We start from the raw sequence: 57,671 nt of genomic DNA, 5'->3' as shown, positions 1-57,671 counted from the left end.
CACCTTTAGCACCCACAATAAGCGTGTAAGTGTTCGTATTAGGACTAAAAATATAAGTTCCAGAATCGTTTATGACTACGTTTGTGCCAGAGGCAGGGCCACTTGGGGTGCCGGGTAACCCTGGCGTGCCGGATTTTCCAGGCTGATTTTCTACAATTAACGTTCCATTTGTTCCTTTTGCAGAAACCCATTTGGTACCATCATTATAGTAAACCCCGGGCAGCACATCCTTTGTAGTAGCGGTATTGTAAATCATCATACCTGCAACGTGGACGGAAAGAGGAGCCGGGTTAGTTGTCTGCACCAAAGCAACTCTTGCCTGCAAAAACCCCTTGTTATTTGTTTCGAGTTCTAACAGTGCATCTTTATTAGGCAAAGCTGCCCCCGTAACCGTTCCATCCTTTATTTTTTGCTGCGCCGATGCTACAGTAATGCTAAAAATAATGCAGATGCCGAGGAGTAGACATTTTTTCATATTTTACTTCAGTTTTAAAATTTCTGATTGGACAAGATTGGAAAAGCGCTGACCGTTTTTGGCCAAAACGGCACGTAGAAAATTAGATGTGCACTGCCGTTTTTCAATGAAAAGAACCGCAGAATTTAAAACGTAAGAGCGCAAGCTAATCATTAGCAAATTTTACTTATAAACTACAGGAAATTCTGCGTATATGTAAACATACAAATTGTTTTCCAAAACTAATTTTTTTTCCACAATAAACCAAAAACATATTCGTTATCAACGCATTATTACCCCCACCCTCGGGTTTAAAAACACAGTCGTAAGGCGACAACGTTTTTTACCGCCAACTTCCGAGCCTCGGAGATAAAACACCATTCGAATACGTCCAATTAAGAAAATAAGCAAGAATAGGTTTTTACTTGAAAATTAACTAAATTATTAGCTTTTAAAGATTTTTTGGCGGTTTTGAAAATTTGTGCCGGTATAAACTATCTATTTCGAGGCTTCGGAAACCCAAATTTCTGAAGTTGAAGACTTTTGCGGCACGGATGAAGCAGTTATTGTTAATAGACCACCAGCATTTATAATATCTTGACTAATGTAGTTTTTATTATAATTACTGCCGTTGAGCTGTATGCTTTTGATGTATCTATTTTTTAACGAAAAGTTCTTCACCTTAATCTGAAACTTTTTTCCATCGGCAACCCGATAAGTTACGGAAGGAAAAAGTGGGACATTTAAATAATACACCGGCCAACCAACACAGGCTGGCGAAAAGCCAGATGCAGCGAAAACATACCAAGCGCTCATTGCGCCGGCATCATCATCCATGGTACGAAGATAGGCAGCTGGCTGGTTTTTGTAAATCTTGCCGATATAGGAGCCTATACCCCGACTATTGTCATTAAAATAATTTTGTATTACCGTATCTGCGGCGAGCTGGTGCATCCAATATTGAGATTTGTAGCTTTCGTTTGTTGCGTTATACATCAAAGGCACTTGCAGATCTGGCTCGTTTGCGTGATTGTACAAATCTTTTGCAAAGAATGTATCCAAATGCTCTAAATAAACTTCTTCTCCACCTTCCAAGGCAATCAAACCCTTTACATCGAATGGAACAAACCACCTGTACTGCCAAATGGTACCCTGATATAGACCCCGAGCTCCTACTCTATCTACATCGTTTCTGGTAACATCTTTAAAATCCTTATTCCAATAGCTTTTGTAATTTAATGCTTTCTGTAAATAGTGCGTTGCCTTTTCTTTGTTTTTGAGAATGCCGAAAATTTGAGATAATGCCCAATTGTCGTAGCTAGATTCTAACGCTTTATCTGGCGATTTAAAATCTAACCCATCTATTTCTTTTACCAAAGAATCTGCTATACTTTTAAACTCGACAGCATAACCTTTTCTGTAGGCATCGAGCAAAACCACAACCGCATGCTCCGTTCTAACCGTGTTTGAAGGCTCTGTCTGTGTAGCATAATCTTTCTTGCCAGCGTTGTACAAATCGGCAATAGAATTGATCATTCCCTGATATTTGTCTTGCTGAACAATGGACAGCAATGGCAATTGAGTACGATAATTATCCCAAATAGCCCAGCCATTATATCGATCAACTTTGCTGTTTTCCTTTTCTCCTTTGTTGTTTCTATAATCGCCGTTTGGTTCCGATATAAGGTATGGCGATTGCATGGTACGATATAATAAAGAATAAAAGAGTTTAGCGTTATCCAAATCGCCAGCAACTTCTACTTTGCCTAATTCTTTATTCCAATCGGCACTACTTTTTGCCTGGGCTTGGTTAAACGGCAATTTTACAAGGCTTTTCCCGGCGTCAGTTTCGCTAACGGAAGAAAACGCAATGTCTAAAGAGGTGGTGGTTGCCTCGTCTGGAATTTCTACCATCAATTTTCTATTGCCAATATCTTTAATTTTCACATCAGATCCGAACTGCATTTGATAGAATATTTTATATTTTCCAGCTCCGCAGGTAGTTCTAGAAATAAACCAACCGGTAACTTCGCTGCCATTAACCTGATGATGGTCATCTACAAATGCTCCATTAAAAGCATAACCCAAATCTATATAAAGTCCTTTTTTACCTTTCGGGAAGACGTACTGTTCCTTTCCTGCTCGTCCGACAACAGTAAAACTGGCTTCAATCCCATTTTTGAATCCAACGTGATAATAACCTGGATTTGCATTTTCTGACGTTTTGATCAATTCAGTTTTCGATGGATCTTCTCCCGAAAAGGGCTTAATTAGAATGTTACCGCCCGACCCGGTACAGCCTACACCTTCAAACCGATTATGAGTAAAACCTTCGAAAATTTTTGCCAAATACTCGTAACCAGTATGCGTTTTCGGATAGGTTTGAGGGCCAATACTCATCATACTAAATGGATAAGATGCAGCAGGCGACATTTGCCCATGATCACCAGATGTGCCCAAAAATACGTTGACCAAGTCTGTCGGTCTTTGCTTATTTATATCGAAAGTGTTCTGAGCATTAGCGCTTAACCAAAAAAAGGTTAAAAGAGTGAGAACGGTGCAGTAATGTTTCATTTGTTTTAAATTGTGCTATGTGGCGTTAAAATTAGCGTTTTTCTAAAGAAAATCCAGTTCTGAATTTTGAGAGCCTGTCTAAATTTTACAGTTTTATTGTTTATCTGAGCCTTCTGACTAAAAAGACTTAAAAAAACTATCATTTACTTTTTTTGTGAGTTCTTAATTTTGAAGATAATTGCACCATATCTCATTTTTCTATGCGGACTTCAATCTTGCCAAAACCAGCCTGTGCTTTACCCAAAGCTGTCCTGTCCGGACGGGAGTCCTACTTTTTTCTTGACAAAAAAGTAGCAAAAAGTCAAGGCTGGCATCTCTTTGGGTAAAAATTCGCCAAACTGTTTAGTATCGATGATTCGAGGCCTTTCATTTACTTTTTCCCCAGCGCACGGCTACGAATCCTCTTCGCAAGTAACCCGTTAGTTCTCTGCAAGCAGCTTTAGGCGTTTTTTCCTCCAAACAGCTGCTAGGCCGACCCCCATCGAGTTGGGCTATAGCAATTTTATTTATTCAAACTTAAACAGGGTCTAAGTCACGAAAAAAGCCATCTTCTCTTTTTAAGAAGATGGCTTTGATAGATACCCAAAAAAACTATTTAATCATAATGGGAACGGAAACCTTATCCCAGTTCATGGTAAAGCCCTGTTTATTTACGTTGTAAACCAAACGCTCTTGTGGCGCTTTCAATGTTTTTGTTTTAACATCAACGCGCAATGCATCTTCACCTTCTTTATATTTATAAGCACCCCATTGCTTCGCTTCCTTATTAAAAATAGCTGTCCAAGTGCCGTTTTCTTTCGGAATTAAAAAGAAACTATATGTCCCGGCAGGAAGTTTTTTGCCTTCTACCACAATGTCCTTACTCGTTTGAAAAGTAGTTGCTTCATTTGCACCTGCGCGCCAAACCTTATCAAACGATTCTAAGCCGCCCCAAATTTTACGGCCCTTAACCGCTGGACTGCTATAGTTGATTGTAATTTCTGAACCCGCAGCCATTCCTTTAGCGGTGGCAGCTGGGCTGGGTCTTGGAGCGGTGTCTTGTGCCGATGCCGCAAACGAAAGTGCCGCTACCGTAAAAAGCAACGCAATTGATTTAAATACCTTTTTCATAGATTGAATTTTATGCTAGTTTAGCTTGCTAAGATAACACTTTAGGTTTGTAAAACAGTAATCCGATTGTAGAAAACCCAATGACCGCCGCCGCACCTACCACGTTGAGCCACAAGAAGGAAACGATGTCGAAATTGTATATTCCTATAACCGAGAGCTCGGCTAAAATTGCCGCGAAAAACACCACGTGCCCTGGTATTCTTTTATAATAGAAAGCAACCAAAAAGATACCTAAAATTGGCCCGTAAAAAAGAGAGCCCAAAATATTAACTGCTTCGATAAGCGAACCCATTTGAGTGGCAAACATAGCTACGCCGATAGAAAATATCCCCCATCCCAAGGTATGCAGTCTGCTCAACCGCAATTCTTGTTTTTCGCTAGGAGGCTCTTCAAAGAAAATTAAATGTACATCTTTCACCGAGCAGGCGGCCAACGAGTTTAACGCAGCCGATATGGACCCCCAACTTGCCAAGAATATTACAGCAAACAACATCCCAATCATCCCAACGGGTAAGGTGTTTTTTACAAAATACAAGAAAATGTAATTCGTATCTGTTCGCTCTGCGTTATAATTAGATTTGTTAATTGCCTCCTCTACCTTACCATGCAAATTGGCAATTTGCTTTTCGGTATTTTTAAATGCTGCAACAGCAGTTGGCAGGGCCGATGGATTTGTTTTTCGCTCCGTTAAAATTTCTTTCGATTGCTGATTAAACCGCTCTTGCAACTTTTTATGCTGCTGCTCTAATCGTGCTGCTTGTTTGGGTTGAGTTTCTTTTAGATGTTGATAAGAACGCTCGTTAAAATAAATCGGCGCCGGTTTTAATGCGTAAAAAGCAAACAGCAAAGCACCTATTAATAAGATAGAAAATTGCATCGGTATTTTTACCAAGCCATTTAACAACAGGCCTTTTCTGCCTGTAGAAGTATCTTTTGCAGTAATGTAACGCCCAACCTGACTTTGATCCGTGCCAAAATAAGAAAGTGCTAAGAAGAAACCACCGATCACACCACTCCAAATATTGTACTTATCTTTCCAATCGAAGTTGGTGGTAATTACATTTAGTTTACCAGATTTGCCTGCCAAGTAAAGCGAATCGCTAAAACTTGCTCCATTTGGCATGTTTTTAAGCAACAAATATCCGGCGAAAGCCATAACCCCAAGAATGATCAAAAACTGAAGTTTCTGGGTGTGCGCAACCGCCTTTGCGCCACCAATATACGTGTAGATTAGTAAAATACCGCCAGTAAGCACATTGGTAAGGTAAATGTTCCAATTTAACATGGTAGATAAGATGATACTTGGCGCATAAATGCTTATCCCGGTAGATAGTCCTCGAGAAAACAAAAACAATAAAGAAGTAAGTACGCGGGTTTTTCTATCGAAACGATTCTCTAAAAACTCGTAGGCGGTGTAAACTTTTAATCGTTGGAAGATTGGAATAAACGTGATGGAAATGACAATCATCGCCAATGGCAAACCAAAATAATATTGTACAAAGCGCATTCCATCTGTATAGGCCTGGCCCGGTGCAGATAAAAAAGTGATGGCGCTCGCTTGGGTAGCCATAATGCCCAAAAGCACCACATACCAAGGCAAATTGCTATCTGCTTTTAAATAAGATTCGTTGCTTTTTTGGCCTCGACCAGCATATATTCCGTAAAGCACAATGCCCACCAAAGTAACCAGAAGCACCATCCAATCGATACCGCTCATGCCCAGTATTTAGTAAACAAATAGTATAAAAAAATTTGGATAAGCAAAGCCAAAAAGAGCAAGAAATACCAAATGTTCCACCTAATTTGCTTTTTTGACATTATTTCCCTGCAGATAAAAAGTTAAAAAACAACCTGGCAGCGCCAATATTGCCCGCGGGCAATTCTCTAAAAAACACCAACGGGGTATAGATAAATGTGCCCTTGCCATACTTAGCAACTAGCGTACTGCCTTTCTGCTCAGGTTCTCCTGTATCGTGCATTTCAAACAAAGGCGTGTAGTGGCTGTCCCACTTATCGGGAAAGTAAGTGCCTCGTTCTTGCACCCAACCTGCAAAATCTTCGGTTGTTATTTTATTAGGATAGTTTAACAAACGATTATCGGGATCTAAAAAAGTAACCTTGGCATGCTCTTCGGTAACCCGCCCGCGCCCTATATTTAAGGGATAGACTGCAAAATTTTGGGTTGCCATATCTTGCGTTGTGTTATACTGCATAACTAACGTTCCGCCATTCTTTACATAATTATGCAATGCATTCTGCCAATTGCCAAAACGCCTTTCTGTATTTACCACACGAATGCCGGTAACTACCGCATCATAACTACTTAACTTAGCCGGATTTAAAATATCGCTTTCAGTTAACACATCAACCTTTAAACCAGCCTGCCTTAAAAAACCTGGAATCAAGTCGCCCGCTCCTTTTATATAGCCAATATTTTTTGCTGTAACTTTAATATCGCCCTTTAAAAGCCAACTTTCTGCGGGCGTAAAATATTGTAGCGTTGGCAAATGCGGATATTGAATAATTTCTTGTGTCTTGTTATAACTTATTCCGCCCGACTTAAAAACCACTTGTAATTTACTCTGGTTGGCTTTTACAAAATCGAGTGCTTGCGCGGTAATGGTAAATGTTTTGTTAGTAATGCCCAATGCATCAAGCTTTATGTTTTTAAAAGTTGCCACAGCTTTCTCGCCATCCAAAATTTCGACCGTACCATCTACCACATTTTCCTTTGCCTTAAATTGTACATGGATGGTTAAATCTTGATTGGTTTTAGCAAAATATACAGGCTCTGTAACTTTCACGTCAACGGCAGGAACAACGCGCAATCCTTCTACAACATCGCCACGAACAGGATCTAATTTCTTGTAGGAAAGCGGTAGGCTGACATTGAAATCTTCTTGACCAATGGTTAACGTAAGCAACACATTTTCTTGAGCAGGCGCTTCGGGCAAACCAATTAACGAATCTGCGGTAACGCTAAAAGTTGCAGCATTTTCTGGTGCTTTAGCCAACCAATAGGGTTGCGTTAGTGCCGCATTGGTTGGAATTTTAATATCGTGTTTGTAGACTACCAGTTCATCATCTGGCAAAGTCTGATCAAATTGCTGTTTCTCCCCTAGCCAATTAATGCTTTTAAGTTTAACGCTGTTTGAGTCTCTAACAATAACATTTAACTGAAAAGGATACGTTTTTCCAGCCAAGGCCTCTGGTTCACCTGTAATAACCTCGCCCATAAAGCCTGCGCAACTTAAAATAATTTTATCCAAGGCTGCTAGCTTGTCTTTTCTTAAGGGTTTATTTTTTAACGATACTATGTTTTTGCGCAAAGCCAACAAGCTTGGCAAACTCTTTTCTGGGCTACTAAAATCGAAGTCTGTGATAATTTTCTGCAAGGTAGATGCAATCGCATCTTCACCATTCTGCTTCCAGTCCATCATCAGGCCATCAAATAGAGACTTAGACATAGATTTTCCATCTACCAAGGTAAAATATTCTGTTTTTTTACCGGCGATAGACCTTGTGCCTGCACCTTGGCTTTTATGTAAACTTCTACTAATGCCGGCCAGTTCTCCATAACCCATGCCCAAAAGCGGATCATATTGTCCAACGGCTATCTGAAGTTGATCATTTGAAGTGGTGTTTACACTTCCAAAATTATAGGTATTCCAAAGCAAGCGGGTGGGCTGCCACGGTTGTACATATTTTAATTGCTCTGGAAACATATTTCTATCGCCAGCTAGTTTAAATGCCTTTGCAGCAACCACCGCAGATGCAGCATGTTGGCCATGGCCGGCAGCAGCCGTTGGCGGAAAGCGACAAATAATTACATCGGGCCTAAATTTTCTAATTACCCAAACAACATTAGCCGTAAGGCTATCTACATTCCATTGATTAAAAGTATCTGTAGTATTTTTAGAAAAGCCAAAATCTATAGCTCTAGTAAAGAACTGTTTTGCACCATCTAATTTTCTCGCTTCCAAAAGCTCATGCGTTCTAATTAAGCCCAATGCAGCGCCTTGCTCGGGGCCGAGCAAATTTTGCCCTCCGTCTCCTCGGGTCAACGATAAATAAGCCGTTTCTACATGCTTATCGTTAATCAACCAAGATAACAACCCTGTGTTTTCATCATCGGGATGTGCGGCAATATACAGTACCTTTGGGAGATGGTTAAGCGTTTTAAGCCCACTAAAAATAGCTGCAGAATTTTCTGGCCTAACCTGCTGGGCAGAACCAGACCGACAGTAAAAAATAGTTAGCGCAACAACTAAAAAGTATTTTAACATTTGCTTAATTTGGATGGATTTGAAATCCGGAGATAAAAAAGGCAAGATAAAAAATGTTTTATAAAACACTAGAGTTGATGTTGTGGCTTTTTGTCAAAATTTTGGCAATGGGGCATTTGAGTGCCACATCTTCTAACCTTCGCTTTTGCTCTTCAGTTAAAGTACCCCAACAAGTAACCTCTTCATAAAAAACATCTTCACCATTTTCGTTCTCCATCCGCACATTTACCTCAATTTTCTCTACAGACCAAGCTTTTCTATCTATGTACATTCTTAATGTAATTGCCAAACAACTTCCCAATGCCGATAGTAGTAAGCTAAGTGGGGCAAATCCTTTTTCCTGTCCTCCGAGCTCTAAAGGCTCATCTGCAAGAATTTCCTTAGATCCATCTGTAATAATACAGGTATAATGTTCGTTTTCAATGGTAGCAGTTATCATGGTGCTGTGACAGTTAAATTGGTTAATGCTTCTTTTACCTAGAGAAGCCAAAAGACTTACAAAACATTAGTATGGCTTTTTTGTTAAATATAAAACAAACGTTATGAAATATAGAAAATTGATTGGGAATTGCATGCATAAAAAATCTGATGATAACTTGAAAGTTGCACTTGCATTGGTGGCTGGGATAGCAGTTGGAGCCATAGTTAGTGTGTTGTTTGCACCCAATAAAGGCGAAAATACCAGAGAAAAAATTGCCGATAAGGCCAAAGATCTACAATATGGCATTAAAGACAAATACAATTTGTTGCGCGAAAAAGTATTTGGTGTAGATGCAATAGAGGAAGACATAGAAAATGAGGTTCCCCATTTCGTTCATAAGAACGTTAAAAAAGCAAAATCAGATATTAAAAATGTGGTAGAAGAGACTAAGGAAAAGTTACACGACGCACAAAGTGAGGTTGAAAGTAAAGCCGAGGATGTTAAAGACGAAGTAAAAAAGAATAGCTAAACAATAGTAAACTCTTATTATTTAAGCCGAGAATTTTAATTAATTCTCGGCTTTTTAGTTTGGAAGATTTTCCAATTATTTGGGCGCTTTTACACGCCATCCACTGTATTTTTTGGGGAGAAAAAAACCCAAAAAGATGTCGTTCCTGTCGTTAGCGCTCGCGAGGTGGACATCTTACTTTATAGTGTGAATTTACAAGGTACGGTTTCTATACCGCTAATTTTAGCACCTTACGTAAAAGGCACAAATCGCTTAGCAAAATCGTTTCGAGGAACAGCGTGTCCCCAAACTTCGGTAAAGTAATCTGTTTAAGCACTTAAAACTTATCACGTAAAACGTACAACTCCTAAGATTCTATCGCTTTCCAGATCATATCTTTAAGCTCCGTCAAACCCTTCTCTGCAACAGACGAAATAAATAAACTCGGAACATTGGGCAGGTCCAGTTTCATTTCTGCAGTAAGTTCATCATCTAACATATCGGCCTTGGTTACGGCCAAAAGATGTGGCTTTTGCATCAGCTCTGGATTGTATTTTTCGAGTTCGCCTTTTAAAATTTCGTATTCCTCTTTTATACTACGTTGCGTATCTGCAGGTACCATAAATAGCAAAACAGAATTCCGTTCAATGTGTCTTAAAAAACGATAGCCCAAGCCTTTTCCTTGCGAAGCACCTTCTATAATACCCGGTATATCTGCCATTACAAAAGATCTATTATCGCGATAGCTTACAATACCTAAATTTGGAACAATGGTAGTAAAGGGATAATCGGCAATCTCGGGTTTTGCAGCAGTCACGACAGAAAGCAAGGTAGATTTACCCGCATTCGGAAATCCAACCAAGCCTACATCGGCCAATACTTTTAATTCGAGCACATTCCAAACTTCCTCTCCTGCTTCGCCAGGCTGAGAGTACCTGGGCGTTTGTTGGGTAGGCGTTTTAAAATGCGCATTACCCTGTCCGCCACGACCACCTTTTGTTAATATTTGCGTTTCACCATCATTGGTAATTTCAAAAATAGTTTCGCCTGTTTCTGCATTTTTGGCAATGGTGCCCAAAGGCACTTCCAAAATCTCATCTTTACCTTGCCGACCAGATTTGTGCGAGCTTCCACCTGCCAAACCATCTTCTGCAATAATGTGCTTACGATATTTTAGATGGAGCAAAGTCCAAATGTTGGCACTTCCCTTAACTATAATATGGCCACCGCGCCCACCATCGCCACCATCGGGCCCGCCCATAGCTGTTAATACATCGCGGTGCAAATGCGACGATCCTGCGCCACCCTTTCCTGATCGGCAACAGATTTTAACGTAATCTACAAAATTAGAACCTTGCGACATGTGGAGATTGGAAAAGAATGAGATATTTTTTTTTAAGAAAAGCCTTACTAGAAACTATCAATAACCGCACACAAATCTGTATAAACCGTTTCTATCGGGTTCATGCCGTTAACCTTGGTAAGCTTCCCTTGTTCTTCATAATAAGGCAATACGTGTATTGTTTTTTCGAAATATTCAGAAATACGCTTTTGTAGTTTGTGTGCATCGTCATCTGGCCGACCGCTCGTTTTGTGCCTCTCGGCAATACGTTTGGTAAGTTCTGTTTGATCTACATCTAAGGCGATAACACCATCTACCTTGCTACCCTTGCGCTCTAAGAACAAATCTAGTTCTCTTGCCTGCGGCACGGTACGCGGAAAACCATCAAAAACGAAGCCCTTTGCATCGGGGTTTTTATCTACCTCTTCTTCTAACATAGAGATGGTAATGGCATCTGGAACAAGTTCGCCCTCAGCCATCAGCTTGCTTACCATTAAACCAAGTTCTGTTTCGTTGCTTACGTGCGCTCTAAAAATATCGCCCGTAGAAACATGTATCAATTGGTATTTTTTTATCAGATTTTCAGATTGGGTACCTTTACCCGCCCCCGGAGGGCCAAAGAGGACTAAATTAAGCATCGAACTTGTTTAGGTTTTTTAGTAAAAAAATAAAGCCTTGCCGCCAAGGAGCGACAAGGCTTCATAAAAATGGTGCACTTGTAGGGATTCGAACCCCAAACCTCCTCATCCGTAGTGAGGTGCTCTATCCAGTTGAGCTACAAATGCATCTATTTGGAATCTACTCCAAGTAACTTCTTCTTCTAAAGAAGACCGAATCGCAACATTTTAAAAGTAAAATTTAAGCTGCGCCCCGTGCTAAATGGATTGCAAAAGTAAGCCATGCGATTCGATTTCGCAATTTTTATTTGAAAAAAATTTTTGCGCGTTTCCTTAAGCTTTCAACGTGTCATCAATGGCCTTAAAATTTGGTAAATTCCCTGCATCTTCCAACACTTCTGCATAAGCAATTTTACCTTCTTCATCTACCACAAAAGCTGCTCTTTTAGAAACACCTTTTAATCCAAACACAAATTCTTCATATAAACTGCCATAAGCCCTGGAAACTTCTTTGTTAAAATCAGATAGCAATTGAAACTGATAGCTTTGATCTTGCTTAAACTTTGCCAAAGTAAACGGAGAATCTACAGAGATGCCCAACACTTCTGCGTTTACGCCTTCGTAAAAGCTAAAATTATCTCGCGCAGTGCAAAGTTGCTCGGTGCATGTTCCTGTAAAAGCCATTGGGAAAAAATGAATAATTACTCTCTTTCCACGGAAACTGCTTAAAGAAACTTCAGTAAGTTCCGAATTATAAAGTGTAAAATCTGGGGCGGTATCGCCAATTTGTAGTGCCATGGTTGTTAGATTAGTTATTTTATTGCGAAGATAAAATTTCATTTGGAAATAAGTCTAACGCAATTGTAATTAGTCTTTTCGAGCGATTGAACAAAATCACATCGGCAAACCTACAGAGTCTAAATTAAAATAGGGTTTAATAATACGGTTTTGACCACTCTAGGAGCATCTGTTTTTATGCATATTTCTATTTTCGCGTCTCTTCCTTCACCTTGACGAAAAAATTAACCCTAACTATTTAAAATTTCGCAAGAATACCTTAACTTTGCCATCCAATTTGAGTGGCTTCAAAATCGCTTTGATTCAATGCCTTAATAGATTTACAACAAACAGATATGCCTAACTTAGGAAAAATTGCACAAATTATCGGCCCCGTAGTAGACGTTAGCTTTGCTGATGATGCCCATTTACCCCGCATTTTCGATGCACTAGAGGTAATGAAAGAAAACGGACAAAAAGTAGTTTTAGAGGTTCAACAGCATTTAGGCGAAGACCGCGTAAGGGCAATTGCCATGGATTCTACGGATGGTTTAGTGCGTGGAGCTAAAGTGTTGGATACTGGTTCTGCAATTAAAATGCCTATCGGCGATAAAATTAAAGGTAGATTATTTAACGTAGTTGGTGAAGCTATAGACGGAATTAACAGCGTAGATAATAGCGACGGTAAACCGATCCACGGTTTAGCGCCTAAGTTTGAGGACCTTTCTACAGAAACAGAAGTTCTCTTTACCGGCATCAAAGTAATCGACCTTTTAGCACCATATACTAAAGGTGGTAAAATTGGACTATTCGGGGGTGCGGGTGTTGGCAAGACCGTGTTAATTATGGAGCTTGTAAACAACATTGCAAAAGCTTACGAAGGTTTATCTGTGTTTGCTGGCGTTGGCGAACGTACTCGTGAGGGTAACGATTTGCTGCGTGAATTTATAGAATCTGGCGTTATCAACTATGGCGATGAGTTTTTAGAGTCGATGGAAAAAGGCGGCTGGGATCTTAAAGCTGTAGATACCGCAAAATTAGCTGAAAGTAAAGCTACGTTAGTTTTCGGACAAATGAACGAGCCTCCTGGTGCACGTGCAAGGGTAGCGCTTTCTGGTTTAACCGTAGCAGAATATTTTAGAGATGGCGATGGAGAAGGAGACGGAAAAGACATTCTTTTCTTTATCGATAACATTTTCCGTTTTACACAAGCAGGTGCAGAATTATCTGCATTATTAGGCCGTATGCCTTCTGCGGTAGGTTACCAACCAACATTGGCAACAGAAATGGGCTTAATGCAAGAACGTATCACCTCTACAAAACGAGGATCTATTACTTCTGTACAAGCAGTTTATGTACCTGCAGATGATTTAACTGACCCTGCACCGGCTACAACATTTGCCCACTTAGATGCAACCACTTCACTTTCTCGTAAAATTGCAGAACTTGGTATTTATCCCGCGGTAGATCCGTTAGATTCTACCTCGCGTATTTTAAGTGCCGCTGTTTTGGGCGATGAGCACTACAATTGCGCACAAAACGTTAAAGAAATTCTACAACGTTATAAAGAACTTCAAGACATTATTGCCATTTTAGGTATGGATGAATTGTCTGAAGAGGATAAATTAGTCGTATCTAGAGCGCGCCGCGTGCAACGTTTCTTATCTCAACCATTTTTCGTGGCAGAACAGTTTACTGGCCTAAAAGGGGTATTGGTTGATATTAAAGAAACCATTAAAGGTTTTACCATGATTCTTGACGGTGAAGTGGATGAATATCCAGAAGCTGCATTTAACTTGGTTGGTAGCATTGAAGAAGCTATAGAAAAAGGCAAAAAATTATTGGCAGAAGCTAATTAAGATATGAGACATTAGATATGAGATGTGAGTCGGGGTGCTAATCTCATATCTCATATCTCGTATCTCAAATCTAAAAAAAAATGAATCTAGAAATACTTACACCCGATAAAAAGATATTCGACGGAACGGCCACTTCGGTTACGCTTCCTGGAACACTTGGTTCTTTTCAAATTTTAACAGACCACGCCCCAATTATTTCTACCCTACAAGACGGCGAGGTTGTTGTTAAAACAGGTAAGGCAGAAGAAGAAGTTTTTTTTATAAAAGGTGGAGTTGTAGAAGCACTCCATAATAAAATTGTGGTTTTGGCAGAAGGCATAGGATAAACTTAACCTATTTTATTTTAAAAACCTTTCGGCTTAAATGTAGAAAGGTTTTTTTAGTTAAAACCGGTTATTGGTAGGCAATACGCCTGGCCCGACTTTTCGGGAAAGCAACCTTTAAAACACACGAAATTTCGCTCATAGCCGAGTTAAGTTTGCGCAACCCAAAGTATAAATCAAACAGACTCCCAAATCCGCGAACCTAAAAAATCTAAGCACTCAATAATTTGAGAATGCAAATCAAAGCTCATCTAATATTCGATATAGTTCTGCTCCCCATCTCTTTCGAGGAAAGCAGCGTGGCGAAAACCCAGGTTTCCTACACCGCCTTTGTACCTAGTGCAGACAGTAGCGGGCACGCAGCGCAGCGAAGTAAAGCGGATGGCGGGAACTGCCTTTAATGTTTGCAGACACTTGCGCTCCAAACACTTCCTTTTCATTAAGTTCCAATCAGCTATTGCAAATTTATTAACCTGTTTATTGACTGGTTTATGCGGCAATACCGAACAAACTAAATAGGATTTTTCTGGCATAAAATACAAATAAAAGTCGATCGTCCTGTAGTTTTGCGCAGAAAACAGGATAATTTATAATGCGTGCATTATAAATACCGAATACCGTTTTGATATTCGGTACAAATTAAACAGAATTAAAATCTAAAAAAATTGATTAAATCAAAATAAAACAATTAAAATAGCTGAAAAAATCAATATAAAATTCTAAATCAATTTTTTTTACCTTTTTCTTGTTTGTTTATAGGGCATCAGCTAAATTGGTTTTTGTAAACATTGATGTTATGACCTTGAGTTTAAACAACAGAATTTCTACTTATTCCAACCGCAACGGAAATCTTATTTTCGTCGGACTGCTGCTGGGCTTAAACATTCCACACAAAAAACAGGCGCTATTTAACTAGTTAATAAATTAAGATAAATGAGAGCGTCCCCAAACAGGACGCTTTTTTTTAAATAAAAAATACAAGTAATGGATTATTATAACAGCAATACAATCATCTATTTAGATGGAAAGTTTGAGAAAGCGATAAACTCCACTACAGATCTCTTTGGCCAATCGCTTCATTACGGTTACGGCGCATTTGAGGGAATCAGGTCTTATAAAACGCATAATGGCAGCAGAATTTTCAAGGCGGCAGCCCATTTCGATCGCTTAGAACTTTCTTGTCAATTGGCAAATATTCCATTTCCATGGGATAAAAAAGAACTAATTGATGCCTGTTATCAAATATTGAAGACAAACAAATTAAAAGATGCTTATATCCGTCCGTTGGTTTTTTGTCATCCAAACATGAAACTAAACGAACCTACTGGCAGCTCGATATTCATTTGCGCATGGTCTTGGGATGTTTATTCAGGAAGCAAACTTCTTAAAATGGGATTGTCTGAATTTGAGCGACCCAATCCAAAATCGGTGCCCATGCAGGCAAAGCTATCTGGCAATTATGTAAATTCTATTTTGGCAACTACGGCGGCAAATAAAAATGGATTCGACGAAGCGTTGTTGCTAGACATGCACGGTTTTTTGGCAGAAGCTTCTGGTGCAAATATTTTTACAGAAAAAGACGGCAAGCTAATTACTCCATCTTTGGGAAATATTTTGCCGGGTATTACCAGGGCAACGGTTATAGAACTATGCGGCGTACTCGATATCGCCTATACCGAGCAGAAAATAACTGTTGCTGCGTTAAAAAAAGCAGATAGTGCCTTTTTATGCGGAACGGCAACAGAAATTGCCGGAATAAAATCTATAGACGATTATATTTTCCCACAGAAATGGACCGAAAGCATTGGTTATACGATACAGAAAGCTTATAAAAACCTGGTTTTAGAGAAAGTAAATTATGAGGTGATTATTTAGTAGTGAGTGTCAAGTAGTGAGTAGCGAGAATCTAGTATCAAGATATGATGCTAAAAAAAAAGAGTTAAAAAAATAGAATAGCCTTAACCCCAACCTCAATTAAAATGAGCGAAATTAATAAATACAGTAAAACTTTTACACAAGATCCAACCCAACCTGCAGCCCAAGCCATGCTTTATGGAATCGGTTTAACCGATGCGGATATGAAGAAAGCCCAAGTAGGCATCTGCAGCATGGGCTACGATGGCAATACTTGCAACATGCACCTAAATGACCTTGCAAAGGATATAAAAAAGGGCATTTGGGAAAACGACATGGTTGGCCTTGTTTTTAACACCATTGGGGTAAGCGACGGCATGAGCAATGGTACCGACGGTATGCGTTACTCTTTGGTGAGTAGAGATGTGATTGCCGACAGCATAGAAACCATTTGTGGCGGGCAATATTACGATGGCGTAATTGCCGTGCCCGGTTGTGATAAAAATATGCCTGGTTCTATCATGGCTATGGCACGGTTAAATCGGCCTGCTCTAATGGTATATGGCGGCACTACGGCGCCAGGTCATTATAAAGGTGAGGAATTAAATATTGTTTCTGCATTTGAGGCCTTAGGTCAAAAAATTGCTGGAAACTTATCAGAACAAGATTTTCAGGGAATTATAAAACACACGTGCCCGGGCGCTGGCGCTTGTGGCGGCATGTACACCGCAAACACCATGGCGCTTGCCATCGAAGCGCTTGGTATGAGTCTACCCTACTCTTCTTCTAACCCGGCAGTTAGCGAAGCAAAGAAGAAGGAATGTCTAGCGGCTGGAAAGTACATCAAGATTCTACTAGAGAAAGACATCAAGCCATCGGATATTATGACGCGCAATGCGTTTGAAAATGCCATCCGTGCCATTATTATTTTAGGTGGAAGTACCAATGCGGTGTTGCATTTAATTGCGATGGGGAAATCTGTCGGCGTACCAGTTACTCAAGACGATTTTCAGCGGATGAGTGATGAAACGCCAGTATTGGCAGATTTTAAACCTAGCGGAAAATATTTGATGCAAGACCTGCATCAATACGGTGGTATCCCGGCTGTATTAAAATACTTATTGAATGAAGGTTTATTGCATGGCGATTGTTTAACCGTTACCGGAAAAACGATGGCTGAAAATTTAGCTGATGTAAAATCGATTATTGAGTTCGACCAAGATATCATTCACAAACTTGATAACCCAATAAAAGCGACCGGGCATTTGCAGATTCTTTACGGAAACTTGGCAGAAAAAGGCTCCGTAGCAAAAATTAGCGGAAAAGAAGGTGAAAAATTTGAAGGACCAGCGCGCGTGTTTGATGGTGAACATGACCTCATTGCCGGAATATCTAGCGGCAGGGTAAAACATGGCGATGTAATTGTGATAAAAAACTCAGGACCAATCGGCGCGCCGGGAATGCCAGAAATGTTAAAGCCAACATCCGCAATAATTGGTGCAGGTTTGGGTAAATCGGTCGCCTTAATTACAGATGGCCGTTTCTCGGGCGGAACCCATGGTTTTGTAGTTGGTCACATCACGCCAGAATCTTACAAAGGTGGTTTAATTGGATTGGTGGAAGACGAAGACAGAATTTTAATCGATGCGGTAAAAAACATCATCAAATTAGAAGTTAGCGAAGAAATTATCGCAGAACGCAGAAAGAAATACGTGCAACCCGCATTAAAAGTAACTAAAGGCGTTTTATATAAATATGCCAAAACAGTTTCTGATGCAGCGAGTGGATGTGTAACGGATGAATTTTAGCCCCAACCCCTTAATTCCCTGAAGGGAAAGGAAGACCGAAATTGAACCAGTCACAAATTGTGACCGGATTCGAAGAAACATTAACCTGACTTAAAAAATAAGTTATGCAAATAATTAAAAGTATTCAAAGCAGCATTCACGAAATTCGGGGAGAGAGGGTAATACTTGATTTTGATTTAGCACGCTTATATGAGGTGGAAACAAGGGTTTTAAATCAAGCAGTTAAGCGTAACATTAAGCGTTTTCCTGATGATTTTATGTTCCAATTAACTCAACAAGAGTTGGAAAGTTTAAAACTTCAAATGGGAACACAATTTAAGGACATGTCATCACAAATTGTGATGACATACTCTACCAAACGCCCAAACTCTGCTCTCCCCTACGCCTTTACAGAACAAGGTATTGCGATGCTAAGTGGAGTGCTAAAAAGCGAGATAGCTATAAACATGAATATTGCCATCATGCGGGCTTTTGTTGCTGTGAGGAAAATATTTCTTCAACCTCATGAAGATAATGAGCGATTGAAAGAGCTAAAAGAGCGAATAGAAGAACACGACATCCAGTTAAGCCAATTATATGATGCAATGGATAATTTGTTGGACGAAAAAATCGCTCAAAAAAAGTGGGAGAATAGAGAGAGAATTGGTTTTAAAAAATAAAGAAACACTAAAAAACAGCATAGACATAAACTAAAAAATTATGCAACAAGATATTTTAACTGAAACAGAACAGAGCCCTCTTCAGGGCGTTGGGAGCTTTAAAGGTTCGGGCTCACAAGCGCTGCTTAATGGTCTAATCTCCGAAGGTGTAACCACTATTTTTGGTTATCCCGGTGGCGCAATTATGCCCATTTACGATGCACTTTACGATTATGCCGATAGGTTAGAGCATATTTTGGTTCGCCATGAACAGGGAGGAATCCATGCTGCACAAGGCTTTGCACGTTCTAGCGGCAGAGTGGGCGTGGTGTTTGCAACCAGCGGACCCGGCGCTACAAACTTGGTAACAGGTTTGGCAGATGCACAAATAGATAGTACACCTTTAGTTTGCATCACAGGACAGGTATTTGCGCATTTGTTGGGAACAGATGCCTTCCAAGAGACCGATGTGATAAACATAACCACGCCGGTTACCAAATGGAACTATCAAGTTACCGATGCAAAGGAAATTCCAGAAGTGTTGGCTAAGGCGTTTTATATCGCTAAAAGTGGCAGACCGGGGCCAGTATTGGTAGACATTACCAAAAATGCACAGATTCAATTAGAGGAATTTCCTCCATATCAAAAGTGTACACACATTCGCAGTTATCGGCCAAAACCAAAAGTTAGGCAAGAATTTATAGAAGAGGCCGCAAAGTTGATTAATGCAGCAGAGAAGCCATTTGTGTTGTTCGGTCAAGGCATAGTTTTAGGCAAGGCAGAAGAAGAATTTAAAACTTTTTTAGGGAAAAGTGGTATTCCTGCAGCTTGGACCATTCTTGGCGAAAGCGCAATACCAACAGCTCACCCTTTAAACGTAGGCATGTTAGGCATGCACGGAAATTACGGCCCGAACGTACTTACCAACGAATGTGATGTGTTGATTGCCATTGGGATGCGATTTGATGATCGGGTGACTGGCAGACTAGATAAATACGCCAGACAAGCCAAGATAATCCACTTAGACATCGACCCCGCAGAAATAGATAAAAATGTAAAAGCCGATGTTGGCGTTTGGGGCGATTGCAAAGAAACGCTTCCATTATTAACTCAGCTTCTTGATAAGAAAACACACGAGGATTGGCTGGCCAAGTTTAGAGACTATAATCAACAAGAAATAGACCAAGTAATTACGCCAGAGCTTTATCCTACAGGAGACGAAATGACCATGGGCGAAGTTTTGCGGAACATAAACGAAATTACAGGAGGCGATGCAATTATCGTTACCGATGTTGGTCAGCACCAAATGGTAGCTTGTAGATATGCAAAATTTAACCAAACGCGCAGCAACATTACTTCTGGTGGATTAGGAACTATGGGATTTGGTTTGCCGGCAGCAATAGGAGCAAAATACGGCGCGCCAGATAGAACGGTTATTGCCATTATTGGCGATGGTGGTTTCCAAATGACCCCACAAGAATTGGGTACCATTATGCAATTTGGCGCAGAAGTGAAAATAATAATTTTGAACAACCGATTTTTGGGCATGGTTCGCCAATGGCAACAACTCTTTAATGATAAGCGTTATTCATTTGTGAACATTACAAGTCCAGATTTTGTGGCCTTGGCAAAAGCTTACCATATAGATGCGCAATTGGTTGAACAACGCGAGCAATTACGCAGCGCGCTAGAAACGATGATCAGCCACAAAGGTTCTTACCTGTTAGAGATTATGGTAGGAAGAGAAAACAACGTTTTCCCTATGGTGCCACAGGGAATGAGCGTGAGTGAGATACGTTTAAAGTAGATTTGAGAAGTGAGACATTAGATTTGAGACTGTAAGCCCAGAAAACCTTTTATGTCAAAGGACGGGTTTTACAGTATAGAGTTTAAGAACGACTAACCTACCAACGAAAAACGTCAAACGAACAACGATAAACGATTAAACGAACAACGACGAAACACCAATGGAAGATACCATTAAATATACACCAGCCGAAAAAGATCTTGACGAAAAGCAGGATTACAACATTATTGTTTACGCAGAAAACCGGATAGGTTTGCTAAACAGGATTGCAATTATTTTTTCTAAAAGAAAAATAAATATTGAAAGCCTTAACACATCACCATCAGAAATTGATGGCATACACCGTTTTAACATCGTTATTCAAGAGAGTTACGAGGTAGTGAGAAAGCTTGCTAGGCAGATAGAAAAGCAGATAGAAGTATTGAAAGTTTACTTTAACACCAACGATGAAATTATTTGGCAAGAACTTGCTTTATATAAGGTGTCTACTGATGAGGTTGCCGAGAAAGTAACTGTAGAACGATTGCTTAGACAATATGGAGCAAGTGCCGTAGTGATAAGAAAAGATTACACGGTTTTTGCCGTAACCGGCCACAGAGAAGAAACAGATGCTTTAGTAAAAGCTTTAGAACCTTATGAGTTGATAGAGTTTGTGCGGAGTGCCCGCGTTGCCATTATAAAAGATAGCGCTGGTTTCCATGAAAAGCTAAAAGAATTTGAAGCAGACGAACCTGGCGAAGAGTTGGTAGAAAACGAGTTTCTGGAAAAAGGAAGCAAAATATTTACCATGTAGAATAAAGGCGAAAGCTGAAAACATAAAATAAGAGAGAGCAATGCAACAAATGAAAGAAATATTTGAATTTATAACAAATGCTCGCGAGGCATTTATTCGAGCAATAGATACGTTAAGCAACGAGCAATTAAATAAAATTCCAGAGGGTTATAACAACAACATCATCTGGAACTTCGGCCATATTGTGGTAACGACACAAGCGCTTTGCTATGTTCGCACGGGAGTACTGCCAGATGGAAGCTCGATAAAATATAACGACTTTTATAAAAAAGACACCCGCCCTACCTACACCGTTAGCGCAGAAGAAGTAGCCGAATTGAAAACAATGGCTTTAGAAAGTGTTGAGAAGATAAAAGAAGATTACGATAATGGATTATTCTCGAATATGATTCCATTTGCAACAGCAACCTATGGCGCACAAATAAACAGCGTAGAGGAAACAATAATCACAACCATTGGCCACGATAACATGCATTTTGGTTATGCTTTGGCTTTAAAAAAGTTGCTAGTATAATTTGAGGGAAAGGAAATTTACTTTGTTGTACTGTCCCCAGTAAAATAAACCCGATTGAAATGAAAATCCTTTTACTTCCCCAAACCCCAAAGGGGCTTTTTGGGGAGTAAAAGATTGAAATGAAAAGCGGGACTTGAGAACAACAGAGCTACTTGCTTTCGTTTTCGAAGAAGAAGAATAAATTAAAAATAAAGAAACATAAACAGGCTGCGTTCGTCCTAATCATGGGATTCAACACAGCAAAAACAAATAGAAAAAATGTCGAATTACTTTAACACATTACCACTTAGAGAAAAATTAGATCAACTGGGCGTTTGCGAATTTATGAGCAACGACGAATTTTTGGATGGCGTTAGCGCGCTGAAAGGAAAGAAATTGGTTATTGTTGGCTGCGGTGCGCAAGGATTAAATCAAGGTTTAAACTTACGAGATAGCGGTTTAGATGTTTCTTACGCATTAAGAAAAGAAGCCATTGAAGCAAAACGCGACTCTTGGAAAAACGCGACGGATAACAATTTTAAGGTAGGCAGTTTCGAAGAACTAATTCCCGAAGCAGATGTGGTAATTAACCTTACGCCAGATAAGCAGCACACGCAGGTGGTAAAAACCATTATGCCATTAATGAAACAAGGTGCTACACTTTCTTACTCACATGGTTTTAACATTGTAGAAGAAGGCATGCAGATTCGCGAAGATATTACTGTAATTATGGTAGCGCCAAAGTGCCCAGGTAGCGAAGTGCGGGCAGAATATGTGCGCGGTTTTGGTGTGCCAACACTTATAGCGGTACACCCAGAAAACGATCCAGAAGGAAAGGGTTTCGATCAAGCAAAAGCGTATGCAGTTGGCACCGGCGGACACAAAGCTGGTGTATTAAATTCATCCTTTGTGGCGGAGGTTAAATCTGACTTAATGGGCGAACAAACCATTCTATGTGGATTGCTTCAAACAGGATCTATTCTTTCTTTTGATAAAATGGTGGAGAAGGGAGTTGATGCTGGCTACGCTTCCAAATTGGTTCAATATGGTGTTGAAGTAATTACAGAGGCATTAAAACAAGGTGGTATTACCGCCATGATGGATCGTTTAAGCAATCCTGCTAAGATTAAGGCTTTTGAGATTTCTGAAGAGTTAAAAGACATTATGCGTCCGCTTTTTCAGAAGCACCAAGACGACATTATGAGCGGCGAATTTAGCAAAACCATGATGGAAGACTGGGCAAATGGCGATAAAAACTTATTGAAATGGCGTGCAGAAACTGGCGAAACAGCCTTCGAAAAAACACCTGCTGGCGATGTGAAAATTAGCGAGCAAGAATATTTCGATAATTATACGTTAATGGTTGCTTTTATTAGAGCAGGCGTAGAATTGGCTTTCGAAACGATGGTACACGCAGGCATCAAACCAGAATCGGCTTATTACGAGTCGTTGCACGAAACGCCATTAATTGCAAATACCATTGCACGTAAAAAATTGTTCGAAATGAACAGGGTAATTTCTGACACCGCAGAATATGGTTGCTATCTGTTCGACCAAGCTTGCAAGCCACTTTTAGCCGACTTTATGAAAAAAGTTGATACTGATTTGGTTGGCAAAAACTTTAACGATGGAAAAGATGCTGGCGTAGACAACAGAAAATTGATTGATGTAAATGATGCTATTCGCTCACATCAAGTAGAAAAAGTAGGTGCTAAATTGCGCAAAGCGATGACCGCGATGAAGGCGATTAAGACAGCCTAGAATAAAAAACTGTTATCCTGAGCTTGTCGAAGGGATTTTTTTTATTCATTAAAAAGTCTTCGACAAGCTCAGACTGACACTAATTAGAAATAAACGAAATGTCAAAAACATTAGTAGAAAAAATTTGGGATGCCCATGTAGTTAAAAGTGAGGAAGGCTTTCCAGATATCTTATATATAGATACGCACTTGATACATGAAGTAACTTCGCCGCAAGCATTTGATGGTTTGCGTAAAAGGGGCTTACCTGTATTTCGGCCAAAGCAAACCGTTGCCACCGCCGACCATAATGTGCCAACGTTAGATCAGTTACTACCTATTAAAGAAGAGCTTTCTAGGTATCAGGTAGATATGTTGACCAAAAATTGTGCAGAATTTGGAATTGAGTTGTACGGCCTTGGGCATCCATTTCAAGGAATTGTGCATGTAATTGGCCCCGAGTTGGGAATTACCCTACCGGGAAAAACCATGGTTTGCGGAGATAGCCACACCTCTACCCACGGAGCTTTCGGCGCCATTGCTTTTGGCATCGGTACGTCTCAAGTAGAGCAGGTTTTTGCTACGCAATGCTTATTGCAGCAAAAACCTAAGACCATGAAAATTGAGGTGAACGGGAAATTGAGCAAAGGGGTTTCGGCAAAAGACATAATCCTTTACATCATTGCCAAAATATCTGCCGCTGGCGGTACTGGTTATTTTATAGAGTATGCTGGCGAAGCAATTGAAGAATTGAGCATGGAAGCGCGGATGACCATTTGCAACATGAGCATAGAAATGGGCGCAAGAGGCGGATTAATCGCCCCAGACCAAACCACATTCGATTACATTAAAGGCAGAGAATTTGCCCCTGCGGGCGAGGATTGGGATAAAAACTTAGCGTATTGGGAAACTTTGTACAGCGATGCCGATGCAAAATTTGATAAAGTATTGATTTTCGATGCAGCAGATATAACCCCGATGATTACCTATGGAACCAATCCAGGTATGGGCATGGGAATAAGAGAAAACATTCCATCAACTGCATCGCAACCAGAAAAAGAAAAACTTTCTTATCAAAAAGCCCTAAATTATATGGGTTTTGAAGACGGTTCTGCATTAATTGGCAAACCAATAGATTATGTTTTTATAGGTAGTTGTACAAACTCTCGTATTGAAGATTTAAGAGAAGTTGCCGAGTTTGTTACAGGTAAACATAAAGCAGATAATGTAACAGTTTGGATTGTACCAGGCTCTAAACAGGTAGAACAACAAGCAAAAAAAGAAGGATTAGATAAAATTTTCGAAGCTGCAGGTTTTCAATTGCGCGAACCGGGCTGTAGTGCCTGTTTGGGAATGAACGAAGATAAAATTCCGGCAGGAAAATATTGCGTTTCTACTTCAAACAGAAATTTTGAAGGCAGACAGGGACAAAATGCAAGAACATTATTGGCTAGTCCGCTAACAGCCGCCGCCGCAGCAGTTACTGGAAAAATTACGGATGTTAGAGAGTTAAAAGTTGAAAGTTAAAAGTTACGGGTTAAAGCGCCGATTCTACCGACCGAAAAACCGTGATTTCGAAGAAAGAAGCAATCTGAAAAAAGGGGAAAAATGGTTTTAGAAGTAGCAACATTAAATATAAAAACTGGTTTAGCCCCCGATTTTGAAAAAGCTTTTAACCAGGCGCAAAAAATCATCTCTAAAATGGAGGGATATATTTCGCATGAGTTAAAAAGATGTATTGAAGACACTAATAAATATTTACTATTAGTACGTTGGAAAACCTTGGAAGCCCACACGGACGGCTTTAGAAATTCAGCAGAATACCAAGATTGGAAAAAATTACTCCATCATTTTTACGAGCCTTTTCCAACGGTTGAACATTATGTAGAAACGGTGAAAGGTTTAGGGTTTAGGGTTTAGGGTTTAGGAAAAACAACCCTTTAAGCCAACGAATTACATAAAATTCGGCGAATATTAATTCGCATTAAAAAATAAAGGTATGAAAAAGTTTAGCACATTAACATCGGCCGTAGTGCCCTTAAATATAGAAAACATAGACACCGACCAAATTATTCCGGCAAGGTTTCTAAAAGCCACAACTCGCGAGGGTTTTGGCGAAAACCTTTTCCGCGATTGGCGCTATAACAACGACAATTCGCCGAAGGTAGATTTTGTGTTAAATGACCCAACTTACAGCGGAAGAATTTTGGTTGCTGGAAAAAACTTTGGTTGTGGTAGTAGCAGAGAACATGCTGCTTGGGCCATTCAAGATGCTGGTTTTGATGCGGTGATCAGCAGTTTTTTTGCCGATATCTTTAAAGGAAATGCACTAAACAACGGCCTATTGCCCATTCAGGTAACAGAAGATTTTTTAAAAAAAATATTTGAAGCGGTAAACAACAACCCAAAAACTCAATTAAAAATCGATTTAGAAAACCAAAGTGTTAAACTTGACGGGCAAGTCCTCCCTACTGGGGAGGATTTAGGTGGGGCAGAATCGTTTGAAATTAATCCTTACAAAAAATCTTGTTTGATTAATGGGTACGATGATATAGACTTTATATTGAATCAAAAAGATTTGATACAAACTTACGAGGCTCAGCATTAGAACTACCATAAAAAAAACAGTTAAAAAATGAATTCTATTTTCGTCGATATACAACACTTAAACCTAAGTTACCAGCAACAGCTGGTGCTACGGGATTTGAGCTGGACAATAAATCGCGGAGAAAATTGGGTTCTTACAGGCATCAGCGGAAGCGGAAAAACAACTTTGGCCAGAACAATTGTTAGTAAGGCAAATGAATGTGAGGAAGTAAAAATACATTTCGATTTAAACTCCAAAAATCCCGCGAAAGCGCTATTTGTAGAAAGCTGGTACCAATTTAAAAATTTAGAAGGCGTTGCCAATTTTTATTATCAACAGCGCTATACCAGCAACCAAACAAAAGAAATCTCTACCGTTCATGCAGAATTGTTGAGCTACGGAAAAGAAAACAAACTCCATTTCGATCAAGTAGAACCCATTTTAGAAGCATTGGGATTTTCTACTTTTGCAAGTTCTCAATTGATAGAATTATCGAGCGGCGAACATAAAAAATTGCAATTGGTAAAAGCTTTGTGGCTAAAACCTCAATTGCTTATCATAGACCAACCTTATACAGGGTTGGATGCCTTAAGCAGAAAAAACCTAAATGTCTTGCTAGAAGAAGTTGCGAAAGAAGGTGTGCAATTGATGTTGATTAGCAACGACAATAAATTACCAAACTCAATAAGCCACTTTGCAGAAATTAAAGAAGGTAAATTGGTAGAAGTTGATTCTGTGCGAACCTTCTCTCAAACTGCTAAAAAAAGATTGGGTGAAATTCCAGTTTTTTTGAAACAGCCCCCAGTTTATACCTCAAAAAACATTGTAGAAATGGTTGATGTAAACATAAGCTATGGGGAAAAGCAAGTCTTGAAAAATGTGAACTGGAAAGTAGAAGCTGGTGAAAAATGGCTTTTGCAGGGACATAATGGCTCTGGCAAATCGACCTTATTGAGCCTGATAAGTGGCGACCATCCGCAATCTTATGCGAACCAACTTTTTCTATTCGGCAGCAAAAGAGGAAGCGGAGAAAGTGTTTGGGACATTAAACAACATTTAGGTTTAATTTCTCCAGAATTTCATTGGTATTTCGATGGAACTGCCACCGTTTGGGAAAGTGTTGCTTCTGGCTTTTACGATAGTGTTGGCCTGTTTCAGCAATTACCGTATTCAAAAAAAATGCAGGTTGACGAACTGCTGGAATATTTAACATTGACGGAACACAAAAATAAACCGCTCAGCTCACTCCCTCTAGGCAAACAACGCTTGGTTTTATTGGCAAGAACAATCATTAAGAATCCAGAATTGTTAATTTTAGATGAGCCCTGCCAAGGTTTAGATGTTCAGCAAACCCAAGATTTTAATCAGTTGGTTGATGAATTATGTGGCAACGGAATGACCCTAATTTATGTAGGTCATTTTGAAACAGCTTTACCGAGTTGTATTGAAAAAAGAATAGTGTTAAAAAATGGCGAAGTAACATCCATCGAAAATATATTAGAGAGCGTTGAGAACGTTGAGAACGTTGAGAACGTTGAAAGTGTTGAGACCGTATAAGTTTTAGTATCATGAAAAAAAATATCTTAATAATACCCGGCGACGGGATTGGACCAGAAGTAACCATTTGGGGGAAAGCAGCTTTGGAGCATATTGCCGAAGCTTTCGACCATCAATTTACATTTGACGAAGCCTTAATGGGCCATGCGGCGATAGAAAAAACTGGAAATCCACTACCGGATGACACGTTAGAGAAGGCAAAAAAAACAGATGCAATTCTTTTTGGGGCTGTTGGACACGCAAAGTATGATAACGACCCGAGTTTAAAAGTTAGACCAGAACAAGGTTTATTAAAAATTAGGAAAGAACTCGGATTGTTTGCCAACCTCCGCCCTATTTTGCTTTTTGAGGAATTGCTGCACGCATCTAGCATTAAACCTGCCATTTTAAAAGGTACGGATATTTTGTTTTTCAGAGAGCTTACGGGCGATGTTTATTTCGGCGAGAAAAAACGAGAGGATGACGGAAAAACTGCTTCCGACTTGATGATTTATCACCGTTATGAAATTGAACGCATTGCGCATAAAGCTTTCCAAGCAGCGCAACAGCGAAGCAAAAAACTTTGCTCTGTAGATAAAGCCAACGTGTTGGAAAGTTCGAGACTTTGGAGAGAAACTGTACAAGAAATTTCTACCCAGTACCCAGAAGTGGCAACAGAACACATATTTGTAGATAACATGGCCATGCAGCTTATTAAAAATCCAAACCGTTTTGATGTGGTACTCACAGCAAATCTTTTTGGTGATATTTTAACCGATGAGGCATCGCAAATTGCAGGTTCTATGGGCATGCTCGCCTCAGCCTCGGTTGGCGAAAGTATCGGTTTTTTCGAACCCATACACGGTTCGGCACACGATATTGCCGGCAAAGATCTAGCAAACCCATTAGCGTCTATCTTATCTGCAGCACTGATGTTAGAGATTGGTTTCGGACTAAAAGAAGAAGCTCAACTGCTTGTAGACAGTATAAACGACGTACTAAAAGAAGGCTTTAGAACCAACGATATTGCCGACCAGCACACTAACCGTTACAAAGTTTTAGGTACCGCCGAAATGGGAAAAACTGTACTTAAATTTTTATCAAATAGAACAACCAACACCGCAACATAATGATACACGACCCAAACAAAGTCTATATTTTCGATACCACCTTAAGAGATGGTGAACAAGTTCCCGGTTGTCAGTTAGATACCAACCAAAAAATAGAAATTGCAAAAGAGTTAGAGCTTTTAGGCGTCGACATCATCGAGGCTGGCTTTCCAATTTCTAGTCCTGGCGATTTTCAAAGCGTAGTCGAACTATCAAAAGCCATAAAAGAGCCAACAATTTGTGCCTTAACCCGTGCCATAAGAGGCGACATAGACGTGGCAGCAGATTCTCTAAAGTATGCGAAGCATCCACGCATCCATACAGGAATTGGCGCTTCGGACATGCACATTAAATACAAATTTAACAGCACGAGAGAGAAAATTCTAGAACGTGCGGTTGATGCAGTCAAGTATGCCAAGACTTTTGTAGAAGACATAGAGTTTTATGCAGAAGATGCAGGTAGGGCAGATAATGCTTATTTAGCGCAGATGGTAGAAGCGGTTATTGCAGCTGGTGCCACGGTGGTAAACATTCCAGATACCAATGGATATTGCTTACCAGACGAATACGGAGCAAAAATAAAATATTTAAAAGACCACGTAAAAAACATCGATCAGGCCATTATTTCTGTGCATTGCCACAACGATTTGGGCTTGGCTACGGCAAACAGCATTTCGGGTATCATAAATGGCGCGCGGCAAATAGAATGCACCATAAACGGCATCGGCGAACGTGCCGGAAATACTGCTTTAGAAGAAGTGGCCATGGTTATCAAAACGCATAATTTAGGTCTGCACACCAACATCAACAGCAAGCAATTTACCTATATAAGCGGTATGGTAAGCCGTATGATGAGGATGCCTGTTCAACCAAACAAAGCCATTATCGGCAAGAATGCATTTGCACATAGTTCTGGGATTCACCAGGATGGATTTTTAAAGCACAGAGAAAACTACGAAATCATCAATCCAGAAGATGTTGGATTGAACAGTGCCGACATAATCTTAACCGCGCGAAGTGGAAGGCATGCTCTCAAACATCATTTACAGCGTTTGGGCTACGACAGCGAAAAAATACACATAGACGAAGTTTATGAAAGATTTTTAACCTTAGCCGACGAAAAGCTAGACATTACCGACGACGACTTACTTTCGTTAATGAGCAACGGCGAAGCGTCATCCATTAAAAATGGATATAACATCAGCTATTTGCAGGTAATTTGTGGCGATGAAAATATAGCCAGCGCAACCGTAAAATTAGAAGTTGATGGTAAAACCACAGAAGCTACAGCCAAGGGTAATGGCCCGGTAGATGCCACCATTAACGCCATAAAGAGCTTAACAAACGAAGACACCAAGCTTACAGAATTTACCATCCAATCTATGCACAAAGGCAGCGACGATGTAAGTAAGGTAAATATGCGCGTAGATTATGGCGGAAAATCTTTTATCGGTTATGGTTTTAGCACCGACATTGTAAAAGCATCGGCAAACGCCTATTTAGATGCCATAAATAAATTTTTATAATCATTAAGTAAAGGCAGCAAAAAACGTGGAGAAGATAAAAAATATCAGTTATGATTCTTTTAGAAAAAATGAAATAACCGACCAAAAAATGGGTTCAACCGTCCCGCATAAACTACAGTTTGAAGAAGCCTATGAACGTTTAAAAGGAATAGTAAAAAGAACGCCGTTAGAATTTAACGCAAGTCTTTCCATGCAATTTAATGCAAATATTTATATAAAAAGAGAAGACTTACAGATTGTACGTTCCTATAAATTACGAGGTGCCTACAATAAAATTAGCACCCTTTCTGCTGCAGAATTGGCAAATGGTGTGGTATGTGCCAGTGCAGGAAACCATGCGCAAGGTTTTGCTTTTTCGTGTAAAAAACTAAACATTAAAGGCGTAATCTATATGCCAGAAATTACACCCAAACAAAAGGTAAAACAAACCTATATGTTTGGTGGAGACAATGTAGAAGTGATTTTAGTGGGTGATACATTTGATGATTGTTTAAAAGAAGCGTTGGCATACAGCAAAGAAAACTCCGTAACCTTCATTCCCCCTTTTGATGATGACAAAATCATCGAAGGACAAGGAACAGTTGGCGTTGAGATATTTGAAGATCTGCCAAACGTAGATGTAGTTATTCTTCCCGTTGGCGGCGGCGGACTCGCTTCTGGCGTGGGTGCGTACCTCAAAACGGTAAAACCTACGGTAACAATGGTTGGCGTAGAACCTTTGGGCGCTCCATCTATGCTTACCGCAATGGAAAAAGGAGGCCCGTTTACGTTAGATGAGATTGATCGCTTTGTAGATGGCGCAGCCGTAAAACGCATCGGTCACCTTACCTACCAATATTGCAGAGATTATTTAGATGAAATGCACCTCATTCCGGAAGGGAAAATTTGCACTACCATTCTTAAACTGTACAACGAAGATGCCATTGTGGTAGAACCAGCTGGCGCCTTGGCGGTGGCTGCTTTAGATCAGTTAAAGGAAAGTGTTGTTGGCAAAACCGTGGTTTGTATTGTTAGCGGCGGCAACAACGACATTGAGCGGATGCAAGAAATCAAAGAAAAATCGCTCCTTTTTGAAGGATTAAAACATTACTTTATCGTGCGTTTTCCGCAGCGTCCAGGAGCGCTAAAACTATTTGTAAACGAAGTGCTGGGACCAAAAGACGACATTACCCGTTTCGAATTTATCAAAAAAACCAATAAAGAAAACGGACCCGCGTTGGTTGGCATTGAACTTACCGATAAAAACGATTTTGAAAGCTTAATGCAGCGGATGAAAGACTTTAAATTCGATGTGATAGACCTAAACCAAGACCAGACGTTGTTTGAGTATTTGGTGTAAAAGAGGTGGTTTTTTCAGAGACGCAGTGAGACGGCGCTGATTTATGCCAGCCCCGCCCTTCGCTTCGAATCCTCTCCCCGATAAAAAATCTCGGCTGTGGGTTTGCCGCCCTATCCGGATTTTCGGAGGGAAAAATAGAAGCTATAAATAAGGAAAAATTTGTCATTTCTTGTCTTAGCAATCGAGATTACTGGAAATCAAGGTTCTAAAACATCAGCCGAGTACAAGAAGCGGTTGTAAAAATATAACTCATGAACGTCAGGAACAATGCAATCAAACAACTCAAAATGGATTCTCTATAATTTAGTTATTTGCTTTGCTATCTATTGGTTATCCAATTTAATACTATGGTATCCATGGAGCATAAATGAAAGTTTGGGACAAGTTTTAATGCTTACTGTAAATCCTGTTTTGTGGGGATTTGCATCCTATAGTTGTATTGTTAGATATCCGAAATCAAATATTATTGTTGGAGTTTTTCTAACCAGCTTTATATTTATTTCCGAGGCTATACTTTCCGATTTAATTTTTTTTGTAATAATCAGAAATGCGAAAGACAAGCTAATGCATATTACAACACTCTATGCTTGGATTTTCGTAGCGTGTGTGCCCTTAACTGTCTATGTTTTATTAAAGAAAATAATTTTACGCAACAAAAAACAACTTCTTGCTACTGACTTTTGGAAACCACTCATTATTGGTTTATGTTCTTTTTTGATAATTACCATAATTATAATTTTAAATATTAAGTTTAATTAACTGGAAGATTATTAGCCGCTCTGTGTAAATACATAACACATAGGGTAACAGATTCAAGAAATTACGTGCTAAAGATGCTTGGTGAATTGATTATCAGAATGAGAATTTTTAGGACTAGATGAAAAAAATGATTAGAGCGTTTAAAATTTATAAAGTCGACTTAAACACCCTGCATCTTGCTAATCCTAGAATCAGTTTAATCCTGATCCTGACAGGACGACTGCAGGAGCTAAATTAGCGTTCTATTTTTTGCTAATTTAGCAGAAAAGTAAGTCCTAATATGTTGGGTAAAAAAAGAACCGAAAGCATTTATGAAAAATAATAGAACGGCTCTCTTAGTAATCGATATGCAAAAAGGTTCATTTACGGACAAAACTCCTCGATTTGACACGGATGGAGTTGTCGCTCGAATCAATGAACTTGCATTAATAATTAGAAAACTGGATTTACCGGTAATTTTTATTCAACATGATGGAACCGGGTCGGGTCAATTTGAAAAGAATTCAACAGAATGGGAAAACCTAGATGCACTTATAGTGGATTCAAATGATATAATAATTGACAAGTATGCAAATGATGTTTTTTACAACTCTAAACTTCAAACAAAACTAGTTGAACACAAAATAAATACTTTACTAATTACCGGTTGCGCAACAGATTTTTGTGTAGAAGCAGCCATCCAATCAGCATTAACAAAGGAATATAACATTTTGGTTGTTGAAGATGGGCATACAACTGGCAATCGCCCTCATTTAAAAGCTGAAAAAATAATTGAACATTATAATTGGGTTTGGCAAAACATGCTACCAACAAAAGGGCATATACGAGTGGATAAAACCGAGTGGATAAAGACTCTTTTCAAAATATTATAAATAGCCATATCATTGTAATTCAAAAAATTCATTCCGCGAAGCATCTAGCAACCCTGATTCAAACATTCTTCAAATCATATATCGAAATAATTACAACTTTCCTGCTTCCGCTGCTCTAATTTTCAACCTTGCTAAAGCTTTCGGTGTTTTATCTAAAGACACCAAAATACCGCCCGCTTCTAAGTTGAAATAGCATATATATCTACACCCATATTTATTGGTTTTAACCCAGTCATAAATTGCGTCAACATATTCTGGGCAGTCGCCGATACCATGGCTTTCAGATTTCTGGTCTCCCTTTTTGGCTACGTTCGCCCATTCGCCCAAACAAACAGGTTTCTTGTGCACATTTGCAAATTTGGTTTGCCATTCAAGCATAAAGGGATCTTTCAATATTCGGTGGATCATTTGTGGCACAGTTGGATCTGCGTTGCCCCAAACCATTCCATACGTATCAGAACCTATAACATCCACTACATCATCTCCGGGATAAAAAGGCTCTGGATCGGGAACGCCAGCATTGGTACACCAAACTATTTCTAGCGTCTGGCCTTTTGCCGCTGCGTGCTTAAACCCTTTACGAATAATCGGGATTGCTCTTCGCCATGCGCTAATAAACAATTTGTTATTCTCTTTTGCAGGGTACATATTAAACTCCCACCAAATCCGGGCAAAAACAGTTTTTGTGCAATAACGTGCAAGTGCCCTGCCTAATGAAAGGTATGTGGTGTCTTGCTCTCCGCGAATTGCTGCCTTTAACAAGTCATTTAAATCTTGTTTGCTATCGTGGGGAATAAGTGGAACGCCCACGTCCGTTGCTCTATCGAAATGCGCCCTCCTCCATTTTGGAACACCACTTTCCTCAAGCATCATCCAATTGCCCTTTCTAATGTCTTCCCAACCAGATCGTCCCATCCATGTTCCAAATACATCCTGTCTAATGCCATAATTTTCGATACTTTTACCGCTACTACCTGTAAGCGTTTTGGCACTATTTTGTGCACTTAAATTTGTAACAGAAAGAAAAATGAGTATTAAACAGCTAGTGACTTTAAGGTTCATAGTTTAAATTATTTGTACGATACTGCTAACTTGAGGTGCTAAAAAGTACTGATTGTGCCCGTTTATCCCAATGGACTCTGCGAATGCAACAATCTAGCAAAACCTTTCAGAATCACTATTTTCAGGATCGGAAGATTAAGAAAATTGCAAGCTAAAAAAAAATCTAACAGTTCTTCCTTTTATAAACCCTAAAATCTTATAAATCCTAAGCCAGACAATCATCTAAATCCCAAAAACTTTTTTAGAATTCTCTGTGGTAATTCTTGCAATTTCTTCTATCGGCAACTGAAAAATATCTGCCACTTTTTGGGCGACGTAAATCAGATAACTACTTTCGTTTGGTTTTCCTCTAAAAGGAACTGGCGCAAGGTAAGGACTATCGGTTTCTAACACTAAATTATCGATGGATAGATGGGCGAGAACCAAATCTAAGCCAGCTTTTTTATAAGTGACTACACCGCCAATTCCTAAATAAAAATTTAAATCTATGGCTTGTTTCGCTTGTTCTAAATTGCCCGTAAAACAATGAAAAACACCTCTGAGCTTTTCATCTCTTTCGCTTTCCAAAACCTCAAACACTTCATCAAATGCTTCTCTGCAATGGATTACTATAGGTAAACCCAAGCTCTTCGCCCAATTAATCTGTTGCCTAAAAACATCGAGCTGTTGAGATAATGTAGTTTTATCCCAATATAAATCGATACCAATCTCGCCTATGGCATAAATCTTCCTGCTGGCGATGCTGGCATAAATATCATCTAAGTTGCGCTGATAATTTTCTTTCACATCACATGGATGCAAGCCTGCCATTGCAAAACAATGCGTTGGATATTTTGGCACCATCTCATCAATCATCGCAATGGAGGCGACATCTACATTTGGTAAAAACAAACGTTCTACGCCATTTTCTAAACAACGATTCATTAGCTGTGCCTGCTTTTCTGGGTCCTGCTCGTAATAGATGTGCGTATGGGTGTCGGTGAGTTGCATGGTTAGTTGTTTGGTTGGTTAGTTGGTTAGGGGTTAGTCGGTTAGGGGTTAGTCGGTTAGTATTTTAGAATTTTTGCAGTCGCTCCAAAAACGCAAAACTACTGCTTAAAACTTGGGCGATTTATCCTTTTTTTTAGATTGCTTCGTTCCTCTCAATGCCGGCGCAGGGGCTAGGATGAACGACTTCTCTTTATTCCTTGCTCCTTGTTCCTTGCTCAAAAATCCCTCAACCCTACACTTCTTTCTTCAAAAATTTTCCTGTCAAGCTAATCGAATTTTCCATCAAACCCTCTGGAGTGCCTTCAAACAAAATTCTTCCGCCACCTGCGCCGCCTTCTTCTCCCAGATCTATTACCCAATCGGCAACTTTTACCACATCGAGGTTATGCTCAATCACCAAAACAGTGTTGCCTTTATCAACCAGTTCGTTTAAAACGCCAAGCAACACATTAATGTCTTCAAAATGTAATCCCGTAGTTGGTTCATCTAAAATATAAAACGTCTGGCCTGTATCTTTTTTGCTCAATTCGGTGGCCAATTTTACACGTTGTGCCTCGCCACCAGATAAAGTAACAGAAGATTGCCCTAGCGTGATGTATCCCAAACCAACATCATTTAGCGTTTTAATTTTACGATAAATAGTCGGAATGTTTTCAAAAAATACACAAGCATCTTCTACGCTCAGGTCCAACACATCGCTAATGGATTTTCCGCGGAAGCGAACTTCTAACGTTTCTCTATTATATCTACGTCCGCCACATTCCTCGCAAGGCACCTGCACATCGGGCAAGAAGTTCATTTCTATCAAACGTAAACCCGCTCCTTTGCAAGTTTCGCACCTGCCGCCTTTTACGTTAAAAGAAAAACGACCAGGTTTATAGCCTCTTATCTTCGCTTCGGGCAACTGGACAAATAAATTCCGAATGTCTGAAAAAACCCCGGTGTACGTAGATGGATTAGACCTTGGCGTACGCCCAATAGGCGCTTGATCTATCTCGATAACCTTATCTATGTTTTTTAAACCATTAATTTTTTCATAAGGCAAAGGATGTTTTTTCGCCCTAAAAAAATGATGGTTTAAAATTGGGTAAAGCGTTTCTGTAATCAAACTCGATTTACCGCTGCCAGAAACTCCCGTAACAGCGATAAATTTTCCAAGTGGAAAATCTACAGAAACATCTTTTAAATTATTTCCTGTTGCTTTGATTAAAGACAGCTTTTCTCCGTTTCCTTTTCTACGAACAGATGGCGTTTGAATACTTTTTTTACCGTTTAAATACGCGGCCGTTAAAGTGTCTGCTTTCAAAATATGCTTTGGTGTTCCTTCAGCCACTATTTCGCCGCCATGTATGCCCGCTCCCGGGCCAACGTCTATTACCCAATCTGCCTCCAAAATCATTTCCTTATCGTGCTCTACCACCAAAACGGTATTGCCTAAATCTCTAAGGTGCTTTAAGGCCTTTATTAATCGCTCGTTGTCGCGTTGATGCAAGCCAATGCTCGGTTCATCTAAAATGTACATCACATTCATCAGCTGAGAACCAATTTGCGTGGCAAGTCTAATCCGCTGGGCTTCGCCGCCAGAAAGTGTACGAGAAGTCCTATCAAGCGTAAGATAAGTTAACCCCACATCGGTTAAAAATCCAATTCTCGCTTTGATTTCTTTTAAAATTTCTTTGGCGATGGTGTTTTGCCGGTCGTTAAGCCTTTCGTCAACGTTCTCAAACCAATCTTTTAAATGATTGATGTCCATCGATGCCAGATCGAAAATATTCATTCCATCAATTTTGAAATGTAAACTTTCCTCTTTCAATCTCGCGCCATGGCAAACCGGACAAGTATGTAGTTTTCTAAACGCTTCAAGATCATCGCCCCCATCTCCCCGCTTTTCGTTCTGTTCTTCGATCATTTTAATAATCCCATCGAAGGTGATGTTATAATTCTGAACGTTCCATTTGTTGTACTCTACAGCAACTTTTATCAACTCGTCGCTCCCATTTAAAAGCACATCTACCGCTTCTTCGCTTAGTTTTTCTATCGGAACAGAAAGCGAGAAACCGTATTTTTTGGTTACCGCTTTAATTACTTGGAACATCCAAACATCTCGGTATTCGCCAAGTGGTGCCAATCCGCCATTAATAATACTTAGTTTCGGGTTTGGAATAACCGAATCTTTATCAACCACAAACACATACCCCAAACCATTACAACGCTCGCAAGCGCCGTAAGGAGAATTGAAAGAAAAGCTGTTTGGCTGAGGCTCATCATAAGAAATGCCGGTAGTTGGGCACATTAAAAACCTGCTAAAATGAGCTACATTGTTGTCTTTATCGCTAATTTTTATCACGCCTTTACCCATTTTCATGGCAATTTGTAAGGAGTCTGAAAGGCGCTTTTTATTTTCTTTTTCAATTATAAGCCGATCGATCACCACTTCAATATCGTGGATTTTATAGCGATCTACCTGCATTTTTGCCGCAATGTCTTTTATTTCTCCATCTACACGAACTTTTACATAGCCTTGTTTTCTAATTTGCTCAAAAAGTTCGCGATAGTGGCCTTTTCTACCTTTTACTACTGGAGCCAAAATGTTTACCGCAGCGCCATCAAATTTGTTAAAAATAGTTTGTAAGATTTGGTCTTCGCTCATGCGCTCCATCTTCTCGCCAGTATTATAAGAAAAAGCACCGGCTACACGAGCAAAAAGCAAGCGCATAAAATCGTAAATTTCTGTAATAGTGCCTACGGTAGAACGGGGATTTTTACTGGTGGTTTTCTGTTCGATGGCAATAACCGGACTTAAGCCAGAAACCTTATCTACGTCTGGGCGTTCCATGCCACCCATAAATTGCCGGCTGTATGCGCTAAATGTTTCCATATAGCGGCGCTGACCTTCGGCATAAATGGTATCGAAAGCCAAAGATGATTTGCCGCTACCGCTTAACCCGGTAACTACAACCAGTTGGTTGCGTGGAAATTTTACATCTATATCTTTTAAATTATGTACCCTTGCGCCATACACTTCTACATCTTTTTGCTCGCCAAGGTCGATAGATTTTTTGCTCATATATTAAGGAAAACTGTAAGATTTTTCGGCAGAATTTTACCAAAATTTCAGCTTACAAAATTGCTAAAAATTTTATCAAAAAGAAAGAACGTAACCAATATGATTAACTGTAGTTTGTAAAAAAAAATGGAATCGGTAAAGATTCTCACACAACCTTTAAAAGGAAAGGAAATTAGAAAAGTTTTCTGGAAGAAAAAGCGCAGAGCGTAAATATCCTTTACAAGGGCAAATACGTTAAGAGTTCAAGCAATTCTTTGTCGGAAAGATTTTCCTTTTCTGACTTATCGTAAATTGACATAAGAAAAACGGTGTTTTCTGAGATAATAAAATTCGTTATTACTCTCCCACCGCCAGATTTTCCTTTGCCTTTAGAAGCAATAGCAATTCGTATCTTATAGCAGTTATTGCCAAGGCTTATTCCATGTGTAGGCTCCTGTTCTAACATTTCTACAAGATATGCAAACTCTCCTTTAAGAGATGTGTATTTCTTGGCTAACTTTTTAAGTTGTCTGTCGAAAGGTGATATGCTGACAACATTATAACTCATTTAATAAATCTTTGGCAGGACGAGCCTTTAGTTTTCCTTGGCGAACAAGTGTTAGATTATCAACTGCTTCCTTTATCTCCTCTATAAGTAGCGCCTTTTCTTCTGAAATAGTTTTTGCCTTTACATACGACAACCCCTTTAAAACCTCCATTAAATGCAAGGCCTTGTTGTCTTTTATATCTAATAAAACTTTCATTTCTAAATCTCCTTAAACGATAATGCTCTTTGTACTTCGATTATCGCAAAGTTACAAATTAAGTCCAAATATTTAATGTTCTGCAAGTTGTAGCTATCGAAAAGACAAAAATCAAGCTTTTTGCAATCACGATATTTTAGGTTTCTGTGTGCTTCGCCAAAATTACCAGGATAGAATTATGATTTCCATGAATTCCGAATTTTTAAACAAAATCAATTCGTAGAAAAACCATACCTTTAGCTTAAATCAAAACCAAACAAATGTTTTTAATTGTACTAGGCGTTTTAATTGTAATTGTAGGCTTTGCTGTTTCTAAACAAGATAACCAAGTGGCTGCTTACGGTAATATTGTAAAGATAGTAGGCGTTCTAATGGTTGTTATTGGTGGGCTTACCTCTATGTTTAAGGTAGTAGATGCTGGCGAAGTTGGTGTAAAAACCATTTTCGGAAAAGTTGACAACGATGTGCTTTACAGCGGATTAAACGTTATAAACCCTATAGCAGTAGTAACCCCATTTGATGTTAAAACCCAGAATTACACCATGAGCGGCGTAACCGATGAGGGATCAAAAGCAGGCGATGATGCGCTTAGGGTATTATCTGCAGATGGACTAGAGGTTGTGATAGATTTATCAGTACTATTTAGGGTAAAAGGAAGCTCTGCTCCAATGATTTTAAAAAATATCGGTACAGATTATTTGGCTAAGATCGTTCGCCCAATTGCTAGAACGGCCATTAGAGACAATGCCGTTGCGTATGATGCGGTTGCACTTTACTCGAGCAAAAGAGACGAATTTCAATCAAGAATATTTTCTACCATAGAAAAAGCCTTTAATAGCAGGGGTTTAGAACTGCAATCGTTATTGATTAGAAATATTACACTGCCTGCCTCGGTAAAAGCCAGCATCGAATCAAAGATTAACGCAGAGCAAGACGCACAGAAAATGACCTTCGTTCTTCAAAAAGAGAGACAAGAAGCAGAACGTAAGAGAGTGGAAGCACAAGGTATTGCCGATTATCAGAAAATCCTTTCAACCGGCTTAAGCGATAAGCAATTACAATACGAGGCAATTCTAACGCAAAGAGAAATTGCAACATCGCCAAACACCAAGATTATTATTATGGGCAATGGAAAAGGCACACCAATAATTTTGGGAGATAAATAGGTGGAAAGTAGATTTGAGAGGTGAGATTTGAGACATGAGATTTCCACTCAACTTTTAACGTGTAGCCGTCAATAGATTGCTATCCATAAAAAACCAAAATAGTTTATGCTGGCCACGCCTATTTTTGCGGTAGTATTTTGTCTTTGTTCTTTGCTCTTTGCTCCTTGTTCTTTGCTCCTTGTTCTTTGCTCCTCAACTACCTCCGCACCTCAATCACCCTTCCGGTAACCAGAAAGAATTTAAAGATTAGGTAAAGCCCGTCATCGATACGGTCAATATTTTCAACCAAGCCTGTTTTGCTAAAGGTATCAGTAACCATGTCTCCAAGTTTTATTTCGCGCAAAGCGGATAAAGATAGTTCGTCGTCAATTCTTATCATAAGTTCTAATACATTAGAGCATTTCCTTCAAAACCATCCAAACATTTTCTGCCAGTATCTTATCTCCTTCGGCAGTTGGATGGATGCCATCTTCTTGATTCAACTTTGGAATTCCTGCCACACCATCCAATAAGAAAGGAATCAATTTCATGTTGTTCTTTTCCGCCAAAGCGGGAAAGATTGCTGCAAAATCTTCGGTATATCTTTTGCCAAGGTTTGGTGGCATTTGCATTCCAGCCATTACCAGTTTGACATTTGGATTTTTTGCCTTTACCCTATCTATTATTTCCTGTAAGTTTCTCTTAGTTTCCTTCAACGGCAATCCGCGGAGACCATCATTCGCGCCAAGCTCTAACACGAAAATAGCAACGGGTTGCTTTTTTAAAAACCAATCTATACGCTCTAAGCCTGCGGCCGATGTTTCGCCACTTAAACCCCCGTTTATTACCCGATATGGCAAACTCAAGGAATCTATCTTATTTTGTATTAGGTCGGGATAAGCTTCTGTTGGATCCAAACCGTAACCAGCAGTTAGGCTTGTGCCGAAAAACAGCATGTTATCTTTCGAGGAATTTACATTTTTCACAGAAGCTATAGTTTTGGTTTGGCTTGCATTTTCTGTATCGCCTTGCTTTTGCTTATTTTGACAAGACAGCAACAATGTAAAACAAACAATTAATAAAGGCGTGTGGTTTCGTAACATAGTTTAACAATATTCGTCAATTAGAATTGTTATCTTAACAGGAATTAAAAAAATAAGTTTTAACCGGCAATCAAAACCCTTTCTCAAATTGGAATCTATATTAAGCGTAGAAAATGTAGGCAAAATTTACCAGAGCGCTGGTAAATCGCTCACCGTTTTAAAAGAAATAAATTTTTCGATAGTAAAAGGCTCAACCGCTGCAATTACCGGCCCATCAGGAAGTGGAAAAACAACGCTATTGGGCCTTTGCGCAGGTTTAGATAGAACAAGTAGCGGCAGCGTTGCACTCAATGGAATTGCATTAGAAAATTTATCAGAAGATAAGCGGGCAGCACTCAGGAACCAATATGTGGGGTTTATTTTTCAGAATTTTCAGCTGTTGCCAACGCTAACGGCTTTAGAAAATGTAATGGTTCCGATGGAGTTACGCGGTACAAAAAATCCAAAATATAAAGCATTAGATTTATTAGACAAGGTTGGTTTGGCAGATCGAGGCCATCATTATCCCGTACAATTATCGGGTGGAGAGCAACAGAGAATTTCTCTAGCTAGGGCGTTTTCCAATCAGCCAGCCATTCTTTTTGCAGACGAGCCAACAGGAAACTTAGACGATGAAACAAGCGAAAAAATAAACCAATTGTTGTTCGATTTGAATACCGATGCCGGAACAACCCTAATTATCGTAACCCACGACTTGGAGCTTGCGGCAAAAACCCAACGCATTATAAAAATTAAAGGTGGCGCAATAATCGCCGATGATATGGTGGCCCATGCGTAACGAAAAAATCAAGACTTCAAATACAAGTATTGCCTGGTTGTTTAAAATGGCTTGGCGCGATAGCAGAAAAAACCGTTCGCGGCTTTTGCTCTTTATTTCGTCTATTGTGTTAGGAATTGCTGCATTAGTGGCTGTATATTCTTTTAAAGATAATTTACAAAAAGACATAGACAACCAAGCAAAAGAACTCACCGGGGCAGATTTAACTTTAGAAAGCAGACAAGGCATCAGCAAGGCCATGCGCAAAACCTTGGATAGCCTTGGCGATGAGCGGTCTGAAGAGCGAACTTTTCCGTCTATGATTTACTTTGAGAAAAGTGGCGGCAGTAGATTGGTACAAATGAAAGCTTTAAAAGGTACTTATCCGTATTATGGCAACATAGAAACCGTGCCGGCAACAGCCACTACCTCTTTTAGAAACAAGCAAGATGTTTTAGTAGATCAAACCTTAATGCTAGAATTTAAGGCAAACGTAGGCGATTCGGTAAAAATTGGCGATTTAAACTTTAAAATTGCTGGCATTATGGAAAGTGCTCCCGGCCAAACGGGTATCGGCTCTTCTATTGCGCCAATTGTGTACATGCCTTTAGCTTATTTAGATTCTACCAACCTCATTAAAACAGGTAGCCGCATTAGCTATAAGTTTTTTTACAAATATAACGATCCAAATGGCGCAGAAACCGAGCTGAAAAAACTTGAGCCAAAATTACAAAAGGAAGATTTTAGCTCAGAAACTGTAGCATCTAAAAAAGAAAGCACAGGTAGATCTTTTGAAAATTTAAGCAGATTTTTAGCGCTTTCGGGCTTTATTGCCTTATTGCTCGGCTGTATCGGGGTTGGGAGCTCGGTTTACGTATACATTCAAGAAAAACTCAGTGCAGTGGCTATTTTACGGTGTTTGGGCCTGAAAGCAAGAGATGCCTTTTTCATTTACCTTATCCAGATTGGCTTTTACGGACTAATTGCTTCTATACTCGGTGCAATGCTGGGATCAGCGATCCAATTTTTATTACCGTTGGTTTTAAAAGACTTTCTGCCCATCGAGATAACAGTTAGTATTTCGTGGACTGCCGTTGCGCAAGGCATATTGCTTGGCTTTATCATTTCCATTTTATTTGCACTCCCTGCCCTACTTTCTGTACGTAAAATTTCTCCGCTTAACGCGATAAGGTCTTCTTTCGAGAGTTCGACCGCGGGCAAAAAAAGAGACTGGCTCATCTACCTCGTTTACGTACTGATGATGGGTTTTGTTTTTCTGTTTACCTACCTGCAAATGCAGAGTTGGATACAAACTGCAGCTTTTACAATTTCTATCGCAATAGCTTTTATACTGCTCTACCTCCTCTCTAAATTATTAATGTTTTTGGTTAAAAAACTATTGCCACGGCGCGTGGCTTATGTTTGGCGACAAGGTTTTGCAAATCTTTATCGCCCAAATAACCAAACGTTAATGCTTACCGTAGCCATTGGATTATCTACCGCTTTTATTTGTACGCTTTATTTTGTGCAAGCCATGCTTATAGAAAAAGTTAAGATTAGCGGTGGCAGCAGCCAGCCAAACATGGTGTTATTCGATATTCAAACGAAACAGCTTCCAGGCGTAAAAAAACTTACCGCTTCTTACAACCTGCCTGTTATCAGCGAAGTTCCCGTAATTACCATGCGCATTGAGCAAATAAACGGTAAAACAGCCAAAACAGATAGCACAAATAAACGTGCTTACAGAAACGAAATTAGGTCAACTTATCAAGAAAAACTTACCTCCGCAGAAAAAATTATCGAAGGAAAATGGGTCGGAAAAGTCGACTCAAATCAAACTGTTGTAATATCGCTAGAAGAACGTTATGCCAAAAGCATCCATGTAAAATTAAACGACAGCGTGCTGTTTAATGTGCAAGGCGTAATGATTCCTACCGTGATTGGAAGTTTACGAGAAGTGAACTGGGCAAGGTTTCAAACCAATTTCAGGGTGGTGTTTCCTGCTGGTGTATTAGAAGACGCACCAAAGTTCAACGTCATAACTACCAGAGTGCCTTCTCCAGCTGTATCGGCAAAGTTTCAGGGAAAGATGGTTAAAAATTTTCCAAATGTTTCTGTTATCGACCTTAATCTTGCTCTTAAATTACTAGATGAATTGTTTGATAAAATTTCGTTCGTCATCCGTTTTATGGCTGGATTTAGTATGGCTACTGGCTGGATTGTGTTGGTTTCTGCCGTGTTAACAAGTAAAAGTCAGCGGATTAAAGAGAGCATTTTATTGCGAACTCTTGGTGCAAGCAGAAAACAAATAACCAGTATCAATGCCATAGAATATTTATTTTTAGGCTTGTTTGCCGCTGCCGCGGGATTAATCCTTTCTTTTGCGGGAAGCTGGGCACTGGCAAAATTCATTTTTAGTAGCGAATTTATTCCGCCACTTTGGGCAACGCTCGTGCTGTTCTCTTCTGTGCTTGGCATGGTTATTTTAACAGGCGTTTTAGGAAGCAGAAACATCCTAAATCAGCCGCCACTTAAAATTTTAAGACAAGAAACAAATTAAATTTTCTCCTGTCGTGCCTGGTTTTAAAATTTTTTTGGGCGCTTTTACACGTGTTCCATTGTATCTTTTAATTCGCGAAAAGCTCATTAAAAGGATGCCATTCCACCCGTTAGCGCTAGCGAGTGTACAATGAGCACAATTTCCCAAAATTCAAGTGGTGTCACCATTATGAAAAATACGGGATTTTTAAAATTTACTTTTGTAATTTAAAACCTCTAACCTTTATTTCTTAATTTAGCGGCGCTTATGCTACAGAAACTTTCCATTCGTAATTATGCATTGATCGACTCGCTCGATATCGTTTTTGAGCGCGGCTTAAACATTATTACAGGCGAAACTGGGGCAGGAAAATCCATTATTTTGGGCGCGCTTTCGCTGATATTAGGACAACGTGCAGAAAGCAAATACTTTTTCAACCAAGAAAAAAAATGCATTATAGAAGGCACTTTTGCACTACAAGATGATGCGCTGAAAACGCTTTTCGAAGAAAATGATCTCGACTTTTACCCAGAAAACTTGGTAAGGCGAGAAATTTCTATTGACGGAAAATCAAGGGCGTTTATAAACGATACGCCAGTTAACCTGAGCATTTTAAAACAAATTGGCGAAAAACTGATTGACATCCACTCGCAACAAGCTACGCAAGAATTAAACGACCCAGCTTTTCAGTTGCTTATGGTCGATGCATTGGCCAATCATAAACAACTATTGGCCGATTACAGAAGTGGCTATAAAAAACTTCGTCAGCTTACCTCAAGGTTAAACAAGCTCATCAGTGAGGCAAACGAAGCAAAATCGAAACAAGATTATGAACAATTTCAGTTTGATGAGTTGGCCCAAGCAAACTTAAAGATAGGCGAACAAAAAGAATTGGAGCAGATTTTGGAAAAGCTAAGCCATGTAGAAGCCATAAAGAAAGGGTTATTTGCTGCATCAGAAATGTTAGATGGAACAGATCAATCTACATTGAACCTGTTAAAAGAAAGCGCATCGCAACTGCAAAACATAGAAAAATTCGACCCAAACATTGCTTCTTTAGCAGAACGCTTACGCTCTGCAACAATAGAAATAAAAGACGTTGTTGATGAAATTAACAACATCGGCGATAACACGGCTTATCATCCTGATCAATTAGAAATTACCACCCAAAGGCTCGACGTTTTTTATAGCCTACAGCAAAAACATAGGGTAATAAACAACGAAGCCCTTTTAGAAATCCAAGCACAACTGCAACAAAATTTAGATCAATTACTCTCGTTTGATGAAGATGTAGAATCTCATAGAAAGGAAATCGATCAATTAAAAAACCAATTATCCGCTCAAGCGAATCAATTGAGCAGCAATAGAAAAGCCGCCGTAAAAATAGTAGAAGCACAAACAGCATCTACTTTAAAGCAAGTTGGAATGCAAAATGCGGCCTTAAAAATAGAATTGAATGCGTTGAATGAATTCGGAAAAGACGGCCTAGACAACATAAACCTTTTATTTAGCGCCAATGCTGGTCAACCTTTGGCACCGGTAAACAAAGTGGCTTCGGGCGGCGAACTGTCGCGATTGATGCTTGCCATAAAGGCGCTCTTGGCGCAGCATACTTCTTTACCAACCATCATTTTTGATGAAATAGATACCGGAATTTCTGGAGAAACCGCTTTAAAAGTTGGCGAAGTAATTGCTCAGTTGGGAGAAAACATGCAGGTAATTTCTATAACACACTTACCTCAAATTGCTGCAAAAGGCCATTCTCATTTCTTTGTGCACAAAACCGAAGAAAAAGATAAAACCACCACCAGCATCAGAAAGCTTAGTGAAAGCGATCGTGTAAACGTTATCGCAGAAATGCTAAGTGGAAAAAACCCGGGGGCATCTGCTTTGCAGAACGCAAAGGAGCTTTTGGGGTAAGCTTTTCCATCACAGAATTTGATCATTCTGATTTACACTAAAGTTTTAAAATTGGTATTTTTATTCGGCTGTTACTATACCACTTTATCTTTAAAGGAATTTTTGCATCTGCCATCGTTTCGTCACTTACGTCTTTACCCGTACCATAATTTACCTGCCAATTAGGACTTTTATTTACGCCAAGCAGAGCTACGATACGACTGCCTTTTTCTAATTTTTTACTAATAATAAAATTCCTATCCATCACAACTGTCTCAATTTTATCGGGCGTTAACAAATGTTTTTTAGTTCTATCTTTCGCTAAGCTTGCCCGTTGTATAGATTCGTTCAGCGCAAAATATTTTCCATCCGCAGTCTGTTCATAAAGATCTAAAATCAAATCTATATCCTTTTTATTAATACTCAAATTAATGGTTGCACTTAAAGCTCCACTGATAGCAAAAGAACCATCAACCGGTTCGCTAACAAAAACTAATTTCTCTTTTTCTGGCAATAACTCTGTATTAATTAGTTGGGTAAATGCTATTATGTCGTCTTGGCGAAACCTTAAATCACTCCTTTCTCTCATGTCGACCGTTTGATCAATAAAGCTTACTTTGACTGGTTTTGCTTTAACTAATGGATAAGTTTTTTCAACAATTTTATTTCCAAGATAAAAAACAAGAGAGTCATTATGCATCTGATCTAAGGTTGAAACGTGCCACCAATTATTAGTTCCCATTACCTCGAAATTTACCCTGTCTTTTAAAATGTCTGGTCGCTTGCCATCCTTTAGAATATAGTCGAACCATTTAAAAACAATATCAATGATAGAAATATTAGCAACCGAATCAATGTGGTAGCCTCCCAATATTTTTGCAGGCTTATACTGGGAGCCTCCATGGTCGAACGGGCCAATAATTAGATAATCATTGGGATTTTTATTCCATTGATGATATTGCTTGTAATAATACATCGCACCCAATTGATCATCATCGTAATAACCTGTGGTCGTCAAAATTGGTATATTTATCTTTGCAAATTCTTCCCTTTGTGGAATCATGTTTTGAAAAAAACTATCGTAAGTAGGATGGTTTAGCATTCTCTGATAAATCTTATTTGGTCTACCTTCCAGCCTATCTAGTGATCGAAAACTGCTGCCATTTTGATACCACTTCCCTGCGAGATCATTCCATTTTTTATCATCTAAAAATCCGCTTAAATCAATTAACTTATTATCCATAACGAAATGAAGATATCGCAGTAAATAGATTGGAAAAATTCCATTCAACACAGGAAAATCAATTCCGGGTGCTACCGCTGCCTGCGGAACAATTGTTTTTAAGGCAGGATGTAAATATTTTGTTGCGCTCCATTGTGCAAAGCCTAAATAACTACCGCCATACATCCCAATTTTACCGTTGCACCAAGATTGTTTGCTTATCCAATCGATAATAGTGTAGGCGTCTTTCGCATCGCGTTCAAAAGGCTCTAAATCATCTAAACTTAATCTTTTACCGCGGGTATTAGCAACAACGCCAATAAATCCATTTTTTACAGCCAATTTGCAGGCGGAAGCGTCATTTCCCGCATAAATATTGTATTGTAATACTACCGGTTGCGGCGTTGTGACTTTTCGGTCTCGGTAAAATGTCAATGAGATCGTTCCTCCATCTGGCATTTTCAGCAAAACGCTATCATTACTGATATATTTCTCAGTTTCAATATGCAATAATATTTGACTTCCAAGCGACTGAGTTTTACCATACACTTCTAATGCAACGTAGTTACGACAAAGCAATATTGCGTTCGCGAGACTTAGGCTATCACTTTTACTTAAACTCTCTCGCAGAGCTTTTAAGTCACTAGCTATTGTTAAAACATTGTCGCTAAAATAATCTCCGACATGAGATTTCGCTTCATCGCCCAATGCGTTATAAAGTTTTCTAAATGTTGGTTTGTAATTTGCAAACGATTCACTTTTGCCCACATCATTTAGCTTATTGGCGAGATATACCTGAAAAGCAAAACCAATGGCCTTTGTACTCACCGTATCTCCCCACTGCTTTCCTAAAATACTAATAAGTGAGTCCAGAGCGTTTTTTGCAAGTTTATAATCTCCCGAAGCAATCTGAAGTCGAAAGATATTGTCAAAATAGGAAAGTTTATTTTCTTCGTTATACTTTGCGATAACTTGCCTCGCCAAACCAGATATCTCCTCGTTAAAAAGAAGACTGTCTTTATAATTTTTAGCAGGAAAATAAAGATTTTGTGCAAATGTTGTTTGCAGAAGCAAAGCGGTGGCGAAAGTCAACAGGATCTTTTTCATAGCCAGGCTAGATATAATTAAGAATTAATGGACAATTTTTGCGGTGAACAGAGTCCATCCTACCTTTCTTCAATCTTCCCTGATGGAATCTGTCTATTCTGATAACACTATAATTATTAATCTAAATTAAGTAAAAATTAACGTCTTTAATAATTAAAATTTAACATCGATTTTTGATGAAAGAGATTAAGAGTCTTATAAAAAAAGACTGCATTAAGTTAAGAATAAGTCTTTACAAAAAACCATCTGAATCTTAGTAAGCCGCACATCAAATTTCTACTTACTTACGCTAATTCATCAATTTATAATACACTAAAAATCTTTTAATTTACTAATATTTTTAGTAATTTTGTTTGATGGACGAATCGGCAGAAAATGGATATTTTAAAGGGCGTGGTGCGCAAATTAATCCGCATAATAAGTTTGTAAACAATGTTTACCTGAAGGAACATGCAGAAGGTATAGACGAATGGGAAGAAGCGGATAAAAAAACATCATTCATTTTCGAGAAATCTAAAACCATTGTAAACAAAGTTGCAAGTCCAGATGTGGGCATGGCATATTCTCTAAACCCCTACCAAGGTTGCGAGCATGGCTGCACGTATTGCTACGCTCGCAATGCACATCAATATTGGGGTTACAGTGCAGGTTTAGATTTTGAACGGAAAATTGTAGTAAAAACAGAAGCACCACAGCTGTTTAAAAAGTTTTTGGAAAAGAAAGATTGGGATGCGGCTACCATTTCGCTCTCTGGAAATACAGATTGTTACCAGCCCGCAGAGCGGAAATTTAAAATTACGCGCCAGCTATTAGAAATTGCCTTGGCTTACAGACAACCTATCGGGATGATCACCAAAAACGCACTCATTTTGCGCGATATAGACATCCTTACAGAAATGGCGAAATTAAATTTGTGCATGGTTTATGTGTCGATAAACAGCCTAAATGAACAACTCAGACAAAAGATGGAACCTCGAACCACCACCGCTAAACAACGGTTAAAAGTTGTAGAGGAATTGACGAAAGCCGGAATTCCGGTTGGTGTGATGGTAGCGCCGTTGGTGCCTGGTTTAAGCGACCATGAAATTCCTGCCGTGTTAAAAGCTGTAGCAAATGCAGGTGCGCGAAGGGCTCGCTACACCATTGTTAGATTAAATGGCGCTGTTGGCGAATTATTTGAAGACTGGTTAAGAAAAAACTTTCCCGACCGATTTGACAAGGTTTGGAATGCAATTAAAAGCTGCCACGGCGGCAACGTAAACGACAGCCGTTTTGGTGAAAGAATGAAAGGCGATGGAAATATTGCAAAAATCATCAGCGAAAGTTTTAAACTACATTGTAGGTTGAATAACCTTAATTTGGAGGAGATTAAGTTGGATCATACCCTTTTTAAAATCCCGCGGGCTCAAATGAGTTTGTTTTAAAATAACAATGTTTGCATTAGAAACTTTAATTTGGTTAACTGATCATTGGACATATGATAATATAGATGTAGCTTTAATCAAATACAAAAAATAGAAGTATGAAACAGTGGAATATTTTAAAGACAGAAGAAGACTATAATATTGCTGTGGAAAGGCTCGATGTTATTTTTGATGTAGAGCCAAACGATGATTTTTTTGCCGAAGCAGAATTATTAGGACTTTTAATTAATGAGTATGAAGATGTTCATTTTCTCATAGCTCTTCCCGAACCTATATAAGCGATTAAAGTAAAAATGACCGAATTGGGCTTAAAAAACAGAGACTTGGAGCAATATATTGGGTCTAAAAGCTATGTTTCCTCAATATTAAGTGGCAGAAGGGAGATCACCTTACGTATTGCTGCTGATCTGCACCAGAAACTAGGAATCCCCTCTGCCGTGTTTTTGAAAATTAGCATGTAACTCTAATTTACAACACGCTGTCTTTGGCTAATAAAACCGACGAATAATGCTTATAATTTTTTAAAAGAAAAGTGCAATAATCCTATTTAGATTTCTGCCCTTTACTTTTATTAATCTATTATTTCGTAACAAGGTTTAGAACATTCCTTTCAACTTGTCCATCATATCTCCGCTCTGTTGTTTGTTTTCGTCATTTCCCCCACCATTAAACATCCCCATTACACTACCTAAATCAATACCTCCACTAGTACCTCCGGTTAAGCTTCCAAGAATATCTTTTATGTTAAAAGAACTATCTGATGGATCTGCAGTTTTTTTGCTAAGCTTGGCCATAATCATTGGTATTACAGAAGCAGCCAAGCTTTTAGCTGTAACCATGTTAATGCCCATTCCAGCAAGTTTATCGGTAAAACTTCCTGCTGCCTGTTGCGCAACCGCAGAGCCATCTGCGTTTCCTCCATTAAAGAGGTTCGCAATTTCAGATACGTTACCCGAGGACATTTTATCTTTTAAAGTATCAAAAATAGAACTCGATGCAGCATGAATTACCTCATCATTTTTCTCGTTAGGGATTTCGTTGTTGTTTACAACACTGTCTTGCACGTTATCGCGCACCAACCGAATTAAATTTTCTAACATTTTTCTTTATTTATTGTTGTTTTAAAGTTGCTAACTTAGAAGCCAAAAGCACGTATTTTGCGAGCTTCTTTTGGCAAGTTAAAATGTTTAAGCCGTAAAAAAAATTGTTTTATCTACAAAAAATTAAAAACCCAATATATGTTACCTAAAATAAATTTCACCCAAACCGAAGCTTACAAGCAATTAAAAGAACATTTTGTAGACATTGAAAAAAAGGATGTTAAAGACCTATTTACCACTGATGCAGAACGATTTAACAAACTCTCTACCACTTTCGAAGACATCCTACTGGATTATAGCAAAAACAGAATAGACGATAAAACGCTCTCTTTACTTATGCAGTTGGCAAAGGAATGTAAGTTAGAGGAAGCCATAAAAGCAATGTTTAATGGCGAAAAAATAAACGAGACCGAAGACCGAGCTGTACTTCATGTAGCTTTGCGAAACACGAGCAATACCCCTATTTATTCTGAAGGCAAAGATGTAATGCCCGAAGTGAACGCCGTGTTAGCTAAAATGGAAAAGTTTAGTAATAAAATAATAAGCGGCGAGTGGAAAGGCTTTACCGGAAAATCTATCACAGATGTAGTGAATATTGGTATTGGAGGATCTGATTTAGGCCCCGTAATGGTCACAGAAGCTTTAAAGCATTACAAAAATCATTTAAATATGCATTTTGTATCTAACGTAGATAGCACAGATCTGGTTGAGAAACTTAAACCTCTAAATGCCGATACTACGTTGTTTCTTATTGCCTCGAAAACCTTTACCACCCAAGAAACAATGACCAATGCCCACTCTGCACGAAAATGGTTGTTGGATAACGGCGGCAAGCAAGAGGATGTAGAAAAGCATTTTGTTGCCCTTTCTACAAACGACAAAGCGGTTAAAGATTTTGGCATCAATACAGACAATATGTTCGAGTTTTGGGACTGGGTTGGTGGAAGATATTCGCTTTGGAGCGCCATTGGACTTTCTATTTCCTTGAGTCTAGGTTTCGATAATTTTAAGAAATTGTTAGAAGGTGCACACGCAACCGATAACCACTTTAAGTCTGCAAAATTCGAAGAAAACATTCCTGTTATTTTGGCGATGATTGGTATTTGGTACATCAACTTTTTTAACGCAGAAACAGAAGTAATTTTACCTTACGACCAATACATGCATCGCTTTGCAGCTTATTTTCAACAGGGAGATATGGAAAGCAACGGAAAACATGTAGATAGAAATGGTAGAAAAGTAGATTATGAAACTGGGCCAGTAATTTGGGGCGAACCCGGCACCAACGGTCAGCATGCCTTTTATCAACTTATCCATCAAGGAACAAGGATTATTCCGGCAGATTTTATTGCACCAGCACAATGTTTAAACCCGTTGGGCGAACATCACGAAATTTTGCTTTCAAATTATTTTGCCCAAACAGAGGCGCTTATGAATGGGAAAAGTGAAACAGAGGTTTCTGATGAATTGAAAAAAGATGGCAAGACCGACAAAGAAATCGAAAAACTGGCACCATTTAAGGTTTTTGAGGGAAATAGACCAACCAATTCTTTCTTGCTTAAAAAAATTACACCCCACAGTTTAGGAAGCTTAATTGCCATGTACGAGCATAAAATATTTACACAAGGAATTGTGTGGAATATTTTTAGCTTCGACCAATGGGGCGTAGAACTTGGCAAGCAATTGGCAAAAAAAATACTGCCTGAATTGGAAGACAAGGAAAACGTTACAAGTCATGATGGGTCTACAAACGGTCTGATTAATAAGTATAAAGATTGGAGGTAAAAAACCAACATACGTAGTTTATGAGGTGTTTCAAAAAATTTGAAGCACCTTTTTTTTTTAAAAAAATTTAAGAGATTTAAGCTTCGGGAGCCAACTCAAATAGCCGAAGATAGGTGTCTGTTTCTTACAGATGCCCGCGTTCCTAGACCCGAGTGAAGCGGCAGCCCGCGAAGCATGAGCGGCTACAGCGGAAAGCGGGAAAAACGCGGTTTCTTGCACAACTTCGCTCTACAGAAAAACCAAGGTATTAACGAAAATTACATTTTCAAAAAATCATGCAATATTTTAACTTAATTAAATGGTTAGCTTAATTAGAAATTTAGGTTTCTAAATAAATTATCTATTTTACGCATAAATCTAAGAAACAGCTAACATCACGCCGAAAAAATCTTATAAAAAATGAAAAAAAGAATACTCTTAGCATTATTCGTTGCAGGCTTTTGCCTAAATGTTTCTGCACAGAAAGTGCAGTTTACCGAATACAACCTTGCAAATGGTTTGCATGTTGTATTACATCAAGACAAAACTGCGCCTGTAGTTGCGGTATCTGTAATGTACCACGTCGGGTCTAAAGATGAAGACGAGAACAGAACAGGATTTGCCCATTTTTTTGAGCACCTGTTGTTCGAAGGTACAAAAAACATAAAACGTGGCGAGTTTATGAAGCTTGTATCGGCCAACGGCGGACAGAATAATGCAAATACCACGCAAGACAGAACATTTTATTACGAACTTTTCCCTTCTAATCAATTGGCGCTTGGCTTATGGTTGGAAAGCGAGCGTATGATGCATCCGGTTATAAACGAAATTGGTGTAAAAACCCAAAATGAAGTTGTTAAAGAAGAGAAACGCCTTAGAATAGACAATGCTCCGTACGGCAAGTTTGCTGAAAAGATTTTTGCGGATCTTTTTAAAAACTATCCATACAGTTGGCAAACCATTGGCTCTATGGCCAATTTAGATTCTGCAAAGTTGGGCGAGTTTAAGGCCTTTTTTAAAAAGTATTACATCCCAAATAACGCGGTGCTAACTATTGCAGGCGATATAGATTTGGCAAAAACCAAAAAGTTGGTTGCCGATTATTTTGACTCTGTGCCCAAAGGCGCAGATATTGGGCGCAAAGAATATGATTTAAAGCCAATTACCAAAGAAATAATCGATACTGCTTATGATGCAAATATTCAAATCCCTGCAATTTTTGCCGCATATCGCGTTCCGGGTATGAGAAGTAGAGATACGAAGGTGTTGGGCATGATAAGCGACCTCTTATCGGGAGGTGGCAGTTCTAGACTTAAAACCAAAATGGTAGATGAGAAAAAAACAACCCTGCAGGTAGCAGCTTTCAACTATACGCTAGAAAACTATGGTGCTTACATTACATTAGCGCTACCAAACAACAATACGCCGTTAAATGATTTGCTTAAAGATATAGATGTTGAGGTAAAAAGACTTCAAACAGATCTTATTAGCGAGGAAGATTATAGAAAGTTAGAAAACCAGTTTGAAAACAGCTATGTAAGTAAAAACAGCACTATGTTGGGCGTTGCAGAGAACTTGGCAGATGGCTACACCTTTCACGAAAAAAACACCAACGACGTAAACCAAGAGCTAGAGGTGGTAAAATCCGTCACTCGCGAAGAAATTAGAGATGTAGCTAAAAAGTACTTAAACCCGAACCAACGCGTGGTGCTTTATTATTTGCCAAAAAAATAACCGATTACGCTTTTAAAAATCGATAACATGAAAAAATTAGTAATGATAGCCCTTGCGGCGTTTTGTGCACAAACGCTTTCGGCCCAAAATATAGACAGGACACATAAGCCCGCCCCAGGCCCTGCGCCAGTAATTACCATTGGCGATCCAACCATTTATAAATTACCTAACGGGATAACAGTTCTTGTAGTGGAGAACCATAAACTACCAAAAGTTACCGCAACTTATAGCATAGATGCAGGGCCAATTACAGAAGGAGACAGGGCCGGAGTAACCAGTTTAATGGGCGGCATGCTAAATGAGGGAACAACCAGCAAAACCAAAATACAGTTTGATGAAGCGGTAGACAAGCTTGGTGCAAACGTAAGCTTAAATGCTGGCGGAGGTTTCGCCTCTGCCTTAACTAGGTATTTCCCAACAGCTTTTATGCTTATGGCCGATGGGTTGCGTAATCCGATCTTTCCACAAGCATCGTTCGATAAGTTAAAATCGCAAACCTTAACTGGATTAAAATCTAGCGAACGAAGTGCGGCAGCCATTTCTGCTCGCGTAGTTAATGCACTTTCTTATGGCATAAACAGCCCTTATGGTGAATTCGAGTCAGAAAAAACCATCAATAATATAACCTTGGCAGATGTAAAAGATGAATACAAAAAATACATTACGCCTTCTAGGGGCTACTTAACGTTTGTTGGCGATATAAAACCTGCAGCTGCAAAGGCGCTTGCCGAAAAAGCATTTGGCAATTGGAAAGGAACAATGCTAACACTTCCAGCTTTAAAACCTGTCGCAAATCCTACAAAAACCGAAGTAGACGTGGTAGATGTGAGCAACGCCGTGCAATCTGAAATAACTGTTACAAACCTCATCAACCTGCCATTAAGCAATCCAGATTATTTTGGGTTGTTATTGGCCAATAATATTTTGGGCGGTGGTGCCGAAGGAAGGTTGTTTAAAAATTTACGAGAGAAACACGGTTTTACTTATGGCGCATACTCTAGCACAGGTGCAGGCAGATTTCAAACTAAATTTTCTGCAACCGCAGCTGTTAGAAACGAAAAGGTAGACAGTGCAGTAGTAGAGTTTTTGAAAGAGATAAATACCATACGTACAGCCAAAGTTTCTGCTGAGGAACTGCAAAACGCCAAAAACCTGTACAACGGATCTTTTGCTTTGGGATTGGAAAACCCGGCGCGTACCGCAGCTTTTGCAAGCAACATCTTGATAAATAACTTGCCAAAGGATTTCTACAGAACCTACCTGCAAAAGGTTAATGCGGTAACGGCAGACGATGTTCTGAGAGTAGCCAAAAAATATTTTAACCACGACAACACTAGAGTTGTTGTTGTTGGCAAAGCCGAAACATTTGTCGAAAAACTTAAAAAAGATGGGTTTAGGGTAAATATGTTCGATAACTATGCAAATCCGGTTACTCAATCTACGGCATCTGACGCACCAAAATTAACGCCGCAGCAAATTATTGGCAATTACATTAAAGCTTTGGGTGGAGAAGCAGCGATTAAGAAAATTACTTCTGTAGAGCAAAAAGGTGAAATGGCAATTCAAGGCCAAAAATTAGCCGTTGAAATGAAAAACATGGCACCAAACCTTAGTTTGGTAGAGGTTACCATGGGTGGCCAAACTGCAATGAAAGAATCGTTTAACGGAAATACCGGCTACACTTTACAAATGGGTCAAAAGAGCGAAATGACCGGTGAAGACCTAACATCTAAAAAAGATGAGAAAGGCATCATAAACCAACTTTACTACGCAACAGACGGAACTAAATTAGATGCAGACGGAATTGCAAAAGTTGGCGATGCGGACACATATAAAGTAAATGTTACATCGCCATCTGGATTGAAAAAAACTGAGTATTACGATGTAAAAACTGGTTTGCTTTTGAAAGAAAAAAAGACTTCTAAAAAAGGAACGGTAGAAATATCACAATCGACTGAATATAAAAACTACAAAAAAGTTGACGATATTTTATTTCCTTACACTATGATGCAATCTGTTCAAACTCCGCAAGGTGCACAAGAGTTTACCATCACCATTTCTGATATTAAAGTTAATACGCCATTAAAAGCAGCAGATTTTAATTAGATTTAAACTATTTAGAGCCTGTTTAAATTTTGATAAAAAAGATTGCTATAGGCAGCTCGGTGGAATCGGCCTAGCAACTGTCTGGAGGAAAAAACGCCTAAAGCTGCTTGCAGAGACCTATCGTGTTACTGGTGCGAAGAGGATTCGCAGCCGCGCGCAGGGAAAAGCTAGGGGAAAGGCCTCGAATAATCGATATTAAGCAGCTTGGCGAATTTTTACCCAAAGAAGTGCCAGCCTTGAGTTTATTCATTAGCATCTATTGTTTTATTTGCATTCATGAGCTCGCAGAAATACTCGGTTTTGCTACTTTTTTGTCAAGAAAAAAGCAGAACTCCCGTCCGGATAGAACAGCGTTGGGTAAAGTAGGGGCGTTTTGGGTAAGGTTTAAGCCTGACTAGAGAAATAAAATTGTAAAATTTAAACAGGCTCTTAGATTGGCTAAAACCGCTGCATTAAATGCAGCGGTTTTTTTATGGAATTTTTCGTAACTTGGTTAGCAATAAACCGCCTGTTTAGGGAAATTGATAAACCTTAGCATCGTTAGTATGTTGTTAACTAGAATCCATTAATTAATTTCACTAATAACCAGTGCAATAGTCTGTAATATAGATTTTTAGCTTCAATTATTTTGCTTTCAGCCTTTACATAAATAAAAAATTAGAACATGAAAACTTTCAAACTTTGTATTATGGTGTGTTTAGTGGGGATAGTTTCTCAAGCGTATAGCCAAACAGATAAAGCAACTACCAAAAAAATAGTTGAGAACAAAAACTACACA

General features: G+C 39.2%; 48 protein-coding genes and 1 tRNA gene (2 of these 49 cut by a window edge). 29 read left to right on the top strand and 20 right to left on the bottom strand.

Going from position 1 to position 57,671, the window contains the following annotated elements:
• The 6 genes from ABIB40_RS06535 to ABIB40_RS06510 all read right to left on the bottom strand — a co-directional run.
• Positions 1-475, bottom strand: partial view of a phage tail-like protein gene (locus ABIB40_RS06535; protein WP_354357218.1) — the start only. The gene continues 1,961 nt to the left of window position 1, outside the view; only the first 475 of its 2,436 coding nucleotides appear in the window; it begins with the start codon at positions 473-475; its stop codon lies beyond the left edge, outside the window.
• Between the two features lie 477 nt (positions 476-952).
• Positions 953-3,028 (bottom strand): glycoside hydrolase domain-containing protein, encoded by a 2,076-nt coding sequence (locus ABIB40_RS06530; RefSeq protein ID WP_354357216.1) that lies wholly within the window; start codon positions 3,026-3,028, stop codon positions 953-955.
• 591 nt (positions 3,029-3,619) lie between these two features.
• Positions 3,620-4,138 carry a DUF2911 domain-containing protein gene (locus tag ABIB40_RS06525; protein WP_354357214.1) on the bottom strand — a complete coding sequence of 173 codons (519 nt, stop codon included), beginning with the start codon at positions 4,136-4,138 and terminating at the stop codon, positions 3,620-3,622.
• Between the two features lie 28 nt (positions 4,139-4,166).
• A complete protein-coding gene (locus ABIB40_RS06520; RefSeq protein ID WP_354357212.1) occupies positions 4,167-5,855 on the bottom strand; it encodes a sodium:solute symporter family protein in 1,689 nt (562 codons plus the stop codon).
• A gap of 100 nt (positions 5,856-5,955) precedes the next feature.
• Positions 5,956-8,424, bottom strand: coding sequence for a PIG-L family deacetylase (locus ABIB40_RS06515; protein ID WP_354357210.1), 2,469 nt, complete (start codon positions 8,422-8,424; stop codon positions 5,956-5,958).
• A 58-nt stretch (positions 8,425-8,482) separates the two neighbouring features.
• Positions 8,483-8,863, bottom strand: coding sequence for an OsmC family protein (locus tag ABIB40_RS06510; RefSeq protein WP_354357208.1), 381 nt, complete (start codon positions 8,861-8,863; stop codon positions 8,483-8,485).
• Between the two features lie 103 nt (positions 8,864-8,966).
• Here ABIB40_RS06510 and ABIB40_RS06505 point away from each other — a divergent pair, with 103 nt between their 5' ends.
• The gene (locus ABIB40_RS06505; protein WP_354357206.1) at positions 8,967-9,374 is read left to right on the top strand and encodes a YtxH domain-containing protein; all 408 of its coding nucleotides are present in this window, start codon (positions 8,967-8,969) and stop codon (positions 9,372-9,374) included.
• A gap of 346 nt (positions 9,375-9,720) precedes the next feature.
• On the opposite strand, the gene obgE is transcribed toward ABIB40_RS06505, so the two are convergent.
• The 4 genes from obgE to ABIB40_RS06485 form a co-directional block, all read right to left on the bottom strand.
• Complete coding sequence (gene obgE, locus ABIB40_RS06500; RefSeq protein ID WP_354357204.1) at positions 9,721-10,716, bottom strand: GTPase ObgE; 996 nt, start codon at positions 10,714-10,716, stop codon at positions 9,721-9,723.
• Positions 10,717-10,763: 47 nt separating this feature from the next.
• Positions 10,764-11,333 (bottom strand): adenylate kinase, encoded by a 570-nt coding sequence (locus ABIB40_RS06495; protein WP_354357202.1) that lies wholly within the window; start codon positions 11,331-11,333, stop codon positions 10,764-10,766.
• Positions 11,334-11,403: 70 nt separating this feature from the next.
• Positions 11,404-11,480: transfer RNA gene (locus ABIB40_RS06490), tRNA-Arg, on the bottom strand.
• A gap of 165 nt (positions 11,481-11,645) precedes the next feature.
• Positions 11,646-12,110, bottom strand: a complete 465-nt coding sequence (locus ABIB40_RS06485; protein ID WP_354357200.1) for a redoxin domain-containing protein — start codon at positions 12,108-12,110, stop codon at positions 11,646-11,648.
• Between the two features lie 335 nt (positions 12,111-12,445).
• Here ABIB40_RS06485 and atpD point away from each other — a divergent pair, with 335 nt between their 5' ends.
• Entirely contained in the window at positions 12,446-13,948 is a 1,503-nt protein-coding gene (gene atpD / locus ABIB40_RS06480; protein ID WP_354357198.1) for a F0F1 ATP synthase subunit beta, read from the top strand.
• An 80-nt stretch (positions 13,949-14,028) separates the two neighbouring features.
• The gene (atpC, locus tag ABIB40_RS06475; protein WP_354357196.1) at positions 14,029-14,274 is read left to right on the top strand and encodes an ATP synthase F1 subunit epsilon; all 246 of its coding nucleotides are present in this window, start codon (positions 14,029-14,031) and stop codon (positions 14,272-14,274) included.
• Positions 14,275-14,522: 248 nt separating this feature from the next.
• Here the strand turns inward: atpC and ABIB40_RS06470 are convergent, their stop codons facing one another.
• On the bottom strand, positions 14,523-14,804 hold the full coding sequence (locus tag ABIB40_RS06470) for a hypothetical protein (RefSeq protein ID WP_354357194.1): 282 nt from the start codon (positions 14,802-14,804) through the stop codon (positions 14,523-14,525).
• Positions 14,805-15,255: 451 nt separating this feature from the next.
• On the opposite strand from ABIB40_RS06470, the gene ilvE reads away from it, so the two are divergent.
• The 15 genes from ilvE (at position 15,256) to ABIB40_RS06395 (ending at position 33,131) form a co-directional block, all read left to right on the top strand.
• A complete protein-coding gene (gene ilvE / locus ABIB40_RS06465) occupies positions 15,256-16,146 on the top strand; it encodes a branched-chain-amino-acid transaminase (protein WP_354357192.1) in 891 nt (296 codons plus the stop codon).
• A gap of 104 nt (positions 16,147-16,250) precedes the next feature.
• On the top strand, positions 16,251-17,933 hold the full coding sequence (gene ilvD, locus ABIB40_RS06460; RefSeq protein WP_354357190.1) for a dihydroxy-acid dehydratase: 1,683 nt from the start codon (positions 16,251-16,253) through the stop codon (positions 17,931-17,933).
• A gap of 104 nt (positions 17,934-18,037) precedes the next feature.
• The gene (locus tag ABIB40_RS06455) at positions 18,038-18,592 is read left to right on the top strand and encodes an ORF6N domain-containing protein (RefSeq protein ID WP_354357188.1); all 555 of its coding nucleotides are present in this window, start codon (positions 18,038-18,040) and stop codon (positions 18,590-18,592) included.
• Between the two features lie 40 nt (positions 18,593-18,632).
• Positions 18,633-20,378 (top strand): biosynthetic-type acetolactate synthase large subunit, encoded by a 1,746-nt coding sequence (gene ilvB, locus ABIB40_RS06450; protein ID WP_354357186.1) that lies wholly within the window; start codon positions 18,633-18,635, stop codon positions 20,376-20,378.
• A 160-nt stretch (positions 20,379-20,538) separates the two neighbouring features.
• Complete coding sequence (gene ilvN / locus ABIB40_RS06445) at positions 20,539-21,171, top strand: acetolactate synthase small subunit (RefSeq protein WP_354357184.1); 633 nt, start codon at positions 20,539-20,541, stop codon at positions 21,169-21,171.
• 49 nt (positions 21,172-21,220) lie between these two features.
• On the top strand, positions 21,221-21,685 hold the full coding sequence (locus ABIB40_RS06440; protein ID WP_354357182.1) for a DinB family protein: 465 nt from the start codon (positions 21,221-21,223) through the stop codon (positions 21,683-21,685).
• Between the two features lie 258 nt (positions 21,686-21,943).
• Positions 21,944-23,425, top strand: coding sequence for a ketol-acid reductoisomerase (gene ilvC, locus ABIB40_RS06435; RefSeq protein WP_354357180.1), 1,482 nt, complete (start codon positions 21,944-21,946; stop codon positions 23,423-23,425).
• 98 nt (positions 23,426-23,523) lie between these two features.
• The gene (leuC, locus tag ABIB40_RS06430) at positions 23,524-24,930 is read left to right on the top strand and encodes a 3-isopropylmalate dehydratase large subunit (RefSeq protein ID WP_354357178.1); all 1,407 of its coding nucleotides are present in this window, start codon (positions 23,524-23,526) and stop codon (positions 24,928-24,930) included.
• Between the two features lie 81 nt (positions 24,931-25,011).
• Entirely contained in the window at positions 25,012-25,323 is a 312-nt protein-coding gene (locus tag ABIB40_RS06425; protein ID WP_354357176.1) for an antibiotic biosynthesis monooxygenase family protein, read from the top strand.
• A gap of 79 nt (positions 25,324-25,402) precedes the next feature.
• Positions 25,403-26,011 carry a 3-isopropylmalate dehydratase small subunit gene (leuD, locus tag ABIB40_RS06420; RefSeq protein WP_354357174.1) on the top strand — a complete coding sequence of 203 codons (609 nt, stop codon included), beginning with the start codon at positions 25,403-25,405 and terminating at the stop codon, positions 26,009-26,011.
• A gap of 27 nt (positions 26,012-26,038) precedes the next feature.
• Positions 26,039-27,547: an ATP-binding cassette domain-containing protein gene (locus tag ABIB40_RS06415; protein ID WP_354357172.1), complete on the top strand. Its 1,509-nt coding sequence runs from the start codon at positions 26,039-26,041 to the stop codon at positions 27,545-27,547.
• 11 nt (positions 27,548-27,558) lie between these two features.
• The gene (leuB, locus tag ABIB40_RS06410) at positions 27,559-28,656 is read left to right on the top strand and encodes a 3-isopropylmalate dehydrogenase (RefSeq protein ID WP_354357170.1); all 1,098 of its coding nucleotides are present in this window, start codon (positions 27,559-27,561) and stop codon (positions 28,654-28,656) included.
• On the top strand, positions 28,656-30,161 hold the full coding sequence (locus ABIB40_RS06405) for a 2-isopropylmalate synthase (protein ID WP_354357168.1): 1,506 nt from the start codon (positions 28,656-28,658) through the stop codon (positions 30,159-30,161). Before leuB ends, ABIB40_RS06405 begins: the two co-directional genes overlap by 1 nt.
• Positions 30,162-30,249: 88 nt before the next feature.
• Positions 30,250-31,500 (top strand): threonine ammonia-lyase IlvA, encoded by a 1,251-nt coding sequence (gene ilvA / locus ABIB40_RS06400; RefSeq protein ID WP_354357488.1) that lies wholly within the window; start codon positions 30,250-30,252, stop codon positions 31,498-31,500.
• 1,070 nt (positions 31,501-32,570) lie between these two features.
• Entirely contained in the window at positions 32,571-33,131 is a 561-nt protein-coding gene (locus tag ABIB40_RS06395) for an isochorismatase family protein (RefSeq protein WP_354357166.1), read from the top strand.
• A gap of 90 nt (positions 33,132-33,221) precedes the next feature.
• Here ABIB40_RS06395 and ABIB40_RS06390 read toward each other — a convergent pair whose 3' ends face one another.
• The 5 genes from ABIB40_RS06390 to ABIB40_RS06370 form a co-directional block, all read right to left on the bottom strand.
• On the bottom strand, positions 33,222-34,193 hold the full coding sequence (locus tag ABIB40_RS06390; RefSeq protein WP_354357164.1) for a glycosyl hydrolase: 972 nt from the start codon (positions 34,191-34,193) through the stop codon (positions 33,222-33,224).
• Positions 34,194-34,415: 222 nt separating this feature from the next.
• Positions 34,416-35,183 carry a TatD family hydrolase gene (locus tag ABIB40_RS06385; protein ID WP_354357162.1) on the bottom strand — a complete coding sequence of 256 codons (768 nt, stop codon included), beginning with the start codon at positions 35,181-35,183 and terminating at the stop codon, positions 34,416-34,418.
• Between the two features lie 232 nt (positions 35,184-35,415).
• The gene (gene uvrA, locus ABIB40_RS06380; protein WP_354357160.1) at positions 35,416-38,250 is read right to left on the bottom strand and encodes an excinuclease ABC subunit UvrA; all 2,835 of its coding nucleotides are present in this window, start codon (positions 38,248-38,250) and stop codon (positions 35,416-35,418) included.
• Positions 38,251-38,467: 217 nt separating this feature from the next.
• A complete protein-coding gene (locus ABIB40_RS06375) occupies positions 38,468-38,797 on the bottom strand; it encodes a type II toxin-antitoxin system RelE/ParE family toxin (protein WP_354357158.1) in 330 nt (109 codons plus the stop codon).
• Complete coding sequence (locus ABIB40_RS06370) at positions 38,787-38,993, bottom strand: hypothetical protein (RefSeq protein WP_354357156.1); 207 nt, start codon at positions 38,991-38,993, stop codon at positions 38,787-38,789. The genes ABIB40_RS06375 and ABIB40_RS06370 overlap by 11 nt, the downstream gene beginning before the upstream one ends.
• A 260-nt stretch (positions 38,994-39,253) precedes the next feature.
• Between ABIB40_RS06370 and ABIB40_RS06365 the strand changes: the two genes are divergently transcribed.
• Positions 39,254-40,159, top strand: a complete 906-nt coding sequence (locus ABIB40_RS06365; protein ID WP_354357154.1) for a prohibitin family protein — start codon at positions 39,254-39,256, stop codon at positions 40,157-40,159.
• Between the two features lie 196 nt (positions 40,160-40,355).
• Here ABIB40_RS06365 and ABIB40_RS06360 read toward each other — a convergent pair whose 3' ends face one another.
• Positions 40,356-40,538: a hypothetical protein gene (locus ABIB40_RS06360; RefSeq protein WP_354357152.1), complete on the bottom strand. Its 183-nt coding sequence runs from the start codon at positions 40,536-40,538 to the stop codon at positions 40,356-40,358.
• Positions 40,539-40,551: 13 nt separating this feature from the next.
• Complete coding sequence (locus ABIB40_RS06355) at positions 40,552-41,241, bottom strand: arylesterase (RefSeq protein ID WP_354357150.1); 690 nt, start codon at positions 41,239-41,241, stop codon at positions 40,552-40,554.
• An 88-nt stretch (positions 41,242-41,329) separates the two neighbouring features.
• On the opposite strand from ABIB40_RS06355, the gene ABIB40_RS06350 reads away from it, so the two are divergent.
• The 3 genes from ABIB40_RS06350 (at position 41,330) to recN (ending at position 46,457) form a co-directional block, all read left to right on the top strand.
• On the top strand, positions 41,330-42,019 hold the full coding sequence (locus ABIB40_RS06350) for an ABC transporter ATP-binding protein (protein ID WP_354357148.1): 690 nt from the start codon (positions 41,330-41,332) through the stop codon (positions 42,017-42,019).
• On the top strand, positions 42,012-44,558 hold the full coding sequence (locus tag ABIB40_RS06345; protein ID WP_354357146.1) for an ABC transporter permease: 2,547 nt from the start codon (positions 42,012-42,014) through the stop codon (positions 44,556-44,558). Before ABIB40_RS06350 ends, ABIB40_RS06345 begins: the two co-directional genes overlap by 8 nt.
• A 246-nt stretch (positions 44,559-44,804) precedes the next feature.
• Positions 44,805-46,457, top strand: a complete 1,653-nt coding sequence (recN, locus tag ABIB40_RS06340) for a DNA repair protein RecN (RefSeq protein WP_354357144.1) — start codon at positions 44,805-44,807, stop codon at positions 46,455-46,457.
• 37 nt (positions 46,458-46,494) lie between these two features.
• Here the strand turns inward: recN and ABIB40_RS06335 are convergent, their stop codons facing one another.
• Positions 46,495-48,765: a CocE/NonD family hydrolase gene (locus ABIB40_RS06335; protein ID WP_354357142.1), complete on the bottom strand. Its 2,271-nt coding sequence runs from the start codon at positions 48,763-48,765 to the stop codon at positions 46,495-46,497.
• A 356-nt stretch (positions 48,766-49,121) separates the two neighbouring features.
• Between ABIB40_RS06335 and ABIB40_RS06330 the strand changes: the two genes are divergently transcribed.
• The 3 genes from ABIB40_RS06330 (at position 49,122) to ABIB40_RS06320 (ending at position 50,650) form a co-directional block, all read left to right on the top strand.
• The gene (locus ABIB40_RS06330) at positions 49,122-50,189 is read left to right on the top strand and encodes a PA0069 family radical SAM protein (RefSeq protein ID WP_354357140.1); all 1,068 of its coding nucleotides are present in this window, start codon (positions 49,122-49,124) and stop codon (positions 50,187-50,189) included.
• A 98-nt stretch (positions 50,190-50,287) separates the two neighbouring features.
• Complete coding sequence (locus ABIB40_RS06325) at positions 50,288-50,467, top strand: hypothetical protein (protein ID WP_354357138.1); 180 nt, start codon at positions 50,288-50,290, stop codon at positions 50,465-50,467.
• Between the two features lie 15 nt (positions 50,468-50,482).
• On the top strand, positions 50,483-50,650 hold the full coding sequence (locus ABIB40_RS06320) for a helix-turn-helix domain-containing protein (RefSeq protein WP_354357136.1): 168 nt from the start codon (positions 50,483-50,485) through the stop codon (positions 50,648-50,650).
• Between the two features lie 135 nt (positions 50,651-50,785).
• On the opposite strand, the gene ABIB40_RS06315 is transcribed toward ABIB40_RS06320, so the two are convergent.
• Positions 50,786-51,289, bottom strand: coding sequence for a hypothetical protein (locus tag ABIB40_RS06315; protein WP_354357134.1), 504 nt, complete (start codon positions 51,287-51,289; stop codon positions 50,786-50,788).
• A 138-nt stretch (positions 51,290-51,427) separates the two neighbouring features.
• Between ABIB40_RS06315 and pgi the strand changes: the two genes are divergently transcribed.
• From pgi to ABIB40_RS06295, 4 genes are all read left to right on the top strand, one after another.
• Entirely contained in the window at positions 51,428-53,074 is a 1,647-nt protein-coding gene (gene pgi / locus ABIB40_RS06310; RefSeq protein WP_354357132.1) for a glucose-6-phosphate isomerase, read from the top strand.
• Positions 53,075-53,473: 399 nt separating this feature from the next.
• Positions 53,474-54,787 carry a M16 family metallopeptidase gene (locus ABIB40_RS06305; protein WP_354357130.1) on the top strand — a complete coding sequence of 438 codons (1,314 nt, stop codon included), beginning with the start codon at positions 53,474-53,476 and terminating at the stop codon, positions 54,785-54,787.
• Between the two features lie 27 nt (positions 54,788-54,814).
• On the top strand, positions 54,815-56,893 hold the full coding sequence (locus ABIB40_RS06300) for an insulinase family protein (protein WP_354357128.1): 2,079 nt from the start codon (positions 54,815-54,817) through the stop codon (positions 56,891-56,893).
• A gap of 664 nt (positions 56,894-57,557) precedes the next feature.
• Positions 57,558-57,671, top strand: partial view of a DUF4251 domain-containing protein gene (locus ABIB40_RS06295; RefSeq protein ID WP_354357126.1) — the 5' end (the start) only. It continues 414 nt past the right edge of the window; only the first 114 of its 528 coding nucleotides appear in the window; it begins with the start codon at positions 57,558-57,560; the stop codon falls past the right edge of the window.

The organism is Pedobacter sp. UYP30, from assembly GCF_040547165.1.
Lineage (GTDB): Bacteria > Bacteroidota > Bacteroidia > Sphingobacteriales > Sphingobacteriaceae > Pedobacter.
This window is presented reverse-complemented; position numbering and strand designations above follow the sequence as displayed.

What these genes read in the sequence shown, in the direction of transcription:
- ABIB40_RS06530 (WP_354357216.1), bottom strand. Translation starts at nt 3,028, where the DNA reads ATGAAACATTACTGCACCGTTCTCACTCTTTTAACCTTTTTTTGGTTA.
- ABIB40_RS06525 (WP_354357214.1), bottom strand. Translation starts at nt 4,138, where the DNA reads ATGAAAAAGGTATTTAAATCAATTGCGTTGCTTTTTACGGTAGCGGCA.
- ABIB40_RS06520 (WP_354357212.1), bottom strand. Translation starts at nt 5,855, where the DNA reads ATGAGCGGTATCGATTGGATGGTGCTTCTGGTTACTTTGGTGGGCATT.
- ABIB40_RS06515 (WP_354357210.1), bottom strand. Translation starts at nt 8,424, where the DNA reads ATGTTAAAATACTTTTTAGTTGTTGCGCTAACTATTTTTTACTGTCGG.
- ABIB40_RS06510 (WP_354357208.1), bottom strand. Translation starts at nt 8,863, where the DNA reads ATGATAACTGCTACCATTGAAAACGAACATTATACCTGTATTATTACA.
- ABIB40_RS06505 (WP_354357206.1), top strand. Translation starts at nt 8,967, where the DNA reads ATGAAATATAGAAAATTGATTGGGAATTGCATGCATAAAAAATCTGAT.
- obgE (WP_354357204.1), bottom strand. Translation starts at nt 10,716, where the DNA reads ATGTCGCAAGGTTCTAATTTTGTAGATTACGTTAAAATCTGTTGCCGA.
- ABIB40_RS06495 (WP_354357202.1), bottom strand. Translation starts at nt 11,333, where the DNA reads ATGCTTAATTTAGTCCTCTTTGGCCCTCCGGGGGCGGGTAAAGGTACC.
- ABIB40_RS06485 (WP_354357200.1), bottom strand. Translation starts at nt 12,110, where the DNA reads ATGGCACTACAAATTGGCGATACCGCCCCAGATTTTACACTTTATAAT.
- atpD (WP_354357198.1), top strand. Translation starts at nt 12,446, where the DNA reads ATGCCTAACTTAGGAAAAATTGCACAAATTATCGGCCCCGTAGTAGAC.
- atpC (WP_354357196.1), top strand. Translation starts at nt 14,029, where the DNA reads ATGAATCTAGAAATACTTACACCCGATAAAAAGATATTCGACGGAACG.
- ABIB40_RS06470 (WP_354357194.1), bottom strand. Translation starts at nt 14,804, where the DNA reads ATGCCAGAAAAATCCTATTTAGTTTGTTCGGTATTGCCGCATAAACCA.
- ilvE (WP_354357192.1), top strand. Translation starts at nt 15,256, where the DNA reads ATGGATTATTATAACAGCAATACAATCATCTATTTAGATGGAAAGTTT.
- ilvD (WP_354357190.1), top strand. Translation starts at nt 16,251, where the DNA reads ATGAGCGAAATTAATAAATACAGTAAAACTTTTACACAAGATCCAACC.
- ABIB40_RS06455 (WP_354357188.1), top strand. Translation starts at nt 18,038, where the DNA reads ATGCAAATAATTAAAAGTATTCAAAGCAGCATTCACGAAATTCGGGGA.
- ilvB (WP_354357186.1), top strand. Translation starts at nt 18,633, where the DNA reads ATGCAACAAGATATTTTAACTGAAACAGAACAGAGCCCTCTTCAGGGC.
- ilvN (WP_354357184.1), top strand. Translation starts at nt 20,539, where the DNA reads ATGGAAGATACCATTAAATATACACCAGCCGAAAAAGATCTTGACGAA.
- ABIB40_RS06440 (WP_354357182.1), top strand. Translation starts at nt 21,221, where the DNA reads ATGAAAGAAATATTTGAATTTATAACAAATGCTCGCGAGGCATTTATT.
- ilvC (WP_354357180.1), top strand. Translation starts at nt 21,944, where the DNA reads ATGTCGAATTACTTTAACACATTACCACTTAGAGAAAAATTAGATCAA.
- leuC (WP_354357178.1), top strand. Translation starts at nt 23,524, where the DNA reads ATGTCAAAAACATTAGTAGAAAAAATTTGGGATGCCCATGTAGTTAAA.
- ABIB40_RS06425 (WP_354357176.1), top strand. Translation starts at nt 25,012, where the DNA reads ATGGTTTTAGAAGTAGCAACATTAAATATAAAAACTGGTTTAGCCCCC.
- leuD (WP_354357174.1), top strand. Translation starts at nt 25,403, where the DNA reads ATGAAAAAGTTTAGCACATTAACATCGGCCGTAGTGCCCTTAAATATA.
- ABIB40_RS06415 (WP_354357172.1), top strand. Translation starts at nt 26,039, where the DNA reads ATGAATTCTATTTTCGTCGATATACAACACTTAAACCTAAGTTACCAG.
- leuB (WP_354357170.1), top strand. Translation starts at nt 27,559, where the DNA reads ATGAAAAAAAATATCTTAATAATACCCGGCGACGGGATTGGACCAGAA.
- ABIB40_RS06405 (WP_354357168.1), top strand. Translation starts at nt 28,656, where the DNA reads ATGATACACGACCCAAACAAAGTCTATATTTTCGATACCACCTTAAGA.
- ilvA (WP_354357488.1), top strand. Translation starts at nt 30,250, where the DNA reads ATGGGTTCAACCGTCCCGCATAAACTACAGTTTGAAGAAGCCTATGAA.
- ABIB40_RS06395 (WP_354357166.1), top strand. Translation starts at nt 32,571, where the DNA reads ATGAAAAATAATAGAACGGCTCTCTTAGTAATCGATATGCAAAAAGGT.
- ABIB40_RS06390 (WP_354357164.1), bottom strand. Translation starts at nt 34,193, where the DNA reads ATGAACCTTAAAGTCACTAGCTGTTTAATACTCATTTTTCTTTCTGTT.
- ABIB40_RS06385 (WP_354357162.1), bottom strand. Translation starts at nt 35,183, where the DNA reads ATGCAACTCACCGACACCCATACGCACATCTATTACGAGCAGGACCCA.
- uvrA (WP_354357160.1), bottom strand. Translation starts at nt 38,250, where the DNA reads ATGAGCAAAAAATCTATCGACCTTGGCGAGCAAAAAGATGTAGAAGTG.
- ABIB40_RS06375 (WP_354357158.1), bottom strand. Translation starts at nt 38,797, where the DNA reads ATGAGTTATAATGTTGTCAGCATATCACCTTTCGACAGACAACTTAAA.
- ABIB40_RS06370 (WP_354357156.1), bottom strand. Translation starts at nt 38,993, where the DNA reads ATGAAAGTTTTATTAGATATAAAAGACAACAAGGCCTTGCATTTAATG.
- ABIB40_RS06365 (WP_354357154.1), top strand. Translation starts at nt 39,254, where the DNA reads ATGTTTTTAATTGTACTAGGCGTTTTAATTGTAATTGTAGGCTTTGCT.
- ABIB40_RS06360 (WP_354357152.1), bottom strand. Translation starts at nt 40,538, where the DNA reads ATGATAAGAATTGACGACGAACTATCTTTATCCGCTTTGCGCGAAATA.
- ABIB40_RS06355 (WP_354357150.1), bottom strand. Translation starts at nt 41,241, where the DNA reads ATGTTACGAAACCACACGCCTTTATTAATTGTTTGTTTTACATTGTTG.
- ABIB40_RS06345 (WP_354357146.1), top strand. Translation starts at nt 42,012, where the DNA reads ATGCGTAACGAAAAAATCAAGACTTCAAATACAAGTATTGCCTGGTTG.
- recN (WP_354357144.1), top strand. Translation starts at nt 44,805, where the DNA reads ATGCTACAGAAACTTTCCATTCGTAATTATGCATTGATCGACTCGCTC.
- ABIB40_RS06335 (WP_354357142.1), bottom strand. Translation starts at nt 48,765, where the DNA reads ATGAAAAAGATCCTGTTGACTTTCGCCACCGCTTTGCTTCTGCAAACA.
- ABIB40_RS06330 (WP_354357140.1), top strand. Translation starts at nt 49,122, where the DNA reads ATGGACGAATCGGCAGAAAATGGATATTTTAAAGGGCGTGGTGCGCAA.
- ABIB40_RS06325 (WP_354357138.1), top strand. Translation starts at nt 50,288, where the DNA reads ATGAAACAGTGGAATATTTTAAAGACAGAAGAAGACTATAATATTGCT.
- ABIB40_RS06320 (WP_354357136.1), top strand. Translation starts at nt 50,483, where the DNA reads ATGACCGAATTGGGCTTAAAAAACAGAGACTTGGAGCAATATATTGGG.
- ABIB40_RS06315 (WP_354357134.1), bottom strand. Translation starts at nt 51,289, where the DNA reads ATGTTAGAAAATTTAATTCGGTTGGTGCGCGATAACGTGCAAGACAGT.
- pgi (WP_354357132.1), top strand. Translation starts at nt 51,428, where the DNA reads ATGTTACCTAAAATAAATTTCACCCAAACCGAAGCTTACAAGCAATTA.
- ABIB40_RS06305 (WP_354357130.1), top strand. Translation starts at nt 53,474, where the DNA reads ATGAAAAAAAGAATACTCTTAGCATTATTCGTTGCAGGCTTTTGCCTA.
- ABIB40_RS06300 (WP_354357128.1), top strand. Translation starts at nt 54,815, where the DNA reads ATGAAAAAATTAGTAATGATAGCCCTTGCGGCGTTTTGTGCACAAACG.